This window comes from Variovorax sp. P4_B11, assembly GCF_056402355.1.
On the sequence record NZ_JBFUHO010000045.1, the window covers coordinates 1 to 57,120 of the forward strand.

Annotated in this window: 49 protein-coding genes and 4 pseudogenes (1 of these 53 only partly in view); 24 read left to right on the top strand and 29 right to left on the bottom strand. The window is 66.0% G+C overall.

Going from position 1 to position 57,120, the window contains the following annotated elements:
- Nucleotides 1-384: transposase (locus AC1DYD_RS29540; RefSeq protein ID WP_478176309.1), on the bottom strand; the 384-nt coding region annotated here is incomplete at its 3' end.
- 80 nt (nt 385-464) lie between these two features.
- On the opposite strand from AC1DYD_RS29540, the pseudogene AC1DYD_RS29545 reads away from it, so the two are divergent.
- Nucleotides 465-902 (top strand): annotated as a pseudogene (locus tag AC1DYD_RS29545) (IS21 family transposase); the annotation flags it as partial.
- On the top strand, nt 889-1,653 hold the full coding sequence (gene istB, locus AC1DYD_RS29550) for an IS21-like element helper ATPase IstB (protein ID WP_478176310.1): 765 nt from the start codon (nt 889-891) through the stop codon (nt 1,651-1,653). The pseudogene AC1DYD_RS29545 and the gene istB, both read left to right, overlap by 14 nt.
- Before the next feature lie 174 nt (nt 1,654-1,827).
- Here the strand turns inward: istB and AC1DYD_RS29555 are convergent.
- The 9 genes and pseudogenes from AC1DYD_RS29555 to AC1DYD_RS29595 all read right to left on the bottom strand — a co-directional run.
- Nucleotides 1,828-1,986 (bottom strand): annotated as a pseudogene (locus AC1DYD_RS29555) (IS3 family transposase); the annotation flags it as partial.
- Between the two features lie 427 nt (nt 1,987-2,413).
- Complete coding sequence (locus AC1DYD_RS29560) at nt 2,414-2,914, bottom strand: helix-turn-helix domain-containing protein (RefSeq protein ID WP_478176311.1); 501 nt, start codon at nt 2,912-2,914, stop codon at nt 2,414-2,416.
- Entirely contained in the window at nt 2,889-3,209 is a 321-nt protein-coding gene (locus AC1DYD_RS29565) for a type II toxin-antitoxin system RelE/ParE family toxin (protein WP_478176312.1), read from the bottom strand. Before AC1DYD_RS29565 ends, AC1DYD_RS29560 begins: the two co-directional genes overlap by 26 nt.
- A gap of 161 nt (nt 3,210-3,370) precedes the next feature.
- Complete coding sequence (locus AC1DYD_RS29570) at nt 3,371-3,985, bottom strand: TetR/AcrR family transcriptional regulator (RefSeq protein ID WP_478176313.1); 615 nt, start codon at nt 3,983-3,985, stop codon at nt 3,371-3,373.
- A gap of 43 nt (nt 3,986-4,028) precedes the next feature.
- On the bottom strand, nt 4,029-5,210 hold the full coding sequence (locus AC1DYD_RS29575; RefSeq protein ID WP_478176314.1) for an acetyl-CoA C-acyltransferase: 1,182 nt from the start codon (nt 5,208-5,210) through the stop codon (nt 4,029-4,031).
- Nucleotides 5,203-8,193, bottom strand: a complete 2,991-nt coding sequence (locus AC1DYD_RS29580) for an AMP-binding protein (RefSeq protein ID WP_478176315.1) — start codon at nt 8,191-8,193, stop codon at nt 5,203-5,205. Before AC1DYD_RS29580 ends, AC1DYD_RS29575 begins: the two co-directional genes overlap by 8 nt.
- Entirely contained in the window at nt 8,190-8,561 is a 372-nt protein-coding gene (locus tag AC1DYD_RS29585) for a hypothetical protein (RefSeq protein ID WP_478176316.1), read from the bottom strand. Before AC1DYD_RS29585 ends, AC1DYD_RS29580 begins: the two co-directional genes overlap by 4 nt.
- 18 nt (nt 8,562-8,579) lie before the next feature.
- Nucleotides 8,580-9,527 (bottom strand): SDR family oxidoreductase, encoded by a 948-nt coding sequence (locus tag AC1DYD_RS29590; RefSeq protein ID WP_478176317.1) that lies wholly within the window; start codon nt 9,525-9,527, stop codon nt 8,580-8,582.
- Between the two features lie 32 nt (nt 9,528-9,559).
- The gene (locus tag AC1DYD_RS29595) at nt 9,560-10,552 is read right to left on the bottom strand and encodes a Bug family tripartite tricarboxylate transporter substrate binding protein (protein WP_478176318.1); all 993 of its coding nucleotides are present in this window, start codon (nt 10,550-10,552) and stop codon (nt 9,560-9,562) included.
- A gap of 194 nt (nt 10,553-10,746) precedes the next feature.
- On the opposite strand from AC1DYD_RS29595, the gene AC1DYD_RS29600 reads away from it, so the two are divergent.
- The 6 genes from AC1DYD_RS29600 (at nt 10,747) to AC1DYD_RS29625 (ending at nt 16,340) form a co-directional block, all read left to right on the top strand.
- The gene (locus tag AC1DYD_RS29600) at nt 10,747-11,190 is read left to right on the top strand and encodes a MaoC family dehydratase N-terminal domain-containing protein (RefSeq protein ID WP_478176319.1); all 444 of its coding nucleotides are present in this window, start codon (nt 10,747-10,749) and stop codon (nt 11,188-11,190) included.
- Between the two features lie 7 nt (nt 11,191-11,197).
- Complete coding sequence (locus AC1DYD_RS29605) at nt 11,198-11,635, top strand: MaoC/PaaZ C-terminal domain-containing protein (protein ID WP_478176320.1); 438 nt, start codon at nt 11,198-11,200, stop codon at nt 11,633-11,635.
- A 61-nt stretch (nt 11,636-11,696) separates the two neighbouring features.
- Nucleotides 11,697-12,860, top strand: a complete 1,164-nt coding sequence (locus tag AC1DYD_RS29610) for an acyl-CoA dehydrogenase family protein (protein WP_478176321.1) — start codon at nt 11,697-11,699, stop codon at nt 12,858-12,860.
- Nucleotides 12,861-12,924: 64 nt separating this feature from the next.
- Nucleotides 12,925-13,800, top strand: coding sequence for an SDR family NAD(P)-dependent oxidoreductase (locus AC1DYD_RS29615; protein WP_478176361.1), 876 nt, complete (start codon nt 12,925-12,927; stop codon nt 13,798-13,800).
- Between the two features lie 92 nt (nt 13,801-13,892).
- Nucleotides 13,893-15,101 (top strand): acetyl-CoA hydrolase/transferase family protein, encoded by a 1,209-nt coding sequence (locus tag AC1DYD_RS29620; RefSeq protein WP_478176362.1) that lies wholly within the window; start codon nt 13,893-13,895, stop codon nt 15,099-15,101.
- 42 nt (nt 15,102-15,143) lie between these two features.
- A complete protein-coding gene (locus AC1DYD_RS29625; RefSeq protein ID WP_478176322.1) occupies nt 15,144-16,340 on the top strand; it encodes an acetyl-CoA C-acetyltransferase in 1,197 nt (398 codons plus the stop codon).
- A gap of 287 nt (nt 16,341-16,627) precedes the next feature.
- On the opposite strand, the gene AC1DYD_RS29630 is transcribed toward AC1DYD_RS29625, so the two are convergent.
- Nucleotides 16,628-16,909, bottom strand: coding sequence for a hypothetical protein (locus AC1DYD_RS29630; protein ID WP_478176323.1), 282 nt, complete (start codon nt 16,907-16,909; stop codon nt 16,628-16,630).
- 122 nt (nt 16,910-17,031) lie between these two features.
- On the opposite strand from AC1DYD_RS29630, the pseudogene AC1DYD_RS29635 reads away from it, so the two are divergent.
- Nucleotides 17,032-17,552: pseudogene (locus AC1DYD_RS29635) on the top strand (ISAzo13 family transposase); the annotation flags it as partial.
- Nucleotides 17,553-17,642: 90 nt separating this feature from the next.
- Here the strand turns inward: AC1DYD_RS29635 and AC1DYD_RS29640 are convergent.
- Nucleotides 17,643-18,509: a helix-turn-helix transcriptional regulator gene (locus AC1DYD_RS29640; protein WP_478176324.1), complete on the bottom strand. Its 867-nt coding sequence runs from the start codon at nt 18,507-18,509 to the stop codon at nt 17,643-17,645.
- A 111-nt stretch (nt 18,510-18,620) separates the two neighbouring features.
- Here AC1DYD_RS29640 and iaaH point away from each other — a divergent pair, with 111 nt between their 5' ends.
- The 5 genes from iaaH to AC1DYD_RS29665 are packed head-to-tail and all read left to right on the top strand — an operon-like array spanning nt 18,621 to nt 23,263.
- On the top strand, nt 18,621-20,000 hold the full coding sequence (gene iaaH / locus AC1DYD_RS29645) for an indoleacetamide hydrolase (RefSeq protein WP_478176325.1): 1,380 nt from the start codon (nt 18,621-18,623) through the stop codon (nt 19,998-20,000).
- Entirely contained in the window at nt 19,997-20,386 is a 390-nt protein-coding gene (locus AC1DYD_RS29650) for a nuclear transport factor 2 family protein (protein ID WP_478176326.1), read from the top strand. Before iaaH ends, AC1DYD_RS29650 begins: the two co-directional genes overlap by 4 nt.
- Nucleotides 20,387-20,418: 32 nt before the next feature.
- Nucleotides 20,419-21,198 (top strand): MOSC domain-containing protein, encoded by a 780-nt coding sequence (locus AC1DYD_RS29655; RefSeq protein ID WP_478176327.1) that lies wholly within the window; start codon nt 20,419-20,421, stop codon nt 21,196-21,198.
- 48 nt (nt 21,199-21,246) lie between these two features.
- Nucleotides 21,247-22,296 (top strand): NAD(P)H-dependent flavin oxidoreductase, encoded by a 1,050-nt coding sequence (locus tag AC1DYD_RS29660; protein ID WP_478176328.1) that lies wholly within the window; start codon nt 21,247-21,249, stop codon nt 22,294-22,296.
- Nucleotide 22,297: 1 nt separating this feature from the next.
- The gene (locus AC1DYD_RS29665; RefSeq protein ID WP_478176329.1) at nt 22,298-23,263 is read left to right on the top strand and encodes a PDR/VanB family oxidoreductase; all 966 of its coding nucleotides are present in this window, start codon (nt 22,298-22,300) and stop codon (nt 23,261-23,263) included.
- 444 nt (nt 23,264-23,707) lie between these two features.
- Here AC1DYD_RS29665 and AC1DYD_RS29670 read toward each other — a convergent pair whose 3' ends face one another.
- Nucleotides 23,708-24,001 (bottom strand): type II toxin-antitoxin system RelE/ParE family toxin, encoded by a 294-nt coding sequence (locus AC1DYD_RS29670; protein WP_478122267.1) that lies wholly within the window; start codon nt 23,999-24,001, stop codon nt 23,708-23,710.
- 6 nt (nt 24,002-24,007) lie between these two features.
- Nucleotides 24,008-24,292, bottom strand: coding sequence for a CopG family transcriptional regulator (locus AC1DYD_RS29675; protein ID WP_478176330.1), 285 nt, complete (start codon nt 24,290-24,292; stop codon nt 24,008-24,010).
- A gap of 129 nt (nt 24,293-24,421) precedes the next feature.
- On the opposite strand from AC1DYD_RS29675, the gene AC1DYD_RS29680 reads away from it, so the two are divergent.
- Nucleotides 24,422-25,525, top strand: coding sequence for a DNA-binding protein (locus AC1DYD_RS29680; RefSeq protein ID WP_478176331.1), 1,104 nt, complete (start codon nt 24,422-24,424; stop codon nt 25,523-25,525).
- Nucleotides 25,526-25,929: 404 nt separating this feature from the next.
- Here AC1DYD_RS29680 and AC1DYD_RS29685 read toward each other — a convergent pair whose 3' ends face one another.
- Entirely contained in the window at nt 25,930-27,288 is a 1,359-nt protein-coding gene (locus AC1DYD_RS29685) for a M20/M25/M40 family metallo-hydrolase (RefSeq protein ID WP_478176332.1), read from the bottom strand.
- A gap of 95 nt (nt 27,289-27,383) precedes the next feature.
- Between AC1DYD_RS29685 and AC1DYD_RS29690 the strand changes: the two genes are divergently transcribed.
- The gene (locus AC1DYD_RS29690) at nt 27,384-28,295 is read left to right on the top strand and encodes a LysR substrate-binding domain-containing protein (RefSeq protein ID WP_478176333.1); all 912 of its coding nucleotides are present in this window, start codon (nt 27,384-27,386) and stop codon (nt 28,293-28,295) included.
- Here the strand turns inward: AC1DYD_RS29690 and AC1DYD_RS29695 are convergent.
- Nucleotides 28,290-28,502, bottom strand: coding sequence for a hypothetical protein (locus AC1DYD_RS29695; RefSeq protein WP_478176334.1), 213 nt, complete (start codon nt 28,500-28,502; stop codon nt 28,290-28,292). The two genes, AC1DYD_RS29690 and AC1DYD_RS29695, sit on opposite strands and share 6 nt — an antisense overlap.
- A 25-nt stretch (nt 28,503-28,527) precedes the next feature.
- On the opposite strand from AC1DYD_RS29695, the pseudogene AC1DYD_RS29700 reads away from it, so the two are divergent.
- The 4 genes and pseudogenes from AC1DYD_RS29700 (at nt 28,528) to AC1DYD_RS29715 (ending at nt 31,215) form a co-directional block, all read left to right on the top strand.
- Nucleotides 28,528-29,267 (top strand): annotated as a pseudogene (locus tag AC1DYD_RS29700) (IS6 family transposase).
- Between the two features lie 537 nt (nt 29,268-29,804).
- Nucleotides 29,805-30,116 (top strand): type II toxin-antitoxin system RelB family antitoxin, encoded by a 312-nt coding sequence (relB, locus tag AC1DYD_RS29705; protein ID WP_478176335.1) that lies wholly within the window; start codon nt 29,805-29,807, stop codon nt 30,114-30,116.
- Nucleotides 30,113-30,409, top strand: coding sequence for a type II toxin-antitoxin system RelE/ParE family toxin (locus AC1DYD_RS29710; protein ID WP_478176336.1), 297 nt, complete (start codon nt 30,113-30,115; stop codon nt 30,407-30,409). The genes relB and AC1DYD_RS29710 overlap by 4 nt, the downstream gene beginning before the upstream one ends.
- Nucleotides 30,410-30,450: 41 nt before the next feature.
- Nucleotides 30,451-31,215 carry a hypothetical protein gene (locus AC1DYD_RS29715; protein WP_478176337.1) on the top strand — a complete coding sequence of 255 codons (765 nt, stop codon included), beginning with the start codon at nt 30,451-30,453 and terminating at the stop codon, nt 31,213-31,215.
- 431 nt (nt 31,216-31,646) lie between these two features.
- Here the strand turns inward: AC1DYD_RS29715 and AC1DYD_RS29720 are convergent, their stop codons facing one another.
- The 3 genes from AC1DYD_RS29720 to AC1DYD_RS29730 form a co-directional block, all read right to left on the bottom strand.
- Nucleotides 31,647-32,366 carry an IS6 family transposase gene (locus AC1DYD_RS29720; protein ID WP_478176338.1) on the bottom strand — a complete coding sequence of 240 codons (720 nt, stop codon included), beginning with the start codon at nt 32,364-32,366 and terminating at the stop codon, nt 31,647-31,649.
- A 172-nt stretch (nt 32,367-32,538) separates the two neighbouring features.
- Nucleotides 32,539-34,275, bottom strand: coding sequence for a GMC family oxidoreductase (locus AC1DYD_RS29725; protein ID WP_478176339.1), 1,737 nt, complete (start codon nt 34,273-34,275; stop codon nt 32,539-32,541).
- Between the two features lie 148 nt (nt 34,276-34,423).
- Nucleotides 34,424-35,884, bottom strand: coding sequence for a benzaldehyde dehydrogenase (locus AC1DYD_RS29730; RefSeq protein ID WP_478176340.1), 1,461 nt, complete (start codon nt 35,882-35,884; stop codon nt 34,424-34,426).
- Nucleotides 35,885-36,136: 252 nt separating this feature from the next.
- On the opposite strand from AC1DYD_RS29730, the gene AC1DYD_RS29735 reads away from it, so the two are divergent.
- Both AC1DYD_RS29735 and AC1DYD_RS29740 read left to right on the top strand, forming a co-directional pair.
- Nucleotides 36,137-38,173 (top strand): sigma-54-dependent Fis family transcriptional regulator, encoded by a 2,037-nt coding sequence (locus AC1DYD_RS29735; RefSeq protein WP_478176341.1) that lies wholly within the window; start codon nt 36,137-36,139, stop codon nt 38,171-38,173.
- Between the two features lie 335 nt (nt 38,174-38,508).
- Entirely contained in the window at nt 38,509-38,811 is a 303-nt protein-coding gene (locus tag AC1DYD_RS29740; RefSeq protein ID WP_478176342.1) for a high-potential iron-sulfur protein, read from the top strand.
- Nucleotides 38,812-39,458: 647 nt separating this feature from the next.
- Here AC1DYD_RS29740 and hppD read toward each other — a convergent pair.
- From hppD to AC1DYD_RS29765, 5 genes are read right to left on the bottom strand one after another with little or no spacing between them, the layout of a single operon-like run.
- Nucleotides 39,459-40,541, bottom strand: a complete 1,083-nt coding sequence (gene hppD / locus AC1DYD_RS29745; protein WP_478176343.1) for a 4-hydroxyphenylpyruvate dioxygenase — start codon at nt 40,539-40,541, stop codon at nt 39,459-39,461.
- A 51-nt stretch (nt 40,542-40,592) separates the two neighbouring features.
- Nucleotides 40,593-41,819 (bottom strand): Glu/Leu/Phe/Val dehydrogenase dimerization domain-containing protein, encoded by a 1,227-nt coding sequence (locus tag AC1DYD_RS29750; protein WP_478176344.1) that lies wholly within the window; start codon nt 41,817-41,819, stop codon nt 40,593-40,595.
- 24 nt (nt 41,820-41,843) lie between these two features.
- Entirely contained in the window at nt 41,844-42,638 is a 795-nt protein-coding gene (locus AC1DYD_RS29755; RefSeq protein ID WP_478176345.1) for an ABC transporter ATP-binding protein, read from the bottom strand.
- Nucleotides 42,638-43,567, bottom strand: coding sequence for an ABC transporter permease (locus AC1DYD_RS29760; protein WP_478176346.1), 930 nt, complete (start codon nt 43,565-43,567; stop codon nt 42,638-42,640). The genes AC1DYD_RS29755 and AC1DYD_RS29760 overlap by 1 nt, the downstream gene beginning before the upstream one ends.
- A gap of 15 nt (nt 43,568-43,582) precedes the next feature.
- Complete coding sequence (locus tag AC1DYD_RS29765) at nt 43,583-44,557, bottom strand: ABC transporter substrate-binding protein (RefSeq protein WP_478176347.1); 975 nt, start codon at nt 44,555-44,557, stop codon at nt 43,583-43,585.
- Between the two features lie 204 nt (nt 44,558-44,761).
- Here AC1DYD_RS29765 and AC1DYD_RS29770 point away from each other — a divergent pair, with 204 nt between their 5' ends.
- Entirely contained in the window at nt 44,762-45,235 is a 474-nt protein-coding gene (locus tag AC1DYD_RS29770) for an Lrp/AsnC family transcriptional regulator (RefSeq protein ID WP_286526708.1), read from the top strand.
- A gap of 373 nt (nt 45,236-45,608) precedes the next feature.
- Here the strand turns inward: AC1DYD_RS29770 and AC1DYD_RS29775 are convergent, their stop codons facing one another.
- The 4 genes from AC1DYD_RS29775 to AC1DYD_RS29790 all read right to left on the bottom strand — a co-directional run bounded on the left by AC1DYD_RS29775 (nt 45,609) and on the right by AC1DYD_RS29790 (nt 52,436).
- Nucleotides 45,609-48,377 (bottom strand): Hsp70 family protein, encoded by a 2,769-nt coding sequence (locus AC1DYD_RS29775; protein ID WP_478176348.1) that lies wholly within the window; start codon nt 48,375-48,377, stop codon nt 45,609-45,611.
- A gap of 93 nt (nt 48,378-48,470) precedes the next feature.
- Entirely contained in the window at nt 48,471-50,342 is a 1,872-nt protein-coding gene (locus AC1DYD_RS29780) for an Hsp70 family protein (protein WP_478176349.1), read from the bottom strand.
- Nucleotides 50,339-50,920: a DUF2760 domain-containing protein gene (locus AC1DYD_RS29785; RefSeq protein WP_478176350.1), complete on the bottom strand. Its 582-nt coding sequence runs from the start codon at nt 50,918-50,920 to the stop codon at nt 50,339-50,341. The genes AC1DYD_RS29780 and AC1DYD_RS29785 overlap by 4 nt, the downstream gene beginning before the upstream one ends.
- A gap of 355 nt (nt 50,921-51,275) precedes the next feature.
- Nucleotides 51,276-52,436, bottom strand: coding sequence for an AAA family ATPase (locus AC1DYD_RS29790; RefSeq protein WP_478176351.1), 1,161 nt, complete (start codon nt 52,434-52,436; stop codon nt 51,276-51,278).
- Between the two features lie 255 nt (nt 52,437-52,691).
- Between AC1DYD_RS29790 and AC1DYD_RS29795 the strand changes: the two genes are divergently transcribed.
- Nucleotides 52,692-56,213 (top strand): helix-turn-helix transcriptional regulator, encoded by a 3,522-nt coding sequence (locus AC1DYD_RS29795; protein ID WP_478176352.1) that lies wholly within the window; start codon nt 52,692-52,694, stop codon nt 56,211-56,213.
- A gap of 15 nt (nt 56,214-56,228) precedes the next feature.
- On the opposite strand, the gene AC1DYD_RS29800 is transcribed toward AC1DYD_RS29795, so the two are convergent.
- On the bottom strand, nt 56,229-57,120 hold the 3' portion of the coding sequence (locus tag AC1DYD_RS29800) for an FAD-binding oxidoreductase (protein WP_478176353.1). The gene runs 485 nt beyond the window's last position; only the last 892 of its 1,377 coding nucleotides appear in the window; its start codon lies beyond the right edge, outside the window; it ends in the stop codon at nt 56,229-56,231.

Sequence of the window (57,120 nt, forward strand, 5' to 3'; positions counted from 1 at the left end):
ATGCTGCACAGTCGACCGCCGCCGAGATGCTGCACAGTCGACCGCCGCCGAGACCGGCCACGCAACGCTGACGCCGAGGGCCCCGCGCTTGAACTCGAGTCGGATCGTCTCGGTACTGGCCGCCGCGCGCGATGGCGCCGGAGCCGCCAGCGGCGCAGGCAACGACATCTCGACAAACTCCCGCGCACGCTCGACCGTGGCACTTGCTGGAGATGGCGCGGGACTCGCCCCGCGGCCGCGACGCCATTGATGCACGAGGTTGTCGTTCAGCCCAAACGACAGCGCGACCGCCGCGACGGAAGCGCCGGGTTCGGCGCAGGCGGCCAGTACCTGCGCCTTGAACGCCGCGCTGTGCCGGCGGCGTTGCTTCGGATTGACGTCCATAGCTGTCCAGCTAACTTAGATGGACAGCATGGTCTCCGGCTTGGCCTCTGATCTCAAGGTGGGGAGACTGGCCGCTTACGGTGTTGCCGCAGGACGAGCGCGTGTTCAACCCCTCGCGCGAGACCCGTCACATCCTCCAGCAGGCCAAGGCGATCGGCCCCGAGGCTGAGCGACTCTGCCAGATGCTGTTCGCCATCGAGGGCCGCGTCGGCCAGCGCAAGCTCTGGGGCATCGTGGGCCTGGCCAATCGATACCCGCGCCGCCTCGTGGACTTCGCCTGCGAACGCGCCATCGCCGATGGCGTGCACAGCTACCGCCACGTCAAGGCGCTGACCGAGAAGCTCGTGGCCGACGCGCTGGCGGCGATCGACGGTCCCCGGCAAGGCGAGTTGGCCTTGACTCAGGAGCATGCGCTGATCCGACCCGCTGACATCTACGCCGATCTGTTTGCGCGCTGTGCGGCACAACAGCCTTCCCACCCCTCGACCCACGGAGCCTCCAAGCATGACTCTCAATGAGATTGAACGCGCGCTTCGCGACCTGCGCCTGTCGGGTATCGCCGCCACCCTGAACACGCGCGTGATGCAGGCGCAGTCCTCACAGCAACCCTTCCTGGAAACCTTCGCCACCATGCTGCAGGACGAGCTCGACCGCCGTCGCTCCCGCCTGACCGAGCGGCGCTTCAAGCACTCCCGGCTCGAAGAACGGCTCACGCTGGGCGACTTCGACTGGCGCTTCAATCCGAAGTTGCCACGACAGGCCTGCTTCGAGCTGCACACGCTCAAGTTCATCGGCGAGGGTGCCAACGCGCTGATCATCGGCAAACCAGGCACCGGCAAGAGCCACATCGCCAAGGCCGTGGGCTACCAAGCGACCTTGCAAGGCCACGACGTGCGCTACGTCGAAGCCGACACCGAGTTCGCGCAGTTCGCGCTGTCAACGCCCGCCGAGCAGGCAGCAATGCTGGCCACCTACGTGGAACCGGATCTGCTCGTCCTGGACGATCTGTTCCTGTCGCGACGCATCTCGGACACCAGCGCCGAAGTGTTGCAAACCGTCGTGCACCAACGCTACAAGCGGCGCAGCAGCATCATCGTCACTTCCAACCGGGTCGTGCAGGACTGGGGCAAGTACCTCGGCGATGCCACCATGGGCACCACCATCCTCGACCGACTCATGCACCGCGCCGTCATGCTCGAGTTCGAGGGCAAGAGCTATCGACTCAAGGAGGCCGCCGCCAGATTAGCCCTCAACACTGACCACGACTGATCAATAATTCGACGTCCCTGCCTGGAGGAGTTTGAGCGGCCACAGGCGGGGAAATTTGAAGTGGCCATCCGGGCGTTCAGCAACGCACGAAAGACACCGTGATACAGCATTCTCTCAGTAAGCGACCAGCCATCCCTAATCGCCCCGGCTTTCATGGAGGCCGGTCGGTTTAAGTCAGACCGCCGCCGTGGCGGCCTGACTGGCGAGTTGCCGATAGTAGTTTGCCTCAGCCTCTGCAGGCAGGATGTAGCCGATAGGTTCGAGCAGGCGCTGGTGGTTGAACCAGGACACCCATTCCAGCGTTGCGAACTCCACCGCCTCCTTGGTCTTGAACGCATGCATCTGCGGGTCGTTGAGCGATTCAACGTCGATCGGTCGCCCAGCGCCGACGTGCAGTTCGATGAAGCCAAATCGCGCGGCTCTGAGGTGTGGCTTTGTCCTCTCGAAAGGAATCTTCTTCTTGTGCCAGAAAGAGGATGACTTTATGTCTGCCACCGAGGGTAGGCGCTTCCCACTCGTAGTCGCCTTCTCCGACATACGTCGCCTCAGCCCCAAACATAAATCTTGGTCATGTTGGCTCGCAACAGGGTGTAATGCAAACATTCTGACCTGCTTCGGAATGGCCACTCCTCGCCGCATTCTGCCTTTGACTTCAGGGATGAACCCCTGCCGGCCAGACGACTCCAGCAGCGGCGTTGGCAACGACTGCCGCTGCCGCGAGTGCAATTAGATACTTTTTCATGCAGGCCGTCACCCGCGCTTAGTCCTTCATGTGTTTCGTGTCCACGCGGCCATGTGCGCGTTGAGGCGCCTGCTTTGCGGAATAGATGGCGACGTTTGACTCATCGACCGCACGCTGCACGGCTTCAAATGCATTGGTAGCAGCCTCAACGGCGCTACGCATGACAGCGACCGCGCGGGCACTTGCAACGCGCGCGGCGGGCGCCTTGAAATTCGGATCGACTGCCTTCAGCGCTTCTGGCATTTTTTCGGCGATCGCTATCAGCGTCTTCGCTGCGCCCGTGGGCTCGCGACGCCCTTGCTCCCACTGCTGCAAGGTGCGCACAGAGACACCAAGCAAGTCCGCAAAACCGGCTTGTGACAGGCCTGCGCTCTCACGAGCCGCCACGACAGGGGTGTACACCTTGCGCGTCTTCCCAGCGCCCATTTCGCGCGCCGATTGCACGAGCAAGGCCTCGAAGTCCTGGCCGTCTTCAAAGGCAGCCAACTCCGCATCACTCAGAGGCTTTTTCAGCGGCATCACGCAACTCCTTCAAGGTTTCGCCAGAGATCGAATCAAGGTTCGCCTTGGCGTAGATCAACAATAAAACGACTTCGCCGGCCTTCTTGCGGTTGAAGTAGAGAATCCGCACGCCGCCACTCTTGCCCGATCCGGCCCGGGTCCAGCGCACCTTCCGCACGCCCCCCGATTTCTTTACCGGATCCCCATTGTCTGGGTTCTCTGCTATGTAGGCCGCGAACTCGCCGCGCTCTTCCTCCGTCCAATAGTTCGGCCAAAGCTTCTGGAAGGTTGGCGTTTCAACGACGGTCAGCATGCCCGGAGTATACGCCAATGGCGTAGTTTTTGCTCGTCAACTTGAACCGCAGCGCGGCGTGCGTGCCCTCGCGCCAGGTGACTTCGGGCGCCCACCCCCCGCCCGGGGCGCATTTCCCGAGAAGGTCCGCCATCTGGTTGCCTGGGCTTCGGGCTGCGCATCTATGCAATAGCTCGCACAAACATCTCGAAAACCCGCCGTGAAACCCCCAGCGGATCCTTGCGCAGTACGTAGCGCGGTGTGTTCTGCGGATTGATGAGGACGGTCGCGAGCCCCTGGCACACCGTCCACGCCGCGAGCGTCGCATCGCGGCTACCCTCCATCGATCCCTCGTTCTCGAGAAGATAGTCCGCGACTGCGGATTCCAGCAGGCTGTAAGAGCGTGTCGCCGCGTCGTTGAGTTCCGGAAACAGCGTCTTGTCAGGGATCTCCGGGCCGTGCATCAATTGGTACAGCGCTGGATGCGCCAGCGCGAATTCCACATAGGCCATCAACACGGCCATCAGCCGCTCACCGGGCGTGCGCTTGTCCTTCAGCGCACCGATGCGGTAGTCGAACAGCATTCGAAAGCCCTGGGCCGCGATCGCTGCCAAAAGCGCCGCCTTGGTTTCGAAATGGTGCAGAGGCGCCGTCTGCGTCACGCCCACGCGTTTCGCGATCTCGCGCATGGTGAGGCTACCAAGGCCCTCCGCTTCGACGATCGCCATGCCCTGGGCCAGCAGTTCCTCGCGCAGATTGCCGTGGTGGTAGGCGCTTTTCTTGGTTTTGGCGGTCATCGTCGGCCGTATGTTACCGGCGCCACCACCGCCCCCAACGGCGCTAGCCCCTCGCGACCTCGAACAAGCCCGCAGCGCCCATGCCACCGCCGATGCACATGGTGACCACGACGTACTTCACCCCTCTGCGACGGCCCTCCTGGAGCGCGTGGCCGGTCATGCGCGTGCCCGACATGCCGAAGGGATGGCCGATAGTGATGGCGCCGCCGTTGACGTTCAGGCGCTCCTGAGGGATGCCGAGCCGATCTGCGCAATAGAGCACCTGCACCGCAAAGGCCTCATTGAGTTCCCAGAGGCCGATGTCGTCCATCTTCAATCCCGCCTGCTGCAACAGTTTCGGCACGGCGAAGACAGGGCCGATGCCCATCTCGTTGGGCGCGCAGCCGGCGACCGCGAAGCCACGGAACCAGCCTAGCGTCGGGAGGCCGCGCCGGGCGGCCAGGTCGGCGTCCATCACCACGCAGGCGGCGGCGCCATCCGACAACTGGCTCGCATTGCCCGCTGTCACTGTCCCGCCTTCGAGCACCGGTTTCAATCCAGCCAGCGTGGCGGCAGTCGTGCCGGCGCGCGGACCTTCGTCCGTCGCGAGTTCGGCGGCTTCTTCACGCGTGCTGCCATCGCGATCCTGGCGGCGCGCGGTAGTCACGATAGGCACGATCTCCTCGTCGAAACGGCCTTCCGCCTGCGCCTGCGCGTAACGTAGCTGACTGAGTGCGGCGTACTCATCCTGACGCTCGCGCGAGATGCCGTAGCGCTGCTGCACGACTTCTGCAGTGTCGAGCATCGGCATGTAGACCTGCGGCGCGTTGGCCGCGAGCCACGGCTCCTCGCGCATGAATTTGTTGGTGTATTGGCGCACGCAGCTGACCGACTCGGCGCCGCCGGCCACCGCGAGCTGCAGTCCGCCAGCGCGTACGGCCTGGGCTGCGATCGCGATGCTCTGCAGGCCCGATGAGCAGTAGCGATTGACGGTTATGCCTGGCACACCTTCCGGCAGCCCAGCCGCGAGTGCGGAGATGCGGCCGATGTTGAAGCCATTGGCGCCCTCTGGAAAGGCGCAGCCAAGGACCACATCTTCGACCTCGTCGGCAGCTACGCCGGCGCGCGCAACGGCGTGCCGCACAACATGGGCGCCGAGTGTTCCACCATGCGTGAGATTGAGGGTACCTCGGAAGGCTTTGCCGATGGGGGTACGGGCATAGGAAACAATGGCGGCATCACGCATGGGTCTGCTCCGTCAGGTCGAGCGAAAGTGAAGATGAAGAGGAGGGAGGCGAGGCAGACGAGTACGCTTCAAGGACCACGCCAACACGGTGCGCGGCAAAGCCTCGGAGCGCATCCAACGCCTGTGCCTCTCCCGGGAAGACAGCGAAGCCCCCCAGTGCGAAGGCCTCGCGCACATGCGCGTGCGGGCTGTAGACGGCCAGCGGCTTGGCCGCTGCTTCCATCGCGGTCCGGCACTCGCGCACGAAACGTGGCACGTCGTAACTGGGCCCGCCGACTGCGAGCAGGCCCAAAGCGGCAGCGTCCACTGCCTCATCCTGTAGCACAACCTGCATCACGGCACCCAGCAGCGCGGGGTCGGTCAGGAGCATGGCGGTCAGGTCGACCGGGTTGCGGTTTAGCGAGAAGTCTGGTAGCAGGTCGGCCAGCTGCTGCTCGGATTTGGCAGACAGACGCGCAAGCGGCAGGTTGCGCGCTTCCGCCTCATCGGCTGCGAGCACACAAGAGGCGCCCGAATTGCTAACCAGCGCCAGCCGCGGCATACCGGCCGCAACGGCACGAGGGCGCGCCGTTGCGAGGTAGAGCGGCACGCTCGCCACCAGTTCCAACAAGCCGGGCAACGTGCGGCAGCCATGCGCATCGAACAGCGCGTCGAGATCGGCGCCGGCCGCGCCGGTGGAACCAGTGTGCAGATCGGCAGAACGGCTGCCGTGGTCGGAACGCCCCGAACGCACCGCAAGCACCGCGACGCCGCGCTGCCGGGCCGCGTCGAGCGCCGCCGCCATGCGCGCCGGGTCTGGCACATTCTCCAGATAGAGCAGCACCAGGCGCACGCCGGATCGCTGCACCAGCGCCTCGATGACATCCGCCGTGTCGACATCGGCCTCGTTGCCAGTGGCCGCCACGCACCGGACGCCACAGCCGGCTTCGCGCAGCAAGGCGTAGGCTGCCACGCCGAACGCGCCGCTCTGCGAGACGATCGCCACCGCACCATCCTGCGGGATGTGGTCAGTGTAGATCGAGGCAAATGACAGCACCGCGCCGGTGTCGAAGCTGGCGACGCCGATGCTGTTAGGCCCCACCAGGCGGAGGCCACCGGCGCGACAGATCGCCGCCAGACGCTCCTGACGGGCCCGGCCTTCAGCGCCGACCTCTGCATACCCCGATGCGAACAACAGCGCATGGCCCACACCAAGACGCACGCATTCGCTCAACTGCTGCTCCGCCTGCTCTGCGCCGATGCACAGGATCACCACGTCCGGCACTTCCGGCAGCCGATCGAGCGCTGCGTAGGCAGGTAGGCCCTGCACGCTGTCGGCGCGAGGATTGACCGGATAGATCCGACCGGCAAAGCCCTGCCCTTTCAAGTACTTGATGGGGCGGCCACCGACCTTGTTCGGGTTGTCGGACGCGCCCACCACGGCGACCGAGCGTGGTGCCAACAGCCTGTCGAGCGACGGTCGCGCGCACGTTGGCGCTTTGTTGGCCAGCGCCTTCAGCTTCGCCTTCAGAAGCTTGCCCGTACTGGTGGCCGGCAGCTGCGCCATCGCGTGCACCTCGGCCGGCACCTTGTAGGGCGCGAGCCGTTCGCGCAGGAAAGCGCGCAGTTGCGCCGCATCGACGTTGCGGCCCTGCACCGGCTCGACGTATGCGACGATTTCTTCATCACCTGGCACGCTTCGCCCGACAACCGCGCACTGCGCCACGTGGGGGAATTCGGCGATCACCTTCTCGACCTCGGCCGGGTACACATTAAAGCCGCCACGGATGATCATCTCCTTGCTTCGTCCCACGATGGAGAGATCGCCCTCGGGTCCGAAGAGACCGACGTCGCCTGTGTGCAGCCAGCCCTGCGCATCAATCGCCGTGCGCGTTTGCTCGGGATCGCGGAAATAGCCTTTCATCACGTTGGGCCCGCGGATGCAAACCTCGCCGCGCTCGCCATTGGCGACTGGCGTGCCGGCCTCGTCCATCAGTACCACCTCCACGCCCGGGATCGGCCAGCCCGCCGTCACGTCTTTCGGCGGCGGATGGCCGAAGGTGCGCGTAGCCGCGGGGGCTGACTCGGTCAGACCATAGCCGTGATGGAGGCGCAGGCCGAGCAGTGTCTCGGTCTGCGCCTTGCGGGTGGCATCGATCAGCGAGCCGCCGATGTAGACCATGCGCAGCCTGTTCGGCACCAACGCCCTGCCCTGCTGCTGTGCCCACTCGTGCAGCCGCGCGTACATCGCGGGCACGCCCTGGAACACAGTGATGGCGCCCCCCGCAATGGCCTCACCCAGCTTCTCGGCGGAGAAGCGGCCGATCAGGCGGAAAGTGGCGCCCGCGCGCAGCCCGCACAGCAACGCGGTAATCAGACCGAAGGAATGCGAGATCGGCAGGGCGTGAAAGATGACGTCGCCCGGCAGCAGCACCTGTTGCTGCTTTGAAACGCGCGTGACGAAGTCGAGGTTGGCATGCGTCAGCATGACCCCCTTGGGCATGCCGGTGCTACCCGAGGTGTAGATCATGAGCGCAACATCGTCCGGTACGCCGTCATCACTGGCCTCGGCTGCCGTGCCCGCACCCTCGAATGTCTGCAGACGGCCACCGCGAAGGCCCTGCAGCGTGCCATGTGCGCCCCGCCGCTCGGCGTGCGCGCGCGCATCGGCCGAGGCGTCAGCAGCGAAGTAGACGAGGTGCGGCTCGCAGTGCGCACAGATCGCGTCCACCTCCCCGGGCGACATCCGGGCGTTGAGCGGCACAGCCCATGCGCCCGCACGGATCGCTGCAAGAAGGGCAACGACCATGTCCTCGCTGTTCTCACCGACCAGAACCATTCGCTGGCCAGGCGCCAGTCCGGCGCCAGACAATATTTGCGCAGCGGCGTCTATGCGACCCGTCAGCTCCGCATAAGACAGCGTGCGCCCGTCCTCCAGCGCCAGGGCCACCTCGGCGCCACGCCCGAGAGCAACCACCTCTTCTACGATCCGATCGATTCTCATGAATGCCCTACTCGATGTGGATGTTCTTGGACTTCATCAGCGGGCCCCACAGGGCCGCACCAGGTCGAGACGTTGTAGTTGGGCAGTCCGCCCTCCGCGACCGTCGGCACCTGCGGCAACGCGCCGACCCGCGCGCGCGTGGTAACGGCGATCGCGCCGATCGCCGTGTTGGCCCCCGGCTTGTTCTCCACGATGACCGGCTGCTGCAGGTCGTGGCGCATTGATTCGGCCAGGCGGCGCACCAGGCTGTCGGCGATGCCACCCGGGCTGTAGGGAACGACCAGCTTGATCGGCCGATCGAGGAAGGTGGTGGCGAGCGCGGGTGCGGCGGCACCGAAGGCGAGCGCCAGAGCGACACCGGCCGCCATGGCTTTTCAGGGACTTGTTCATGTCGAGGAGCTTGGCTCGAACGCGGTGGGAGAACCAGACGAGGACGGCGCAGGCGCGGCGTCGGGGGCAGGCGCGGCACGCAGCGACCTGTCGCGCTGGTCCTGGCTGCGGACCGCCTCGCGCATCTCGCGCCAGGCGTCGTCGTCGAGTTCGGCCAGCTCGGTGAAGGAAGCGCCGTTCTGACGATGTCCGGCGCCATCGATGGCGATGGTCTCGCCGTTGATCCACTCGACACCATCTGCCATCAGGAATACCGCCAGGTTCTGCAGTTCGGGCATCCGCCCCAGTCGGTTCATCGGGTTGCGCACAACGCCGTCTTCCCAGACCGCCTTGGGGCTGAGCCGGCGGTTCGCTCCTTCAGTCGGAAAGATGCCAGGCGCAATTGCGTTCAGGCGGATGCCGTAGCGCCCCCACTCGATCGCGAGCGACTTCGTCATCACGTCGATGCCGGCCTTGCTCATGGCCGAGGGCACGACGAAGGGCGCGCCCGTACGCACCCAAGTCACGACGATGGAGATCACCGAGCCCTTGTGCCCGCTGGCAATCCAGCGCCGCCCCACATGGTGAGTGACGTAGTAGGTGCCATGCAGCACGATGTTGGCCACCGCGTCGAAACCACGCGGCGATACGTCCTGCGTACGGCTGACAAAGTTGCCCGCGGCGTTGTTGACCAGCCCGTCAAGCGGGCCGTGTTCCACCCAGATGCGCTCGATCATCGCGTCGACCGAATCGGCTTGGCGGATGTCGACCGCATGAGCGCGGACCACGCCACCATGGCGCGCCACAAGTTCGGCGACCGTGGCGTCCAACACCGCTTGGCGGCGCCCACATATATGGACCTCGGCGCCCAATTGAAGGTAGCGTTCGGCGATCTCCCGGCCGAGGCCGGAGCCGCCACCGGTGACCAGGATGCGCTTGCCGCGCAGGAGATGGGGTTCGAACATTGGATGGATTCCGAAATAGGTGGAAGGGCGTCCTATTCGAGGACGATGTTCTTGGCGCGGATCAGCGGCGCCCAGCGCTCGCGCTCCTTACCGATGTATTGGACGAACTCGGCCTGTGTCATGGCCGGCGGGACCACCAGGCCGAGCGCCTCGAACTGCTCGCGGAAGCTCTTCTCGGCGATCGCCTGCGCCACCGATGCATTGAGCCGCAGCGCAATGTTGGCCGGCGTGTTGCGGGGCAGCATCAGGCCGAACCAGGTGGTGACCTCAAAGTTCGGATAGCCGCTTTCTGCCACGGTCGGCACCTCCGGAAGCGCCGGTAGACGTTCGCGCCCGGTTACCGCCAGCGCGCGCAGCTTGCCGCCCCGAACAAGCGCCATGGCGCTGCCCGCCGCGTCGGCAAAGAACTGAATATCGCCGCCCATCAGAGCGGAATGCGCAGGCGCGCTGCCGTTGTAGGGCACGTGTACCAACGAAATCCCGGCCTCGCTCTGCAGCAGTTCGACCGCCAGATGCAACGAGCTGCCGGTGCCCGTGGACGCGTAGTTGAGCTTGCCCGGGTTGGCCTTGGCATCGGCGACGAAGTCGCGCAGGGTGCGGTCCGGCGAGCCGTTGCCGACCACCATGAGCATCGGCGTGACGGCGATGCGGGCCACCGGCAGCAACTCCTTGTCCGGGTTGTAGGAAAGCTTGGGGTAGAGCAGCGGGTTGAGCACCGCGGTCGCCCCGGTGGCGAAGAGCACAGTGTAGCCGTCCGGCGCGGCGGAGGCGACGGTGCGGGCGCCCAGCGCGGAGTTGGCGCCCGGCTTGTTGTCCACGATGACAGCCTGCCCCAAGTCCTTGCGCATGCGCTCGGCCAGCGCGCGCGCCAGCACGTCGGTGATGCCGCCTGCCGTGTAGGGCACGACCAGTCGGATCGGCCGCTCGGGGTAGCCCGCGGCCACTGCAGTGCCGCCAAGCAAGAGTCCCGGGACCACCAGAGGCGCACACAAGAGCAGCCGCCGTATGAGTTGCTTTCCTACCATGTCATCTCCTTTTCCGTCACCGTCAGCGAATCTTCGTTTCGAGCGATTTGATCTTAACAGTGGTTAGTTCTAAACTAACATCTATCGTTTTCCCTTATGCAACTTTCCGTGGGAAGACTCTTTCCTTCGGTTCACAATCTAATCATGAAACAGATTAAAGATGCAATTTCACACCTGATCGGGAGTTCGCTCACGTGATCAATCGATCGTTCATCGGACATGCGCTGCCCGGGTTTACGGTGACCCCTGACAGGCGGGGTGTGAAGGCCTTCGCGCAGGCGACCCTCCAGGCAGACGGCGTCTTTTGGGATCCTGCCGCTGCGCGCGCAGGCGGCCTGCGCGGCTGTCCACTGCCGCCCACCTATCTCTTCTGCCTTGAGATGGAAGGCCCGGACCCGACGGCCATGCGTCGCCTGCTCAATATCGACATCGCGCGGGTGCTGCATGGCGAGCAGCGCTTCGACTACCACGCAACCGCATTCGTCGGCGAAGCGTTGTGCTTCGAGCCCCGAATCGTGGACATCTACGACAAGAAGAACGGTGCGCTCGAGTTCGTCGTTCGCCAGACGCTCGTTCGCAGGGAAGATGGGGAACCCGTTTGCACCCTTCGCAACACCACGGTGGTGCGCAATGGCTGAGTCAGAGATGCTTCATGGCGCGCTGCGGGTCGGCGACACGCTGCCCGCATGGACGGCACCCCCCATCACGCGGCACGCCCTGGCCCTCTACTGCGGCGCCTCGGGTGACCACAACCCGATCCATGTTGACATTGATTTCGCGCGGGCCGCCGGCATGCCTGATGTCTTTGCGCACGGCATGCTAGCGACAGCCTATCTGGCGCATGTGCTGACTGCCGTCGTGCCGGTGCACGCGCTACGCAGCTATGGCGTGCGCTTCGTCGCCATCACCTACGTGGGTGACAGTCTTCACTGCAGCGCGCACGTCGTCGAGCTCGTCGAGCGCAACGGCGAACGACTTGCGCGCCTTTCACTATGTGCGACCGACCAGCGCCAACAGGTCAAGCTGCAGGGCGACGCCGAAGTCTCGCTGGACGCACTTCCTGCTGCCGACGTTGCCGTCTGAATGCACCAGCGACCGGCCATGGTCCATCCATCTCATCACTCTCCCTGCATCGCACGACGCCATGACACTTCCCATTGACACCACCTATCAGGACATCCGCGATGCGGTGCGCGCCCTGTGCGCCGAGTTCCCGGCCGAGTACCACCGCAAGGTCGACGAACAGCGCGCCTACCCCGAGGCCTTCGTCGACGCGCTCACGCGCGCCGGCTGGATGGCCGCGCTGATCCCCTCGGAGTACGGTGGCTCCGGCCTCGGCCTGGCCGAAGCGTCGGTGATCATGGAGGAGATCAACCGCTCAGGCGGCAACTCCGGCGCCTGCCACGGCCAGATGTACAACATGAACACGCTGCTGCGCCACGGCTCACCCGCGCAGAAGGACCTCTACCTGCCCAAAATCGCCTCGGGTGAATGGCGCCTGCAGTCCATGGGCGTGACCGAGCCCACCACAGGCACCGACACCACCAAGATCAAGACCACCGCGGTGAAGAAGGGCGACCGCTACGCCATTAATGGCCAAAAGGTCTGGATCAGCCGCGTGCAGCACTCCGACTGGATGATCCTGCTCGCGCGCACCACGCCGCTGGCCGAGGTGAAGAAGAAGAGCGAGGGCATGTCGATTTTCATGGTCGACCTGCGCCAGGCCGAGAAGAGCGGATTGACGGTTCGCCCGATCCCCAACATGGTCAACCACGAGACCAACGAGCTGTTCTTCGAGAACCTGGAGATCCCTGAGGAAAACCTGATCGGCCAGGAAGGCCAGGGTTTCAAGTACATCCTCGACGGACTGAATGCCGAACGCACGCTAATTGCGGCCGAGTGCATCGGCGACGGCCACTGGTTTATTGATCGGGTCAGCAAGTACGTGAGCGAGCGCGTGGTGTTCGGCCGCCCGATCGGGCAGAACCAGGGCGTGCAGTTCCCGATCGCCGAGAGTTACATCGAGGTCGAGGCGGCCAACCTGATGCGCTGGAAGGCCTGCGCACTGTTCGACGCGCACCAGCCCTGCGGTGCCGAGGCCAACATGGCCAAGTACCTCGCGGCCAAGGCCAGTTGGGAGGCCGCCAACGCCTGCATCCAGTTCCACGGGGGTTTCGGCTTCGCCAATGAATACGACGTGGAGCGCAAGTTCCGCGAGACGCGCCTCTACCAGGTCGCGCCCATTTCCACCAACCTCATCCTGAGCTATGTGGCCGAGCATGTGCTCGGCATGCCGCGCTCCTTCTGAGCGGCGCCAGGACACAACCCATTTCACACAGGACACGGACATGACGAACAAGACAGGCGACAGCATGATGCAGGACAAGGTGGTGCTGGTCACCGGCGCGGGCACGGGCATCGGCCGCGACCTCGCGCTCGGGCTGGCACGCGAAGGCGCGCGAGTGGTGGTCAACGACATGGGCGATGCGGCGCACGGCGTGGTCGCAGAGATCCGCGACGCGGGCGGCGAGGCGCTCGCCAGCCTGGGCAGCGTGGCAGAGGCCGCCGCGGCACAGCGCATCGTCGATGCCGCGGTCGAGCGCTTCGGCCGGCTCGACGGCGTGATCAACAACGCCGGCATCCTGCGCGACCGCTTCTTCCACAAGATGGGCGCGCACGAATGGGATGCCGTGATCAAGGTGCATCTCTACGGCACCTACTACATCAGCCGCGCCGCGGCCAATCACTTCAAGGAACAGGGCAGCGGCGCGTTCGTGCACATGACCTCGACCTCAGGGCTCATCGGCAACCTGGGGCAGGCCAACTACAACGCCGCGAAGATGGGCATCGCCGCCCTCTCCAAGAGCATCTCGCTCGACATGCAGAAGTTCAACGTGCGCTCCAATTGCATCGCGCCGTTCGCATGGACGGCGATGACCAGTTCGATCCCCACCGACACGCCCGACCAGATCGCACGCGTGGAGAAGTTCAAGCAGATGACGCCCGCGAAGATCGCCCCGCTGGCCGTCTACCTGCTCAGCGACGCAGCAGCGGCCGTGAACGCCCAGGTCTTCACCGTGCGCAACAACGAGGTCTTCCTCATGAGCCAGCCGCGACCGGTGCGCTCCGTCCATCGCCAGGAAGGATGGACGGCGAAGAGCCTGGCCGAACACGGCATCCCGGCACTGCGCTCGGCCTTCGTGCCGATGGAGCGCTCGGCAGACGTCTTCGCGTGGGATCCGATTTGAGCGAGAAGGCCCCGCGGCCCGGCGGCGCATCACCGCTCCCGCCGCCGGCGGAGCTCGACCTCGGTCGGTGGATCCGCCCCGGCGACACGCTGATGTGGGGCCAGTCCAGCGCCGAGCCGGCGACGCTGGTACGCGCCTATGCGGCGCAGCGCCACAACTTCGCGCGCAGCCGCGCCTTCCTGGGCATCGGTTTGTCGGGCCTGCTCGACGCCACGCATGCGGATGCGATCGACTTCGTCGGCTACTGCGGCAGCGGCACCAACCGCCGTCTCGGCGATGCGGGCGCGCTCGACATCCTGCCGTGCCACTACTCCGACCTGCCCGCGCTCATCCGCAGCGGCGCGCTGCGCATCGACGTTCTCCTGCTGCAGGTACCGCCCGCCGACGCACAGGGCCGCCACAGTCTCGGCCTGGCGCACGAATACCTGCTGGCCGCACTGGACACGGCGCGCGTGGTGATCGCCGAAGTCAACGCGCAGATGCCATGGACCTGCGGTGACCGCCTGCTTCAGCCCGAGGAGATAGACGTGCGTGTCGATGCGTCGTATCCGCCGCTGCCCGCAGCCTCGGCATCGGTGGGCGAGAGGGAGCGGGCCATTGCTGAGCACGTCTCCGCGCTGGTGGAAGACGGCGCAACCCTGCAGTGCGGACTGGGCGCCATTCCCGAAGCGGTGCTCGGTGTGCTGCATGACCGGCGTGATCTGGGCGTCCACTCCGGCACCGTCGGCGATGCCGTCATGGCACTGATGGAAGCCGGGGCCGTGACCAACGCGCGCAAGGGGCGCGACCCCGGCGCTAGCATCGCCGGCGTGCTTATGGGCAGCACACGCCTGCATCGTTTCGCGCACCACAACCCTGCGCTGCAGATGCGGGGCACCGAGTACACGCACCACCCCGAGGTGCTGGCGTCACTCTCTCGCTTCGTGGCGATCAACTCCGCGGTCGAGGTTGACCTGACCGGCCAGGTCAACGCCGAGATCGCCGCCGGCTCCTACGTGGGCGCCGTCGGCGGTGCCGTCGATTTCCTGCGGGGCGCGCAGCGCAGCCGCGGCGGTGTACCCGTGGTGGCACTGCCTTCGACGGCCGGGGCGCACAGCCGCATCGTCGCCACGCTCTCGGGGCCGGTGAGCACGCCTCGCTGCGACGCGGGCGTCTTCGCCACCGAATTCGGCGTGGCCGACCTGCGCGGACTGCCGCTCGCCGCACGCATGCGGCAGATGCTCGACATCGCGCATCCGTCGCACCGGGCGCGCCTCGAACAAGAAGGCTTCGAAGCCAACCGAAGCCTCGCCCGGCGCTGAGCCGGTTCCATCTTCCATTCCATCTCGAACAGGACAACGACCATGAGACAAGCCTTCATCGTCAACCCGCTGCGCACCCCCGTCGGCACCTTCGGCGGCAGCCTGCGGCCGGTACCGGTCGAGGAACTGGCCGCCACAGTGGTGCGCGAGGTGATCGGGCGCAGCGATATCGATCCGCTGCGCATCGACGACGCGGTATTCGCCCAGTCCTACGCCAACAGCGAGACGCCCTGCATCGGACGCTGGGTCGCGCTGCAGGCCGGCGTGCCGGTCGAGGTGCCCGGCATGCAACTCGATCGTCGTTGCGGCGGCGGGCTGCAGGCGGTCGCCACGGCCGCGATGATGGTTCAGAGCGGCGCGGCCGACGTGGTGCTGGCCGGCGGCGTGGAGAGCATGAGCAACATCGAGTACTACTCGACCGACATGCGCTGGGGCGCGCGCTCGGGCTCGGTGCGCATGCACGACCGGCTCGAGCGCGGCCGAGAACGCTCGCAGCCGGCCGAGCGCTTTGGTCCCATCTCCGGAATGATCGAGACGGCCGAGAACCTCGCGCGCGACTACGGCATCTCACGCGAGGCCGCCGATGCCTACGCGGTGCAGAGCCACCAGCGCGCCTCCGACGCTTGGGAGGAGGGCCGCTTCGCCGACGAGATCGTTCCGGTGGCGGTACCGCAGCGCAAGGGCGACCCCGTGAGGTTCGCGCGCGACGAGGGCTTTCGCGCCGACACCTCGATGGACACCCTGGCCAGGCTGAGGCCTCTGATCAAGGGCGGCACGGTGACCGCGGGCAACGCCAGCCAGCAAAACGACGCCGCCGCCGCATGCCTCGTGGTCGCCGAGGGCCAGCTCGCACGCCTGGGGCTCGCGCCGATCGGCCGCTTCGTCGGCTGGGCAGCCGCCGGCTGCGAACCCTCGCATATGGGCATCGGTCCGGTGCCCGCGGTGAAGAAGCTGCTGAGGCGCATCGGGATGACGCTCGACGACATGGACCTGGTCGAGTTGAACGAGGCCTTCGCCTGCCAGGTGCTGGCCGTGCTGAAGGGCTGGAACTGGGACGACCAGGCACGACTCAACGTGAACGGCTCGGGCATCTCGCTCGGCCATCCGATCGGCGCCACCGGCGTGCGCATGATGTGCACCCTGCTGCACGAGCTGCGCCGCCGCGGCGGCCGCTACGGGCTAGAGACGATGTGCGTCGGTGGCGGCCAAGGAATTGCCGCGGTGTTCGAGCGCACATGAACGACAGCGCCCCCACCATCGACCTCCAGGCGTGGATCGGACGCGAAGACATCCAGACCGTGCCCCTGGACGCGCAGCCGGTGTGCACCATGGCCGCCACGCTCGACCTGGATCGGCTCTGGCCACTGGCAACAACAGCTCCAGTAACTCCGAGGACTTGGCATACGGAATCGTGGCGGCGAGACGGCTTTGGACGTACTGCACCTCTGCCGAGATCCAGCGCCGGGCCCGCCGTTCGCTTGGGGCAGTGCCGCAACGACATTCGCATCGCTGCCAACGCGGCACCTTCACGACAACACTGCCAAACAGGCTGCGGTAGTGGACGTCGTGGTAGTCTTGATGGCGCGATTCAGGCCACAGCCATCGGATCGGCGCTGGCTCGTCGACATCAGTTCGACCTGACGCGTGACGATCCAGGCCTGCATCTGCGCGAGCAGCGCCTTGGCATCGGCCAAGCCCAGCCCCAGAGTCTCGATGCTCGGCTGCGCATCGACCTCCAGCGTCAGCAACGGCAACGCGTCCGACTCGGCAGGGCCGCCGGAAATGGCAAGACTGACTTTGATCTGCATGGCCAAGCTCCAAAGGGGCGCCAGGCGTCATTTTCAAGCCAGCGAACTCGACCGCAGATTGGCCAATCGCGATAAGAACTCGCAAGTTGGCGTCTGCACACCCCACCGTTTGAATCGCTCTCGTCCACGACTTCGTTGACGCCGAGCTGGGTCGTGCGAACCCCTACGGCGTGTACGACATCGGCGCCGACGAGGGCTGGGTCAGCGTAGATACCGATCACGACACGTCTGCGTTTGCCGTTCAGACGATCCGTCGCTGGTGGTTCACGATGGGGCGCCAGCGTTATCCCAAGGCAAGCGAGTTGACGATCACCGCCGATGGCGGGGGCAGCAAGGGCTACCGCGTTCGGCTGTGGAAGCTCGAGTTGAGCCGGCTCGCCAAAGAGACAGGTCGGCGCATCCGGGGGTTGCACTTCCCGCCCGGCACCAGCAAGTGGAAAAAGATCGAGCATCGCCTGTTCTCGTTCATCACGATGAACTGGCGCGGTCGTCCGTTGATCAGATCGTCCAGCTCATCGCCGGCACCAAGACACGCAGCGGCTTGAAGGTCCGCTCCGAAATCGACACCAATTCCTACCCCAAGGGCTTGGTGGTCAGCGACGCCGACTTCTCCACCATCGAGATCAAGGCCGACAAGTTCCACTGTCGACGAAGAAGACGCGCAAGCGCGAGTTTCTCGACGAGATGGATCGGGTGGTGCCTGCAAGCGTGAAGGGCACCGCACGCTAGCCAGCTAGGGGCTTGTCGCCAGCCGGGACATCTCGCGGATCAGGCTCTTGCGATCGGCGCAGCCCGTCTTGCGGAAGACGTTCGTCAGGTGGGTGCGCACCGTGGTGAAGCCAATGCCGACGCGGCGCGCGATCTCCTTGTCGGAGTGGCCCTGCGCCGCGAGTACGGCGACTTGCGCCTCGCGGCGGCTGAGTTTTTGCAGGCGCATGAGCAACTCTGTCACGCCTTCGCCTGAGATCGAGTCGAGGCTCGGGGCGCACCCATCGCCCGCCCGTCCCAGCGCATTGACGATGGATGGGTACAACACGCGCAGCAATTCGATCTCGTGCGCATCGAAGTTCTGCTTTCGTTTCGCGCGCCAGATTCGCATGTCGCCCAGATCGACGCGGCCATCGTGGGCGTAGAGGTTGACGCCCCAGTAAAGGCCTTCCGATTTCAGGAACCCGTCGAAGAACTCGGTGCGAACGAGTTCATGCTGCGGCATGACCTGCGTGACGAGTGTCGGATAGCGGCGAGCCCGCAGCCTCAAGGCGATCGGGTCCGTGAACTGAAAACTTGTCTCGTAGGCGCGCAGGTGCGCCGGGTCGGCATGGCAGCAGATTCCGCGGCCGAAGCGCTGGCTGCTGTCATCCCACACATAGGATGCCAGGTAGTCGGCGTCCAACAAGTCGCTCAGGGACTCGGCCAGTCGCAAACGCAGTTCGTCGTGGCCCATCGGCCGCGTCAGGGCGTCCATCACGCGTGACAGGTGCTTGGTTTGCGGACCGGTGAGGTACATGGCGGCGAGTTTGCGTGGGTGCACGGAGGGACAAGCAAATCGGATGCCCGCCTGTGTCGCAGCAGTGTAGGAAGTGCAGCGCGGCGGCGTCAATCGCGCTAACCCGGGCAGGCCTGTCTCGGCGCCGTGGCTCCTCATTGATGAGGATGTCGCTCTGGAGCGCATCGGACCTATGCTGCCTGCAAATTCCCAGCACACGCTTCGATGACCACTTCTGCCAGACCCTCCGCCGAGCCGGCCGCACAACGGGTGGACGCCGCCCTGGCTCGTGCCGGCGAGCGGGCCTCGCTGGGTGCCTTCCTGTGCCTCGATCCGATCGGGGCGCGTAGCGCCGCCCGGAAGGCGGACGGCCTCGACGCCACGCAGCGCGCCTTGCGGCCGCTGCTTGGATTGCCCATCGCAGTCAAGGACAACATCGACGTCGCCGGGCTGCCCACCACGGCAGGCAGCCCGGCGCTGGCAGGGCATGTGCCACGACGCCACGCTACGGCCGTGGCGCGCCTGGTCGCGGCAGGCGCCGTGGTGATCGGAAAGACCAACCTGCATGAGTTCGCGCTCGGTGTCACCACTAACAACGTGGCTTTTGGGCCAGCGCGAAACCCGTATGCGCCCGATCGTATCGCCGGCGGCTCCAGCGGTGGCAGCGCCGTCGCCGTGGCGGCGCGTTTGGTGCCAGCCGCGCTGGGCACCGACACCGGGGGCTCGATCCGCATCCCGGCAGCGCTGTGCGGTGTCGTGGGATTTCGCCCGACCGCGGGCCGCTGGCCCAGCGATGGCGTGGTCCCGATCTCGGCCACGCGCGACACGGTGGGCCCGATGGCTCTCAGCGCGGCCGAGTGCGCGTTGCTCGACGCGGTGGTCTGCAATGAAACGCTCACGCTCGCCGCGGCTCGGCTCGAGGGCTTGCGGCTCGGTGTGCCGCGGCGGCTGTTCTGGGAGGACCTGGACCCCGCGATGGCCGCCGCTGCCGAGGCCGCGCTGGTGCGGCTGGCGGGCGCCGGCGTCGAACTCGTACCGTGCGATGTGGCGATCGACGGCGACGAATGCGCGCGGGCCGGCCTGGTGATCGCGATGGCCGAAAACCTCCCCGGGCTGCGACGCTACTTTGAATCGCACGGCTTGCCCTTCGACGCCCGGCGCGTCGCCGAAGCGGTTGCCGGCGCCGACGTACGGGCCGCCTTCGCCCACATTCTGGGCGGCGAGGCACCGACACCCGCCGACCATGCCCACGCCCTCCAGGTGCAGCGCCGCGCCTTCCAGTGCGCGTATGCCCGCTGCTTCGCCGAGCATCGCGTCGAGGCGCTGATCTTCCCTACGACGCCGTTGCCGGCCGCGCGCATCGGCGAGGACGACGTCGTCAGCCTGCGCGGCCGGCCGGTGTCGACTTTTTTCACCTACACCCGCAACGCCGGCCCGGCCAGCGTGGTGGGCCTGCCCAGCATCAGCCTGCCGATGGGGCTCAGCGAGGCCGGCTTGCCGCTGGGCATCGAACTGGATGCGCCCGCCGGTGCGGACCGTCGCTTGCTGGCCATCGCGATGGCGATCGAGGCACTCTGGCCGGTGATGCCGGCTCCTGCGCCATGAGCGGGCCCGCATCGCCGGCCGGGCGCATCGTGTCGGTGCTCGATGCCTGGGCCCGCGCATTCAACGAGCCGGCGCCCGATCGGGTGGCCGGATGCTTTGCACCCACGGCGCTGTTTCAAGGCCTGCAACCGCAATGTCTCGTGAGCCGGGACGCCATTGCAGCGTACTACCGCGCGGTTCCCGCTGGCACGCGCGTCGGGGTCGACGTCACCCAGGCGCTGGCATTGAGCGAACAGGCAATCGCCGGTTTTGCGGACCTGCGATTCGACATGGCCGACAGTTCGGCTCTGCTCTCGCGGCTGTCGCTGACCCTCTTGCGCAACCACCTGGCCGGTGCGGAGGATCACTGGTCGATTGCGCAATGGCATGCCGCGCGCGCAATTTGAGCCGCCCCAAGGACACCTACCTGCCAAGACCCATGAGAACCATCCGCACCCTTTATCGATATCCCGTCAAGGGCCTGTCGCCGGAATCGCTCGACAAGATCGAATTGCGCGCCGGCCACGGCATTCCGCTCGACCGCGAGTTCGCGCTGACCAACGGCAGTTGGGCCTACGACGCCCAGACCTATCAACCGCGTCCGAAGTCGGACTTCCTGATGCTGATGCAGCATGAGCGCCTGGCCGCCCTTCGCACCCAACTCGACGCGCAAGCTGGGCGCCTCTCGGTGCTGGCGCCGGATGGAGAGCGGATCGAGGCAGCGCTGGACGACCCGGCAGCTCTCGACGGCTTGGCCGCGTTCGTCGGGCGTCACGCCAGAAAGGCCTTGCCGGGCACGCCACGGCTGGTCCGAGCGCAGGGTGCGCGCTTCACCGACGTGAGCGTGGTCTCGCCGGCACTGATGAACGCGATCTCGTTGACCAACCTCGCCACGGTGCGCGACGTCGCGAGCGTGCTGGGCAAGGAGGTGAACCCGCTGCGCTTTCGCGCCAACGTCTACTTCGACGGCGGTGAGCCTTGGGAAGAGCTGGGTTGGCTCGACAGGGAAATCCGCCTTGGCGGCGTGCGCTGCCGCGTGGTGATGCGCACCCGGCGCTGTGCCGCCACCAACGTCGACCCCGAGACCGGCGTGCGCGATCTGGGCATTCCCCAGACATTGCTGCGCCACTTTCGGCACGGCGATCTCGGCGTGTACGCCGAGGTGCTGGACAACGGTGGGCTGCAACCCGGCGACGCGCTGACGCCACCCACACCCTGAGTTGCCCTTTCGTTTCGTATCGAACTTTCCATCCCAAGGAGCCCGACCATGCCCACCATCCCCTCGATCGCCACGCGCTTTACCGAACGCTACGGTGTGCAGCACCCCTTCGCCTGCGCTGGCATGGCCTTCGCCGGCCTCACGCCCGACCTGGCCATTGCGGTGTGCAAGGCCGGTGGCATCGGCGCCCTCGGTGTGGGTTTCACGCCGCCGGAACTATTGCGCGAGTACATCCGCGCCATCAGGGCAGCCACGGACGCGCCGTTCAACGTCAATTTCATCACTTGCTTCGACAACGACGCCCAGGTCAAAGTCTGCGCCCAGGAGCGCGTGCCGATCGTCTCGTGGCACTGGGGCCATCCGTCCGACGCCAACCGCCGCGTGCTGCGCGAAGCCGGCGTGTCCTATTGGGAGCAGGTCGGCAGCGTCGAAGACGCGCAGCGCGCCGTCGAAGCCGGTGCCGACGTGATCGTCGCCCAAGGCTACGAGGCCGGCGGGCACAACTACCAGGGGCTGCCCGGCAAGCCGGGGTTGCCGACCATGGTGCTGCTGCCCACCATCGTCGACGCGGTCGGTGCGCGGGCGATGGTGCTGGGCGCGGGCGGCATCAGCGACGGCCGGGGTGTTGCTGCTGCATTGGCACTGGGTGCCGATGCCGTGTGGGTGGGCACCCGCATGGTGGCGACGCTGGAGGCCGCCGTCCACGATGAGCACAAGCGCCGCATCGTCGCGTCGCGCGGTGAAGACACTGTGTTCAGCTCGATCTTCGGCCCCGAGTGGCCACACTTCAATCCGATGCGGCTGCAACGCAATCGCGTGGTGGATGAGTACAACCACCGCCTCGCCGAGGTGCCGACGCAGCGCGACCACCTCGATCTGGTGGGAAAGACGGTGCTCTACGGCCAGCCGATGGAGATGCGCAAATTCAATGTCATCCTGCCATCGCCCGCGACCGAGGCCGACTGGGAAGAGATGCCATGGCTGATGGGGCAAGGCGCCGGCCTGGTGAAGGACATCGCGCCGGCCGGCGAGGTGGTGGTGCGCATGATGAACGAGGCCAAGGCCGTGCTGACCCGTCTGGCCAAGGCCCAAGGCTGACATGGAGCTGCAGGTTGCCGAGATCATTCAGCGCACGGCCGACATCCGCTCGTTCGTGCTGAAGCACCCGCAGGGCGCGATGCTGCCGGGATTCTCCGCGGGCGCGCACGTCAATGTGGGCGTTCGCCTGGCCGACGGAAGCGCGGCGCAGCGTTCGTACTCGCTGGTCAACCGGCCCGGCAGCGGCACCGTGGACCACTACGAGATTGGCGTACTGCGCCAGGCCGGTGGCCGCGGCGGATCTCTGCACATGCACGATGCGGTTGTGCCCGGTGCATTGATCGAACTCAGCGAGCCGGTCAACGGCTTCCCGCTGGCCGACGATGCGCCGTACCACACGTTGATCGCAGGAGGCATCGGCATCACGCCCATCCTGTGCATGGCGCGCGTTCTGAGCGAACGCGATGCGATCGTCGACCTGCACTACTTCGGCCGTTCGCCCGAAAGCGTGGCTTTCCGCGACGAACTGCGCGCGCTACCCGGCCTGGCGTTGCACGAAATGCATTCGGCGGACCCGGCAGTGGCACGCGCGGCACTGGCGCAGGCGATCGGCTCTCCCGATCCGCAGCGGCACCTGTACGTCTGCGGCCCGGGCGGCATGATCCAAAGCGTCATCGATATCGGCGTGCAGGCCGGCTGGAACGAGCACCACGTGCACTACGAGTTGTTCGGCAGCCAGGTGGTGGGCAGGGACAACAAGGCCTTCACCGTGCGGCTGGTGCGTACGGGCCAGCGCATCGAGGTACCGGCCGATGTGACCCTGCTCGACGCGCTGCTGGCGCACGGCATCGACGCGCCCCACGACTGCCGTACCGGCGTATGCGGCAGCTGCCTGACGCCGGTCGGCAACGGCATCATCGATCACCGCGACAGTTTCCTGACCGAAGACGACCGGCGCCAGGGTGGGCTGATGTGCGTATGCGTGTCGCGGTCTGCGGATGGCGCGGAGATCGAACTCGACATCTGAGCGACGTACTTCGGCCATGCGGGCGCCCCGAGGCCGGTGGACGGGGCACCTCATCACCCAAGGGGCCGACGATGACCTTGCTTCTCGGATGCCTGCGAGAGGTCCGGATCCTTCGTGGTGAATTCGACTTGCTGCCGCCACCTATCGATGGCGATACTTTCTCCGCGGGAGGCTTTCCGGACAATGGCAAAGAACTGGGCGATGCTCGGTCACGCTCCGAGTCTGACGAAACCAGTTCCTCCCATGGCCGCAATACGCGACGCGCAGAGCCGGATGCCCCAAAAGGCCCCCTAACCATGGCTTATAGAAACTGAAAGGGCTAACGACCGACAGGCCTTGCTCCGCGCGCATCGAACCCGAGGCCGTCAGCGATGCTTGCCATCCCTATCGCAGGCATGTCGAGCGATGGCATGCCCTACAAATCATGCGCCCCATTCGACGAGATCAGTGCTTGAAACCAGACTCTCGCTGCGCGCGAACTGCCAATATGAAAACCGTATCGACCTCGGCAAGATAGCGATACAACGCGACATAGCCTCGAGCACCCTTGCCAATGACCAATTCCCGTTTGCCATCCCTCACCGGTCTGCCGATTTGAGGGCTATGCGCGAGGATCTGGATGGCCTCGATGATTTCCTCGATCCGCTTCGCGGTGTCCACCGCGTCGTACTGCGCCATGTGATCCAGGAAGCGATCAAGATCGTCAACGACTTCAGGAGCAAGCTCGATTCGAGCCATGCTCGGTCAACGCGCAGGCCGGCGCGCTGACGGCCGGCGCGCTTTCTCGCCACCAGCGCGGGCCTGCAAGTACGCCTTTGCATCTGTCCACGCCACCGACTTGCCAGTTCGCTTCAAAGCAGCCCAACGTTCATCGGCGATACGGTGCAACTCGTCGTCCGTCTCTATGCGCTCTACTGTCTCGGAAAGCGCATCCAGAATGAAGGCGTGTGGCGACTTTCCGGCTCGCTCGGCAGCAGCTGCAATGCGAGCTTTCAGAGCATCTTCCATTCGAATCGTGGTGGTGGACAAAGACGGCTCCCGGAACTTGTGAAACGAGCACTACTGTAGCACATTTGTGCTACGGCTCGATTCGAACACAGGAGTTTTAAATCTGGGCTCTATTATTATCGCAAGTAAAAAAAGGCAGGAGAAGAGGGCATGGATCCGAGAAGTTCGAGTGATGAATACCACCCGGTCCGCAGCGGCCGCGGGATCCAGGAGGCCCAGGTCTGGGAAGCCGCCGACGCGCTGCTACACGCAGGCCTGCGCCCGACCATCGAGCGCGTGCGCCAGAAAATCGGCAGCGGCTCGCCCAACACCGTGAGCCCCATGCTCGAGCGCTGGTTCGCCACGCTCGGCAAGCGCCTCGACGGCAGCGGCGCGAGCCTGGCCGTCGGCGAGGCGAACGAGCTTCCCCTGTCCATCGTCCAGGCCGCTCAGCAGTTCTGGGACGTCGCCCGGCGCGAGGCCGATCAGGTGCAGATCCAGAAGACCGAAGCCGCCCGGCGTGAGCTCGAGTTGGAGCGCAGCGCCCTGGCCCAAAAGGAAGCCGATCTGCAGCAGCGCGAGACCTCCTTCGAGCAGGCCCGCGTGGCGCTCGACGAGGCCCTGGCGTCCTCGCGCCAGGCGGTCACGGCGATGGAGGCCCAGATGCACACGCAGCAGCAGGAGTCCGCTCGCCTGCTCAGCGACGCGGAAGCCGAGGTGCGACGCCTGCGCAAGTCCCTTGACGAGGCCGTGGCCAGCAAGGAAGCCCTGCGCGAGAAGGCGGCGATGGAGCTCGGCGCGGCGCAACGCGACGCAAGGGAAGCCGAGCAGCGCCATGTCACCCACGAGCGCCGCCTGCTCGCCGACGTCGATCGAGAGCGGGTGACCGCGCGCCAGGCTGCCGCAGATCTTGTGAAAGAGCAGAAGGCCCGCGCGGCGGACCAGGACGCAGCACGCACGGCGCAGGCGGCGGCACAGCAGGCCCTCCAGGCGGAGAAGTCGACGCACCGCGATGCGGCCGCCGCCTGGTCTCTCAAGGAGCAGGAGGGCCTGATCGAACTTGCGACCCTCCGGGAGCGCGCCGCGGATCTGGGCGACCGGCTGCGGCGCCAGGAAGCGCAGGCCGAGCGCGAGATCGCCCGGTTGCGCGAAGAGCAGGCGGCGACGATGGCAGCGCTGCGCCAGCGCGAGGCGGGTCTAGCAGAGAGACGGGCACAGACCGATGGGAAGCCTCAGGCCGTCCGGGCAGCGCGGGGCAAGAAGCCATCTGAGTGAGCACGGTCTAGCCGAGGCTGGGCCAGCCCTTGGATCGCCTTCGCGGGGCACTCACGAAGATGGACGAGGACCATCGCGGATTCGAAAGGACGCGCGCCGACGCTCCTGCCTTCTATTTCGAGCGCAGTCGTCATGCGAGGGCACTCGCAAGGCGGGTCCAGAGACTCTACTCGCGGATCGAAGACCTATTGAATCAGGCGATAAAACTTTGCGGCTCGTAGCCTCTCAGGCGATCGCCGCCCTCTCCTTCCAGGGAACAAAACACGTGCCGGGCCGCGTCTTGCGCCTTTGGACCGGTGATCTCCCGGGTTGTTGATGAGCCGCACGCTTGACCGCGTGCGCGGGCTCGCCCCAGGACAAGCCCACAGCTTGCAAGGCCCGCTGGCCAGGGTCTAGCGACTCTCCTACTCTGTCCGCGGAGGGCGCTTGGGCAACAGCGGCTCGCTGACGCCCTGCACGCCTACCAGCCCGAGCACCGTCATGAGGGAACTCTGTGCACCCTTCCAAGCATCCGTCATGTCGATCCATTCGCCGAGTGAGTGAAAGCCACCGGTCTTGCCCCCTCCGCCAATGATGATGGCGGGGATGCCCAGCGACATCGGCACGTTGGCATCGGCGCTGCCGCCAATAAACGTCGTCTTGCGGCCAAAGGCCGTGTTCGAGCGCACTGCAGCCTCTGCGATCGCGGAATCCACCGGCGTGCGACCGCCCGGGCGGTCGCCGATGAGTTTGTGCGACACGCTCAGCGTGTTGACCCCCCAGCGCTTGTTTTCTTCCGCTACCCCTTCGTCGACTGCTGCGAGTATTTTCTTTTCCGTGTCGAGCAGCGGGCCCATCTCGTCCGAACGGATGTCGATCGCCATGCTCGCAACCGGCGCGATGGTGTTGACCGACGTGCCGCCGCTGACAGTTCCGACGGTGAAAGTCGTCTTGGGAAAGCTTGGCGTCTTGATGTCGCCGATACGGGCGATGGCGCGGCTCATGCCATGGATCGCGCTCGGCACCTGGCCAAACGCGAGATAGCTATGTCCGCCGGGCCCCTTGAAAGTGACTTCATAGCGGTGGCTTGCCGTCCCGAGCACGGCCACGAAGCCGTCCGGCGCCGGCTCCAGACCCACCATGCCGTCAATATCGAGATGTTCGGCAAAGATCCGCTTGATGCCGCGCAAATTTCCAAGCTCCTCTTCACCGACGTTGGCGACGAACAGCAGGTCGCCGACGGTTTGCACCTTGTTGTCGTTGAGCACCTTGAGCCATGACAGCAGCACTGAGAGGCCACGCGTATCGTCCGTGATCCCCGGCGCGTACAACTTGCCATCCCGCTCCTTCACCTTGACGTCGGTGCCCGCCGGGAACACTGTGTCCAGGTGCGCCGAGACCAATAGAGTTGGCCCGTTGCCAATGCCCTTGCGCAAGCCGACGACGTTGCCTTCGGCATCGATCCTCGCGTCAGCTAGGCCAAGCGCTCTGGCGCGTGCCAGAAAGGCCTCTGCGCGCTTGCTCTCCTTGAACGGCGGGGCTTCGATCTCCGTCAGCATCTTCAAGTCTTCGATCGACCGTTCATGGTCGGCCTTCACGGCATCGAGCAACTGTGCAACCGCGGAAGAAGCCATCAACTGCCGATAGGCCTCGTCGACGCCCGGGCTGACTTGCTGCGGCGTGGGTGCGACGGTGCTGAAGCCCTGCCCCTGAGCAATGCCGGCGCAGCAAAGCGCAGCGACGAGCGGGAGGCAGGCGGAACGGAGTGAGCGCGGAAAGGACATGGCGTGAGATGGGGTGAGGTTGTGCTCATCCCATTTTTTCGCGTTGTCCGCTGACGTGCTCTCGTTTATTCTTCGGTGCTGATAGATTTTCTAACATGCCTCGCCATCTCCCCAGCACCCGCGCCTTGGTTGTGTTCGATGCAGTCGCCCGCCATCACGGCGTCGCCAGGGCGGCAGAGTCCTTGTGCCTCACGCACGGCGCGGTGAGCCAGCAACTGCGCTTGCTCGAGGCGCAACTGGGTGTGCGTCTGGTGCACCGCACCGCGCACGGGTCAGAGCTCACCGATGCGGGCCGCCGCTATCACGCCCAGATCGCGGGTGATCTGGTCAGACTGGAGAACCACACCTTGGAAGCGATGGCGCAACGCCCCGATGGCACACGCCTGCTGGTCGGCGCGGTGCCAGTCTTCGCAGAACGCTGGCTACTGCCGCGCCTGCCGGCTTTCGCCGCGAGGCAGCCCGCCTGCAGCGTGCACTTGCAGATCTTTCATACGCACATTTACATGGACGAACCCGCCTTCGACGTCGGCGTGCAGTACGACGATGCCGTGTGGCCGGGGGCGCAGTCCCATGCTCTGCTGCCCGAGTACTGCGTGGTCGTCTGTGCGCCTCGGGCGCGCCACCGTCGCGAGATGGCGCGAGGCGATTTCCGTTCTGCAACGCTGCTGCAAATGAGCTCGCGGCTTGGTGCCTGGCAGGAGTGGTTCGCACAGGCCGATATCGACCGCACACCGACCAACACTGTTGCAGGCCACCGGTTCGACCTGTTCTCGATGATGATCGAAGCAGTGCGGGGCGATCTGGGGGTGGGCCTCGTGCCCCAATACTTCGTCGAGCGTGAGCTCCGCTCTGGCGACCTTGTTCTGGCGCACCCGAAGGTCACTCGGAGCAACCGCGGCTACAGCGTGTTCAGCGTGCCGCGCAAGGCACAGGATCCGATAGTCGACGCCTTCATACGCTGGCTCGGCGAGGTGGCGGCAGATGGGCATCCACCACCATCACTATGAACCGACTGATGCTCCGGCGCTCCGTCCTTCCGACGAGGCGAGCGCCTGGATGCTTCGGATGATCAACGTGCCGAGCTGACGGGTGTTGAGCGGATTGCCCCTCTGGTTCAGCAACCCTACGTTGAGCCGCACCGCCAACTCGCGCAGCACCGGCTTGGCCGGCACCTGCGGCTCACCATCACGCAATACCTCGATCGGCATTGTCACGTTGGCGATGTCGTAAGCTTGCCGAATGCAAACGACGACGAGATCGCTCTACCACGGGCACCGGTTTCCCGCAGTGGTAATCAGCCAAGCGGTGCGCTGGTATTTTCGATTTCAACTGAGCTTGCGAGACATCGAGGAGCTTCTGTTCGAGCGCGGTGTGGTCGTCAGCTACGAGACGATCCGGCGCTGGTGCGACAAGTTCGGCGCGAGCTTCGCACATCGCGCCAAGGCCGCGCGTCGCAAGCCAGGCTCGACCTGGCATCTGGACGAAATTTTCGTGACGCTGCGCGGTGAGCCCTATTTGCTGTGGCGCGCTGTCGATCAGCATGGTGCCGAGCTCGACATCCTTCTGCAGAAGCGCCGCGACAAGACGGCCGCGAAACGCTTCTTCAAGCGCGTGCTCGCGGCTTGCCCGGAGGTTCCCCGCAAGATCGTCACCGACCGACTGCGCAGCCATCCGGCTGCGAAAGCCGAGATCCCGGAGCTGGCGAACGTGCGGCACGTGTTCGTGAAGTCCTGTGCCCGCGTGAACAACCGCGCCGAGAACAGCCATCAGCCCACCCGTGAGCGCGAGCGCCGGATGCGAGGATTTCGCCGGCCTGAGTGCGCCCAGGCTTTTCTCTCAACCTTTGGCCCCATCCGCCAGCACTTCGCGCTCAAGCGTCATCTGCTGCGCCCTTCGTTTATCGCAAGCAGCTGGCTGCGCGCTTCGATGCCTGGCGCCTTATCACGGGCCTTGCCCGAAATCCGTCCACCGTCTTCTGAATGGCGGCCCCACCTGCCGTTGTCGTGTCCACTGACCGCCAACGTGACAATGCCGTTGGAACTGCCGCGGGCCAGCCGCGCTGCGGTGGGCGCGGGCTACGTGCCGAAAAGGCGACTCGCAAGTGGGCGGCCAGATGGGCCAGATCGTCGCCCCATAGCTGTACATCGCCGCCGGCATCTCGGGCGCCGTTCAGCATCCGGCAGTCTCTTTTGGCTGTTCCATGTCGCATGCAAAAGGTCAACACGCCTGTGTCAGCAATGGCACGAGCGGGAACAAGTAGGCGACTGGCTGCAATCAGCCTTCTGAGCCATCTCGCTCGAACTGGACTGCAAATATTTTGCGATAGGCCCTGCTTGTCGGCGCTAGGTCAGCGTGCCCAAGCGCTGCATCCTGAGCAACATCAGGCGGGTCGCCACATGCGAACGAATTCGCGCGACGAGAGGCAGGCTGCCGGGCTCGATGCGTGGCGGGGCGGCGCCCCACAAAGCCATTCATTTGCATTACAATTTCTCCTCGCCCGCTGTTTGGAGCCGTTGATGACCACTGCCAATGCCTTGGTGCAAACCCGCATCGCCGCAAATGTTCGGGACCGCGCCGTCGAAGTCCTCGACGGATTGGGCCTGACGGTTTCGGACGTCGTTCGGATCGTGCTGACGCGCGTTGCGAATGAAGGTGCGCTTCCTGTCGGTCTGGTCGCCGACACGGATGCTCATGACGCTTGGTTTCGGGCCAAGGTGCAGGAAGCTTTAAACGATCCGCGTACTCCCATTCCGCACGATGAAGTGGAAGCCCGTTTCGCAAATCGTCGCGCCGCGGCGCTGCGTAGGAGTGCCAAGGGTGGCGCGTGAGAATTGAATGGTCGCCTGTGGCGCTCGACGACCGGGATCGCATTTTCGACTACTACGACATTGAGCAGGACAGTCCGCGCGCGGCAATCACGATAGACGAACGCATCGCGCGGCAGATCGAAGTGCTGATCGATCACCCCGAGTTCGGGCGCCCCGGTCGCGTCGACGACACACGAGAACTGGTCATCAGTAAAACGCCCTACGTCGTCGCCTATCGCATCATCGGAGACGCGATCCGAATCCTGCGTGTGTTGCACGGCAAGCAGCTGTGGCCAGACGACATTCAAGAGTAGGTCTGCTTCGCTGCTCGTAGCCGCGCAGCCATCGAATCCCAATGTCGACTCGATCAGGAGAACGGGAAGCCGACCTTCAGCAGCGGGAGACCTCCCTCGAGCAGGCCCGCGTCGCGCTCGATGAGGCGCTCGCATCCTCGCGCCAGGCGGTCACGGCCATGGAGGCCCAGATGCACACGCAGCAGCAGGAGTCCACTCGCCTGCTCAGCGACTCGGAAGCCGAGGTGCGACGCCTGCGCAAGGCCCTCGACGAGACCGTGGCCAGCAAGGAAGCCCTGCGCGAGAAGTCTGAGATGGAACTCGTGGCCGCGCACCGCGACGCAAGGGAGGCCGAGCAGCGCCATGTCGCCCACGAACGCCGCCTCCTTGCCGACATCGATCGCGAGCGGGTGGCCGCGCGCCAAGCCGCGGCAGACCTCGCGAAAGAGCAAAAGACGCGAGTGGCTGATCTGGAGGCCGCGCGCAGCGCTCTGGAAGCAGCAAGCCAGGCTCTCCAGGCGGAGAAGGCCGCGCACCGCGACGACGCCGCCGCCTGGTCGCGCAAGGAGCAGGTGATCCAGGTCGAGCTTGCGACTCTTCGGGAGCGCGCCACCGGGGCAGAGCACCGCGCGACCGATCTTGCTGCCCAGTTGCAGCGCCAGCAAAAGCAGGCCGAACGCGAGATCGCACAGCTGCTGCGCGAGAGCCAAGCGGCGACGGCCGCTGCGCTGCGCCAATTCGAGGCGCGTCGCGCAACGGGTGACGGTGAGGTTGCCGAAAAGTCTCAGCCTGACCGGGCCGCGCGAGGCAGGAAGCCAACCAAATGATCGATGATTGTGACGGCGGGCTGCCTGGAAAGACGTACGGCTGGGCCGCGCTTGGCGCCCTCGCCTACTGGCGGCCACCGTCGTGGACATCCTTGGCGTTCGAACCGCCCTACCCAACCAACCGCGGCGCTTTCGATTTGACGAGGTGCGGACGGTAGACAACGTGCGTCTGGTCAAGAGGTTGGGCGCGGCATCCACGAAGACGCTGACGGCGGCCTTGAGCACGCTGCAGGAGGTTTTCGCCGAGTAGAGGAAACAAGGCGGGTTCCATCCGGCCCGACAAGGCGCTGCGCGAACGGGATGGCAACGAGCTGATGCGCGTTTTGACTCAATGCCGCCCGGCGCTTTGAAAATCCGGCAATGGACGCTCGCAACGGCTCTGGTGCAAAGTTTCGGCGTAGCCGAGAGATGTCTCCAGAGGGCCGCGCAGGTTATGCCGAAAGCACGGCATTCCAGATCGCGGGCGCAGTTTGGCCCCGAACATGCAACCGGCCGAGATTGAACTGACCCTTGCGAACTCGGTGCAGCAGTTCGACGCCGGCGATCGTCACCGCAGCGCGGTCGAAGACCTTGAACCCGAGCATCGGGTTGAGGCGTGACTTCACGCCCCGATGGTCTTGCTCGATCATGTTGTTGAGGTACTTCGATGATCGCAGCCGCGTGTCTTTCCATCGAGGGCTCTGCTCGGGCAACTCGCGTACCGCACGATGGGATGCGGCGTAGCCATCCAGCGTGATGCTGACCGGAGGTCGACCTTGGGTCTTCAGCGCCTTGCGAAAGAATGCCTTGGCTGCCTTCACATCGCGGTTGGCGCTCACGCGGAAGTCCACCGTCTGCCCCTCGCGATCGACAGCACGATACAGGTAGGTCCACTTACCGCGAACCTTTACATAGGTTTCGTCGACGCGCCAGGGTCGACCGGCCTTGCGGGCGAAGCGATTCCAGCGCTTCTCGAACTCGGGCACGAAGCGCTGGACCCAGCGCATGATCGTTGTATGAGCCAAGGCCAGGCCGCGCTCGGCCATCATCTCCACCAGATCACGCAGACTCAACTTGAAGCGCAGGTACCACCGAACGCAAAGGATGATGACCTCACGCTCGAAGTGCCGGCCCTTGAACAGCTCGTCCATGCTTTGCAGCCTCTGCGCCATCGATCCGCTTTCAGTTCAAACGCCACAGCCTACCGGAGGCGCGATTTGCACCAGAGCCCGCGCGCTGCTCGTCGATAGCAAGACCCAGACGCGGCGCGTGGCGAAGCCGCAGTTAGACGCCATTCCGGCCGAAGTCTTGGCCACGACTGCCGAAGGCTCGCAGACCCCCTGCTCAGCGCTTCGCCATCAGAATATCAGCCATCCGCTCGCCGATGATGACCGTGGACGCCATCGTGTTGCCGGTGGAGACGCGCGGCATCGCCGACGCGTCCGCGATCGACAACCCCTGGATGCCTCGGACCGAGAGCTTGCCGTCCAACACCGACATGTTGTCGCGGCCCATTTTGCACGTGCAGCTTTCGTGAAAGTAGGTGCCGGTGGCATTGCGCATGAAGTCCCTCAGGGCGTCGCCTTCCAACGGCCCGGGCATCACTTCACGCTTGACGAATTCCTTCATTGGCGCGGAGTTGCCGATCTCGCGGCACAACGCGATGCCGCGCATCAGCGCCTTGACGTCGTCGGGATGGGTCAGGAAGCCACCATCGACGAGCGCCATGTCCGCGGGGTTGGCCGATGCAAGCGTCACGCGTCCGCGGCTTTTCGGTCGCACAAGTCCGGGCGCGATCGACCACGAGCCTGCCGGTGGGTTGAATTGCGGCCCGGTGACTTCGGACGCGTACGGCACCTCGATCTGGAATGGCTGGAGGTCGGGTGTGTCGAGTGCCGGATCGCTTTTCCAGAAGAACGTCGCCTCGGCGGCGTTGTTTGCCGGAGGCAGCGGAGTGTTGTACTCCCAGATGCAACCGGCCAACAGCGCGTGATCCTGAAAATTCCGGCCTACGCCGGGCAGGTGGTGCTTCACCTTGATGTTGTGTCGCTTGAGTTCCGCTTCGTCTCCGATGCCGGAAAGCATCAGTAGCTTCGGCGTATTCATCGCGCCGGCGCTGAGAACGACTCGGCGAGTGGCTTTCACCACGGTCAACTTGCCGTCTCGCATGAGCGTCACGCCGGTCACACGATTTCCGACCATCGTCAAACCCTGCACTTCGGCGCCCGTCAGCAGCGTGAGGTTCGGTCGCTTCAAGGCGCTGTAGAGATAGTCCGAGGGCAGGTTTCGCCGCCGCCCGTCGCGGATGCGCAGATTCGCGATCGCGACGCCGCCGTCGCCTTCCATCATCTTGCCGTTCTGGTCGTCAAATTTTGGGATCCCTGCTGCTGCAGCGCCATCGAGCATCGCATGCGCGATCGGATTGGGGTTTCTCGCGGGTTCGATCCAAAGGCGACCGCCCTTGCCGCGACGGGCCGGATCGGGAACGCCTTGCCAGTCCTCGATGCGTTTGTAGATCTTGAGGACGTTCGCGTAGTTCCAACTCGCGTCACCGGTCTCCGAAGCCCAGAAATCGAAGTCGTTCTTGTGTCCGCGGGCCCAGACGGTCGCGTTGATGGACGATCCGCCGCCGACGACCTTGCCCATCGGCAGGATCAGCGCGCGGTTGTTGACAGCCGGGCTCGGCGCGGCGCTGTACTTCCAGTCCCGTTCGCTGCGAATGTTGGCGGGCCACATGCCGGGATTCAGCACCGCTTCGACTTGGTCCGTGCCCCCCGCTTCGAGCACGAGCACGCGGGCGTCGGTCTCTGCGGCCAAGCGGCCGGCAACCACCGAGCCACCGCTGCCCGAACCGATCACGATGTAGTCATATTCGGGTTGCAGGTTCCTGGCGTTGTAGAGCTGCGTGATGGCAGCGTCGCCGCCTTCTTGCGCCATGGCTTGCGCCATCGAGAGGCTCGTTCCGGCGGCAACCGCCAGGCGGATGAAGTCACGCCGGCCCAGACGCCCGCGATAGAGCGCGTCCTCCAGTTGGTTCAGCAGGTCCCCCCGATCCAGATCGGGTGTTTTCAATTTCTTCATGAACAGTCTCCAGTCATTCGAGTTGTTGCGGCGGGCACGAGCTCGCAAGCGCGGCTGCGTGGCTGCGTGGCTGCGTGGCGTGATGAAAATCGGTCGGACAGCGCAGGCCGACCCGCCTTGCACGGCGACGTCGACCGGAGCGCTCGGTTCAGAACGGGTACTGGATGCCCTGTTCCATCACGCTGATCCATTGGGACTGCGTGAATTCCTCGATATTGGCGGGGCCTCCGAAGCGCCCCCCATTGCCTGAGGCACCCATGCCGCCGAAGGGCACGTGGAATTCGTTGTTTACGGTCTGGTCGTTGATGTGAACCATGCCGGTGTGAAGCCGCTGCGCGATCGCGACGGCGCGTGGCGTGCTGCGCGAATGGATCGCAGCGGCCAGACCGTACGGTGAGGAGTTCACGAGCGCGACTGCCTCGTCGTCGGTGTCGAACACGGTGATCGGCGCGACCGGACCGAATACTTCTTCGGTGAACACCGCCATCTCCGGGCGCACGTCCGACAGCACCGTCGCGCCGTAGAGCAGCCCTTCGCGCGTACCGCCCGCCACGATCTTGGCGCCGTCCCGCACCGCATCCTGGACAATGCTGGCGACCCTGGCGGCCTGGCGTTCGTTGACCAACGGCCCGAGGTGAACTGGGCCGGCGTTCGGATCCCCCGCGTGCAACCTGGATGCACGGGCACCCAGGAGGTCGGCGTAGCGCGCTGCCACGCTTCGGTGCACCAAGTGGCGTCCCGCCTGCATGCAGATCTGCCCCTGGTGCAGGAACGCGCCCCAGGCCCCGCTGGAGCTCGCGACATCGAGATCGGCATCGTCGAGGATCACCAGCGCGTTGTTGCCGCCAAGCTCGAGCGCGCACTTTTTCAGCAGCCGCCCGCAGGTCTCGCCGATGCCGCGACCGACGGCGGTCGACCCGGTGAACGAGACCATCGCGACGCTGTCGTGGCGAACCACTGCGTCGCCCGTCTCCGCTCCGCCAGGCAGCAACTGCAGCACGCCTTCCGGGAGCCCGGCATCGGCAAAAACCTGCGCAATGAGCGCGCCGCCAACGATCGGTGTCTGGACGTCGGGCTTGAGCAGCACCGCATTTCCCAGCGCCAGCGCGGGCGCTACCGATCGCATCGCCAGCAGCAGCGGGAAGTTCCACGGCGCAATGACGCTGACCACGCCCAGAGGGATGCGGCGCCAGTAGTTCGTTCGACCGGGCATCGACGACGGAAAGATTGCCCCGGTCGGCTGCATCGGCAGCGCCGCGCTCATCAGGATCTGCTCGTAGGTCGCATGCAATTCCCAATCGGCCTTCGCAGGGATCGATCCGGCCTCGCGCACATTCCATAGCTGGAACTCGCCCGCGCGCTCCTTGAGCAAGCGTGCGGCCTCGCGCATCACCGCGGCGCGCTGGTCGAACGGCGTCGCGGCCCATCCGATCTGAGCGGCAGCGGCACCCCGCGCGGCATCATCGACGTCACTCTTGTCCGCGAACCCTACGTGAGCCAGCGTAGCACCCGTGGCCTTCTCCAGCACGGCGGCCTCGCCTCCGTGAGCTTCCCGCCAACCGTTGACGAAAATGCGGCTGTCCCAGGGGTTGCCATCGCGATTTGTCATGTCTTTGTCTCCTGTGGTGAAAGTCGCGGTCGACTACCCGTTCGCCGCTGTGCTCTCTTCCGCAAGACCCGTACCGCTGTCTCGCAAGGCACGTCGTAGAGGAAAATCTCCTTTTTCGTCAAGGGCTTGCATGTGCACCATTGGTCGACCTGGGCGCCTGACGAGGAGCGCGGCGTCTCATATCGGGACGAAGGCGTCTCCAGATGAGAATTCGTGCCGGAACCGAGACGGGCGTGCTCGGTACAAACCATCTTGCTGCGCGCCGCCGAAGTCACCAACATCGCGTCTTTGCCCGTTTTGAAGTCCTTTGACGTGCTCACTTCTTCACCGCTCATCGCCTACCAGCCAGAGGCAATCTGGCATGCACGCCGGGCATTCTTCGACGAAGGAAGGGAAACTGTTGGCCACATAGGCGATGCCGTGCTGCGGTCCTGGAGGCGCTGCAGCGATCAGGGGCATCGGGTGCAAGACGCCGTTGAGTTCGCTCCCGTGGAGCGCCCTGCCCTGCAGTTGCTGATGGAGCGAAATCGCACGCTGTTGGAGGTGGCGCAGCCCGAGCTGGGCTCGCTCGCGCGTTCAGTGTCGGACGCCGGCTATGCAACCCTGCTGACAGACGCGCGCGGCCATGCACTTGCGGTGGACGGCGCAATCTCCTCGCACAGCAAGCCGCTACGCCATGCGTTTCGTGCCGGAGTCGACCTGTCGGAAGCATCGATCGGCACCAACGCGATGTCCGTCGCTATGTCGGAGCAGCAGCCTGTGAGCGTATGCGGCCCGGAGCATTACTTTTCCGACGTACAGGTCTTCCATTGCTGCGCTGCACCCGTGTTCGATCCGCAGGGCCAGGTCATTGGCGCGGTCGACGTCAGTCACGACATGCCCGGCATGCTGCGAAGCGCGCTCTGGCTCGCCAGCCGTTGTGCACAACGCGTCGAACGACGCCTCTTCCAGAGCCTGCCTTCGTTCTTGCATCTCGAAATTGACGTGGATGAAGGCTTCACGAACGCGGACGGCACGTCGACACAGGCCTGGCTCGCATTCGACGACGACGGCCGACTCGTCGCCGCGAGCCGTGCCGCGCGTCAATTGATGGGTCTGCCTTCGGAGCTTGTCGGTTTCGCCTTCTCCGAGCTCTTCGATACTCGCTTCGGAAGCTGGCTGTCGCAGTTGGATGCGGCTTCATCTCATGGCTTGCCACTGCAGCTGCGGGGCGGTGTCCGCCTGCGTGCGCAGTCGATGGCAGGCACGGTTCGCGCGGTATCGGCGAGGTCGTTCGTCGCGCCGCCGCTGGCGGTCACGACCGAGTTCCGTCCACCCGCCACGCCTGCGGTGCGCACCGAGATCCGCCCTTTATTCGGCGATGAACGACTGTCCCGCGCTTTTGAACAGGCTCGGCGCGCGTTACGCGCCAAATTGCCGATCCTTCTGACTGGGGAGACTGGCACGGGCAAAGACGTCACGGCTCGCGCGCTGCACCACGCAAGCGCGCAAGCCGAGGGTCCATTCGTCGCGCTCAATTGCGCCGCCATCCCAGCCGAGCTCTTGAGCGGCGAACTGTTTGGGCACGTCGATGGGGCCTACACGGGATCTCGCCGGGGTGGTGCCACCGGCAAGATCGAGGCGGCCCACGGAGGGACGCTCTTCCTTGACGAGATCGGCGACATGCCGCTTCCACTCCAGGCGGCGCTCCTGCGTGTACTCGACAGCCATGAGGTCGTGCGGCTCGGCGACACGAAGCCGCGCCATGTGGATGTCCACATCATCTGCGCTACCCACCGCGACCTGGAGGAATGCGTGGCCGCGGGACAGTTCCGCGAGGATTTGTTCTATAGGGTGACGGGCCACGTCATGGCCCTGACACCGCTGCGGGAGCGCATGGACTTCGATGAGGTGCTGGACGCGCTTCTTCGGCAAGCCTCCACGCCCGCGACGAGAGTGCCAGAACCGGTTCGCGAGCGGCTACGAAGCGCACCTTGGCCAGGCAACGTCAGGCAGCTGTCCCACTCGCTAAGGCGCGCTCTCGCGCTCGCTGCACCTGACGCGCTTTTGTCGTGGTCGGATTTCGAACCAAAGGGACAACCCGTTGACTCGGCCCCCCGCATGGAATCGTCGCGCTCGGTCGCGATGGACACGGGTATGCTTCGCGCGGCCCAGAACCGCGCGATCGCGGCTGCGATGAAGGAAACGGGCGGCAACGTTACCGAAGCAGCGCGTCGGCTCGGCATCGGTCGTGCGACGCTTTATCGCAAGGTCAAGACGCTCAAGGAGCAAGGTCGGACGCTGGAGTAGGGGCGCGCCTCGGTCGTTGGTGGGATCACACTGCAACGGAGAATCTTGAGCTCTGCCGAGCGTGCCGGCCGTTCTTGGTCCCGATGGCTATGCTGCCGGCGAACCCGATCGTCTCTAGCACCCCATGGCGGTGAGCACCTTCGCAACCTACCGCGGCGCGGCGCCAGCAAGGAACATCTCCACAGCGCGCTGACCCCCCAAGCTTGTCGACGAGCAAACCACGCAGGCCGCCGGCCAGTCTGCGTAGAGGCACCTGCGCTTCGGGATGGCGCGCTCAGCGCATGCGTACGCGGATAATCAACGTCCCCTCGGCTCATCTAGAAGAAGGTACGACCATGACCTCGCGTCGCTCGTTCATCCAGATTGTTCCTGTCGCTGGAGTCGCACTTCTGAGTGCCCGACTCGCCCTCGCCGCAGAGCTTGACCCCAAGGAGCCGCAGGCCGCGGCGCTGGGATACGTCAGCGATGCTACGAAAGCGGACAAGGTCAAGTTCCCAAAGTACGCGGCCGGCCAAGACTGCGCGACCTGTCAGCTTTACCAGGGCAAGGCTGGCGATGCCGCGGGCCCATGCCCGCTATTTGCAGGCAAGACCGTCGCGGCGAAGGGCTGGTGCAGCGCTTACGTGAAGAAAGTTTAGTTCCAACGCACCGCGCTTGGTGGGCTCTCTCGGCAAAGGATTGCCTTTGGCCGACTGTAGCCCGTCGAGGCCCTCGACGGACGTACCGAGGCCGTACTCTCATCGGACGTCCATGTCGGACGGCGCCGATGCCAGCATCCCGGATGAATCCCGACATGACATCCGCGCCGAGGCCGACGTCCGGTCCGGCCCCGGGCTGCTGGTCTCGTGAGCCGCAATCATCTATACCAATGGCATGGACACGGCAACCCAAAGAGGCAAGGCGATTCTGGATTCGGGGAGCCCCGACAGGGGCTACGAGTGTTACGGATCGAAGGAGTGCGCGTGCATTCTGAATTGCGGCAAGAACGAGGCCCGCTTCTGGCAATCGCTGGGCTACGTGGTGCTTCACTTCGCACATCAGGCGCAGCGAGTCGCGATTCCGGCGACTGGAGAAAATTCATGTTGATCATTGTGAAGTCCGTGCCCCTCACCCAGGATTCGCGCGTCGTGATCGCATGCATTCGAGCCTGTGTCTGGGCGGGCGTCGAAGGGCGGCCTTTCTGCACTTTGCGGTAGGTGCTGAGTGCTTACCGTGCAAAAGGATCGATTGGCGTGAGCCGTGGCTGCATCGCATCAGGCGAGTTCCAGCGCCCGCCGCGATCAGATCATGCCGCGCTCAGCACCCCGCGACGCACCTGGTCGCGTTCGATCGACTCGAACAGTGCCTTGAAGTTGCCTTCGCCGAAGCCGTCATCGCCCTTGCGCTGGATGAATTCGAAGAAGACCGGGCCGCCGAAGGCGATCTCCGAGAAGATCTGCAGCAGCAGCCGCGGGTTGCCGCCGCCCTCGGTGGTGCCATCCAGCAGGATGCCGCGCGCCTGCAACTCGGCGATGGGCTGGCCGTGGCCCGGCAGCCGCTGCTCGAGCAGCTCGTAGTAGATGTCGTTGGGTGCGGTCATCAACGGCACGCCGGCCAGACCGAGCTGGTCGATGGTGTCGATCAGGTTGTCGCTGAGCAGCGCGATGTGCTGGATCCCCTCGCCATTGAACTTCATCAGGTATTCCTCGATCTGGCCCGAGCCTTTCGAAGACTCTTCGTTCAGCGGAATGCGGATCTTGCCATCGGGTGCGGTCAGGGCCTTCGAGGTCAGGCCGGTGTACTCGCCCTGGATGTCGAAGTAGCGGATCTCCCGGAAGTTGAACAGCTTCTCGTAGAAGTCGGCCCAGAAGGCCATGCGGCCGCGGTAGACGTTGTGGGTCAGGTGGTCGATCAGCTTCAGGCCGTGGCCCACGGGATGCCGCTCGACGCCGTCGAGGAACTCGAAATCGATGTCGTAGATGGATTTGCCGTCCTCGAAGCGGTCGATCAGGTACAGCGGCGCACCGCCGATGCCCTTGATGGCCGGCAGCCGCAGTTCCATCGGCCCGGTGGCGATCTCGATCGGCTGTGCGCCGAGCGCCAGCGCCCGCGCATAGGCCTTGTGCGAGTCCTTGACCCGAAACGCCATGCCGCAGGCCGACGGACCGTGCTCCGCGGCGAAATACGCCGCCGGGCTGTGGGGTTCGCGGTTGACGATGAAGTTGATGTCGCCCTGGCGGTACAGCACCACGTCCTTGGAACGGTGCTCGGCCACGAGCTGGAAGCCGAGTTTCTCGAAGAAGGGCTCGAGCGTGTCGGGTGTGGGCGAGGCGAACTCGACGAACTCGAAGCCCATCAGGCCCATGGGGTTCTCAAACAGATCCGGCATGGCACTGGTCCTGTGGTTGCGTTGACGATGAGAGTGAGCGGAGTGTACGCATCAGACGAGCTCGGTCAGCGCGTTCTCGAACGCGGTGCGGGCAATGCCGGTGCGGTCGCCGGAGCGCGCACGGCAGCGTTCGAGCGCTGACGCCACGGTGGCCGAGACGTCGTCGAAGATCGCCTTGTCGGAAATCTTCACGTCGTCCTGCATCAGGAACGCGAACGCACGCGCCATGCCGCAATTGGCGATGAAGTCGGGAATCACCGCCACCTTCGAATCGGCTTGCTCGTAGATCGGGCCGTAGAAGATCTCGCGATCGGCAAAGGGCACGTTGGCGCCGCTGGACACGACTTCGAGCCCGCCCTTGACCAACTGCTCGATCTGCTGCTGCGTCACCAGGCGCGACCCGGCGCAGGGCAGGAAGATTTCCGCGCCCGCGCACCAGACAGCACGATTGATGACGTCGAAAGGAAGCATGTCTTTCGCGGCCAGTTGGTTGCCCTTCTTCTGCAGGAACAGCGTGCGGACCTGTTCGAAGCTGAAGCCGTCGGGATTGAGCAGCCCGCCCTCGCGATCGATGATGCCGACCACGCGCGCGCCGGCTTGCGCAAGGTAGTAGGCCGCGGCAGAGCCCACATTGCCCCAGCCCTGCACGATGACGCGTTTGCCGGCGACCTCGCCGCCGTAGAGCCTGTAGTAGTGAAGCACCGATTCGGCCAGCCCCCAGCCCGTGATCAGGTCGGCCACCAGGTACTTGCGGGCGGAGTCAGGCGTGTAGTGCGGGTCCTCGACAACCTTGGCCACGCCCATGCGCAGTTGCCCGACCTTCTGGATGCGCTCACTGTCGCTCGGCTCGAAGTGGCCGTTGACGACACCCTCCTGCGGATGCCACAAGCCATAGCTCTCCGTGATCGGGATCACCTCATGCACCTCGTCGACGTTCAGGTCGCCACCGGTGCCGTAGTAGGTCTTGAGCAGTGGCGTCACCGCCTTGTACCAGCGCCGCAGCACGTCGTTCTTGCGCGGATCGGCGGGATCGAAATCAATGCCCGACTTCGCGCCCCCAATGGCCGGGCCGGAGACGCTGAACTTGACCTCCATGGTCTTTGCCAGCGACTCGACCTCACGCCGGTCGAGCCCCGGGCGCATGCGCGTGCCGCCACCGGCAGCACCGCCGCGCAGTGAGTTGATGACCACCCAGCCCTTGGCGGGCGTCTCGGCGTCGTGCCATTCGAAGACGATCTCAGGCGCCTTGTTCTCGAAGCGATTCAGCAGTTCTTTCATCTCGGTCTTTCAGATTCTGTGGAGTCAGGCCAAAAGCAATTTGTCGTCATCGAGCTTCTCGCCACGAGTCTTCTCGAACATGTGCAGCAGGTCGGGCACGTCCATGCCGGCGCGCTCGGCGCCCTTGACGTCGAGGATCACGTGGCCTTCGTGCAACATCACCGTGCGCGTGCCGTAGTCGAGCGCCTGGCGCATGCTGTGCGTGACCATCATGGCCGTCAGCTTGCCGGCCTCGACGATCCTCGCGGTGAGTTCGAGCACGAAGGCGGCGGTCTTCGGATCGAGCGCGGCCGTATGCTCGTCGAGCAAGAGGATGCGCGACGGCTGCAGCGAGGCCATCAACAGGCTCACGGCCTGACGCTGCCCGCCGGAGAGCAAGCCCATGCGGTCGGCCAGGCGGTTCTCGAGCCCGAGGTTGAGGATGCTCAGCTTCTCGCGGAACAACTCGCGCAGCTTGCGCGTCAGCGAGAAGCCGAAGCTGCGGCGCGCACCGCGCTTCCACGCCAGCGCCATGTTCTCCTCGATCGTGAGCGCTTCGCAGGTGCCGGCCATCGGGTCCTGGAAGACGCGCGCGACCAGGTCCGAGCGCTGCCATGCCGAGCGGCGCGTGACGTCGCTGTCGTCGATCTGGATGCTGCCGCGGTCGACAGCGAGGTCGCCGCTCACTGCGTTCAGGAAGGTCGACTTGCCGGCCCCGTTGGAGCCAATCACGGTGACGAACTGTCCTGTGGGGATGTTCAGGTCCAGCCCGCGCAGCACCCGGTTCTCGATCGGGGTGCCGGGGTTGAAGGTGATTTCCAGGCCTTTGGCGCGCAACATTACTTGGCCTCCTTGACGACGTGTGCCGGATTGGCGCGCACGCCGGGCCATAGGCCAACCAGCTTGCGCTTGTAGGTGGGAACGAGCAGCGCGAACGCGACCAGCACGGCGGTCACCAGGTTCAGGTCCTGGGCCTTCAGGCCGATGAAGTCGCTGTTGAGCGCCAGCGCGATGAAGAAGCGGTAGAGCACGGCACCGAGCACGCAAGCCAGCGTCGTGATGACCAGGCTGCGTGCCGGCAGGATGGTTTCGCCGATGATCACCGCGGCCAGGCCGACCACGATCGTGCCGATGCCCATCGAGATGTCGGCGCCGCCCTGGCTCTGCACGAACAAGGCCCCGGCCAGCGCGACCAGCCCGTTGGACAGCGCCAGGCCCCACACCGTCAGCCGGTCGGTCGAGATGCCCTGCGCCCGCGCCATGCGCGGATTGCCGCCGGTGGCGCGCATGGCCAGGCCGACTTCCGACGCAAAGAACAGGTCGATCAGAACCTTGGCGGCGACCACGATCGCGAGCAGCACCAGCGGCTTGAGGACGTAGTCCGGCAGACCGCCGAATTCGAGCAGACTGAACACCGTGGGCTCGTCGATCAGCGCAATGTTGGGCTTGCCCATGACGCGCAGGTTGACCGAATAGAGCGCAATCATCACCAGGATGCTGGCGAGCAGCTGCATGATGCGCAGCCGCACGTTGAGCCACGCGGTGAGATAGCCCGACAGCGCGCCGGCGACGATGGCCGCCGCAGTGGCGGCAAACGGGTTCCAGCCCGCGACAATCAGCGCCGCGGCAACAGCACCGCCGAGCGGGAAGCTGCCGTCGACCGTCAGGTCGGGGAAATTGATGATGCGGAACGAGAGGAAGACACCCAGCGCGACCAGTCCGAATATCAGACCGATTTCGATGGCACCCAGTGAAGCAATGAGCGACATGTTGGCGATGCCCGTTTACTTGACCACCACTTGCGCGGACTTGACGAGCTCGTCCGACAGCGTCACGCCCTGCTTCAGCGCAGCGCCCGGATTGACGTGCAGTTCGAAGGTGTTGCTGGTCTGCGAGGCGATCGTGCCCGCTGCCTGGCCCTGGAGGATGCGCACCACGATCTTGCCGGTCTGGTGGCCGATGTCGTAGTAGTTCAGGCCCAGCGCCGCGACGGCGCCGCGCTTGACCGCATCGGTGTCTGCCGCGACCACAGGGATCTTCGCCTGCTGGGCCACCTTGACGATGCCCTCGAATGCCGACATCACGTTGTTGTCGGTGGGCGCGTAGATGACATCGACCTTGCCGACCAGGCTCTGCGCCGCACTCGCCACATCGACGGTGCGCGCCGCGGCGCCTTCCACCAGCGTCATGCCCGCGGCCGGCACGGCCTTCTTCAGCGCCTCGATGATCGCCACCGAATTGGCCTCGCCCGGGCTGTAGATCACGCCGACGCGCTTCGCGTTGGGAACGACCCGCTTGATCAGTTCGAGGTGCTTGTCCAGCGGAGAGAGATCGGACACGCCCGTCACGTTGGTGCCCGAAGCCTCCCAGCCCTTGACCAGCTTGGCCGCGACTGGGTCGGTGACAGCGCTGTAGACAATCGGGATGTCTTTGCTCGCCGCGACCACGGCCTGCGCCGAGGGCGTCGCGATCGCGACGATCACGTCGGGCCGCTCGCCGACGTACTTGCGGGCGATCTGCGCGGCCGTGCCGTTGTTGCCCTGCGCGCTCTGGTATTCGTACTTGAGGTTCTTGCCGGCTTCGAAGCCCGCCGACTTCAGCTCGTCCCTGACGCCGTCGCGCACGGCGTCGAGCGCCTTGTGCTCGACGATCGCTGTGACCGCGACCGACTTCTCGGCAGCAAAACTGGGCGTGGCCGCGGCTGTGGCGACGGCGGCAGCGATCAGGGCCAGGGAGGAACGCAGGAAAGAATGTTGCACGTTGAGGTCCTTGTGAGAAATAGTCGGCGTGGATCAATTTAGAAAACTGCCTCGACCGGAAACCTGTTTGATCACCGTCCGGGAGCCGCCTTACAGGAAGAGAAGTGTGAACTTCCGCACGGACAATCTGTTTTCATCGCGGGTTGGGGCGAACCCTCAGACAAGCAACATAATTTCTCGTTCTGAACAAAAAAGGAGACGATCTTGTACGACCCCGATTTCGACCGTACCGACCGCAAAATCCTGGCCTTCCTGCAGGAACACGGGCGCGCGTCCAATCTGGAACTCGCCGAGGCTGCGGGCCTGTCGCCCGCCCAATGCCATCGCCGCCACCGTCGGCTGGAAGAAGCGGGATTCATCGCGCGCTATGAGACGCGCCTGGCCCCAGCGCGGCTTGACCTGCATGTCGTGGCCTTCATCCTCGTGGCCATGGAAAAGGGGCATATCCGCGACCTGTCGAAATTCACCAACGTGGTCATCGACATGCCGGAGGTGCTCGAGTGCTACTCGATCACCGGCGACTACGACTTCGTCATGAAGGTCATCGCGCGCGACCTCAAGGGGCTGTCGCGGTTCCTGATCGACAAGCTGATGCGGCTGCCGGGCGTCGACGGCGTGCGTTCCAGCGTCTGCCTGGACGAATTCAAGTGCACCAGTGCCCTGCCGCTACCTGAATGACGGGACAGCGCTGTCAAGTGCGACCGTTCGATCGGCGCCGGTTCATTGCACCTGCGGCCCGAACGACTACCCTGAATGGAGGTCAACGCCTGTAAGGGAACTCGTATGTCCAGGATCACGCTGCTGATGCTTCTGTGCCTGCTGGCCGGCTGTGCGGGCACCGCGACGCCACTTCAGCCCACGGCCTGCTCGACGGCGCCCGGCAGTTTCGAATGCCAGGTCGAGCGATATTCGAACGCGGGCATGTGAGGGCGCACGCGCGCCTGATCGGAGCGCGTGACCTTCGCTTTCATGCCAGCGTTCCTCATCATGGGGTGATGATCCTTTCCGTGTAGTTTGATACGGTCTGCCGCTCGCCTCTTCTTGTCGACACTCAGCCGATCAGCCTCAAGCCCGGCGGCAAGGCTTCGCCGAACACGCCGCGTTCGCCGGCTTCGTCGAGCGCAACGACCTCGCGCACCCGGGCGATCCACGGCGCCGGAGCCCGATGGGCCTCGAGCCGGGCGATGACTCGTTCGCGCGCTTCGAGCGACAGGTCGCGAGCGCGATCACCGCTCAGACGGGCCAGGTTGGCGGCGGCGGCGGCGGCGCCTTCGACGCCTTTCCAGTCCAGCGCGAGCAGGGCGTCGAGCCAGGCGGCGGCAGCGGCGACCGGCACCACGCCATGCGCGCTGCCGTACAGGGGCGCGCGCGCACCGATGCGGCCGATGGCCCACAGCGTCCAGGTGTCGCGGGCCTGAGGATCGCCTGCGGCGCCCGGTCGCTGCAGGCGCTCGACCAGCCAGTCGCCGATCTCCACCTTGTGATCGGCCGGGATGCGTTCGAGCGAAGCGCCCATGCGCACCATGTCGTCCCAGCCCCCCTTGACGAGCCGCGGTGGTCGTACGTGGATGCCCGCCTCTTCGCCACGCAGGTTGATCGCGAAATCCTCGAGCAGCCGCTGCTGGGCCGCCTCGTCCAACCCGCCGGCAACGCGGCGCCACAGCGTCCACCATTCGGCATTGACCTGGCGCTCGCGGCCGTGCTGCACGCCCAGCTCGAAAATCGACCACAACTGTTCGATGCGCCAGCCGTCGAGCGCATCGCCGAATCCCGGCCGCAGGCACCAGCCGGCCAGGCTCAGCCACAGACGTTCGTGGTCGGCCGAGCGGTGGCGGCCACGCGCGCGTTGCCACAGCGCATCGAACAGCGGACGCAGCAGCGCGGTCGGCCAACGCTCGCGGCTGCCGAGCAGGGCTTCGAGTTGCGTGCGCAACTGCTTGACTGCCTTGGGTCCTACCTCGCGGTCGCGCGCGCCGAAGACGCGCTCGATGCATTCGACCGCCTCGCCAAAGCGCGGTGGCAGTCCGGCCCCGGCGGATGCCGGGGCAGTCGAATCGGCACGCAGCTGGAACTCGAGCTTCCAGCGCTGCGTCGGGTCGCTGGCGGAGATGCAGTGCACTTCGAGCGTGCCGACCTCGGTCAACATCGTCGCCAGCGCGACGGGGATGTTGCGTCGCACGGTGCCGCCATCGGCCCGCACGACGGTGGCAACCGGCGGCAGCGGCTGCACATCGCGCCCGCCGAGATCGACCAGTTCGCCGGCCAGCGGTGTGGGCTGGCCCGCGCCACCGGCCGTGGTCGAAACGAGGTGGAAGCGCACCGGTTCGCCGACGCGCAGCACGTAATTCCGGCCTTCGAGGCGAATCTCGCGGCCTTCTTCGCTGCCCTGCGGCAGCACGCAGACGCCTCGCCCCTTGCCGTCGTCGAGCGGCAGAAAGTAGCTGCGCGCCGAACCGCCGCCGATCTTCGGCGCCAAGCCACGCCGCGCCAGCGCGTAGGCAACCGCGCCGCGCGCGACCGCGACGTCCGGGTCGGCGTTGTGCAGCGTTTGCAGCGGCGCGCCGCGCCACGCGCCGAGCGTCGCGTGAAGACGCGCGGCGATCGCATCGGCACGGAACACGCCGCCGTTGAGCAGCAGCGCGTCGGGCCAGTCGGCCGACGCGTGCTGTTGCAGGAAGCCGGCGATATGGCGCGTCACGGCTGGGTCGCTGGCGTACGGCAGGCCGAACGCGACCAGGCCGCTGGCGCGCTCGCGCCGCGGCAGTTCAGTGGCCGCCACCTGCGGAAAAAAGCCATCGACCACGATGCGCTCGACCTCTTCTCGGCCCAGCACGACCGAGCGTGCGCCGCCGATCAGGCGCGAACCCGCGCCGAGCAGCGTCACCTGCGCGCTCGCCGGCGCGTCGGCGGCAAGGAGTCGTTCCTTGGTGGCGCGACAGCGTTCGACCAGTTGAGACAGCTGGCTCGCCGACAGGCGCGCGGAAGGCTCGCCCGCCGCTGAGTCAAGTCTGGCTTCGGCCAAGTGCGCGAGTGCCAGGTCCATGTTGTCGCCACCGAGCATCAGGTGGCGGCCGACCGCAATGCGCTCGAGCCGTGGCTCGGCTCCATCCCAGTCGACGCGCACCAGGCTCAGGTCGGTGGTGCCGCCGCCGACATCGCACACCAGCACCAGCCGCGTGCTCTCCAGCGCCTTGGCGAGCGCGTTGCGGTGACGGAACAGCCAGTCGTACAGCGCAGCCTGAGGCTCTTCAAGCAGGCGCAGCAGCGGCAGGCCGGCGTCGCGTGCGGCTTCGACGGTCAGTGCGCGCGCCGCGTCGTCGAACGAGGCCGGCACCGTCAGCACCAGTTCCTGGTGTTCGAGCAGGGCTGTCGGATAGCGATGGTTCCAGGCCGCGCGCAGGTGCGCGAGGTAGCTCGCGCTGGCCTCCACCGGGGAGACCTTCGGCACATCGGCCGCCGCGCCCCAGGGCAGGATGGGCGCCAGCCGGTCGACCGCGGCATGCGACAGCCAGCTCTTCGCGCTGACCACCAGCCGCCCGGGCACCTGGGCGCCGAGTCGACGCGCCAGGCTGCCGATCACGGCCGCGTTGCCGGCGCCGGCCGGCGCCCAAGGCAGCGCCAAGTCACCCGGCGCCAGTTCGCCCGGCGCCGGGTGGTAGCGCATGGAGGGCAGCAGCGGCCGCGCCGCCACTTCGCCGGGCGCGACCAACTGCTCGATGTCGAACAAGCGGATGGCATCCACGCGGCCCTGCGCCGGCGCATAGGCGACGACGGTGTGCGTGGTGCCGAGGTCGATGCCGACCGTCCAGGCGGCCGTCATTGGACAACCTCCGTGCTTCGCACTGCGTGCGAGCTTGCTTGGAGCGGTCCGGCGCGGCGCTCATTGCCGGCGCCGGCACCCGGCTTGGGACCGCTACGCGTCCTGCTGGCGCTCGCCGCGCACATCGAATTCAATCTTCCAGCGCTCGCCGCCGCTGCGCGGCACCGCTTCGAGTTCGAGCGTGCCGGCTTCCGTCACGCGGGCGTGCAGCCGCACCGGCACCACCTCGCCGGGGCTGCGGCCTTCGGGCGGCAGCGTGGCCGAGATGGGGGCGAGTTCCTGCAGTTCGTCGGGTGCCCAGGCGTCGAGCAGCGTGCCGACGCTGTCCTGGCGCCGCACCGATGAGGCGTAGAAGCGGAAGTGCACCGGCTCACCGACCACCAGTCCGAGCTCGAGCGCCGGTAGTTCGGCTTCGGTGCCTTCTTCCATGCCGAACGGCGCCACGCACAGCGCCTCCACCGGCGGCTCGATGCCGGGCACCGCAGGCATCGACGATTCGACCCCGACGTAGTACGCGAACGCGGTGCCTCCGCGGATGCGCACGCCGCGGCCGTGCCGCACATAGCCGTAGTAGGCGGCGCCGCGCGCCACCGCCAGGTCGAGGTCGGCGCCGGCCAGGAGCCGTGCCGGCGCGGCACCCTCGGCCGCGAGCCACCCGTTGACGGTCGCCAGCGTGCGATCGGCCAGCAGCGCCGACTTGAAGACGCCGCCGTTGAACAGCACCGCGGTTGGATGCAGGAAGCTGGCGCCTTCCGAGCGGCTGCCGACGCGGTCGTCGAAGCCCTCGAGTTTGGCCACCGCGCCGACCTGCCGCCCGAGGAACGCCGCCAAGTGGCGCGTGACGGCCGCATCCTGCGCATACGGAAGACCGAGCTGCGCCAGGCCGGCGCGCACCCGACTCATCGGCCGTGCCGAGGCCTCGACCTGCGGGAAGAAGCCGTCGACGATCGTCGTGCCCACCTCGTCGGCCGTCAGCTCGGTACGGATCGAGCCGCCGATCAACTTGCTGCCGCGGCTGGGCACGACGATGGGTTGTGCGCTGGTGTCGGCCGGCCCGGTATCGCCGAGCAACCTTTCCTTCGCACTGCGGCAGGCGTAGGTCAGCGCGCGCAGCTGCCACGCATCGAGCGTGGTGCCGGCAGCGGCCAGCTTGCGGGCGACGCCGTGCGCCAGCGCCAGGTCCATGTTGTCGCCGCCGAGCAGGATGTGCTCGCCGACTGCGACACGGTGCAACTCGAGGTTGCCGTCGCGTTCGAGCACGGCGATCAGCGAGAAGTCGCTGGTGCCGCCGCCGACGTCGATCACCAGGATGATGTCGCCCGGCTGCACCTGCTTGCGCCAGCCACCGCCGCTGGCCTCGATCCAGCTGTACAGCGCGGATTGCGGCTCTTCCAGCAGCGTCAGCGAACTGCAGCCCGCGGTCTTGGCGGCTTCGACCGTCAACTCGCGCGCGGCGGGGTCGAACGACGCCGGGATCGTCACCGTCACATCCTGCTCGGCGAACGGCGCCTCGGGGTGCGCGTGGTCCCAGGCGCTGCGCACATGTTCCAGGTAATGCGTCGAGGCGTCGAGCGGCGACACCCGAGCCACCTCGGGCGGCGCGTCGTGCGGCAGGATCGAGGCGCGCCGGTCGACGCCAGGGTGGCAAAGCCAGCTCTTGGCGCTCGACACCAGCCGGATCGGCGTCGTCGCGCCGCGGCTGCGCGCCAGCTCGCCGACGACATGCTGGCCCTCGGCCGGCCAGGGCAACACCAGGTCACCGGCCGCCATTTCGTCGGCATGCGGCAGGTACAGGAACGACGGCAGCAGCGGCATCGATTCGACCGCGCCGGGCGCGGTGAGCTGCGGAATCGGCAGCGTGCCGTGAACGGTGGCGTCGCCGTCGCTGCCGGCGATGTCGACGTAGGCCAGCGCACTGTGCGTGGTGCCGAGGTCGACGCCGATCGCAAAGCGCGGCCCGCTCACAGCTCAACCTCCGCCGGCGCCACCACGCGCGCGTCGTGTTGCTCGGCCAGCTTGGGCAAGCGCACCTCGGTGACGCGCCAGCCGCGATGCCTCAGGCTGCCGGCAAAGGGCGGTTGACCGACCACGTTGCCAGTCACGCGGACCGCCGCGGCGTCGAAGCCCGCCTGCAACGTGACGCGGCTGCCTTCGGCCTCGTCGCGCACCGGCACGAGGCTGAAATGCTCGCGCAGCACCTTGGCGCAGCCTTCGTGCACTAGGCGTGCCGCCGCGCCGATCTGGGCGTCGGCATAGCCGCTCAGATCCTCGCCGACAAAATCGATCAACCGCGCGTCACGCTGCAGCAGCGCGAGCAGTTGCAGCGCGGCGTCGGGGCTAGGTTCCTTCAGCACCGACGGTCCGGGCGCCGGTGCAGCCGTAGTCGGAGTCGGAGGCGGTACAGCGCCATCGCGCAGCGCGGCATACCGCGCTGCCAGATCTGCATTCACCAACAAGTCGAACAAGGCGCCGAATGCCAGTGGAATGCGGCGCAACAGCGAGGGCTTGACACCGTCGGACGATGGGGGTTGCGGGCGGTTCATTGATTGCTCCAAATCGGCCGATCGGGCGGCTGCAGCCCCGATCGCCGGTTGTCAAGGCCCGAACTTGCTGATGAGGCCAAGGCCGGGAATCGGATGTCGCCATGGACACATGGTGCAGCGCAGCATTGTAAGTGGGCGACAGAAGCGAGTTGTCGCTCTTGGCCGCGGACTTCAAGGCCTCGATCGAGCGGATGCCGCTACGGGCAAGACGATAAGCCGGTTTCGGGGCGGTTCCAAATTCCGAAGCCGCAACGCCCCGCCTTGGCGTCCCAGGGCAGGATGGGCACGATTCGCAGGAACTCGTCCACGATCCGATGCAGCCGCACGGCCTCGGGCCGCTTGGCTGCACCTGCTCTCAGATGTCGCCCTCGATGGCCTTCTTTTCACGCCAGATGGTCTGCACGAAAGGATCGGTGACGCAATAGATACCGTGGGCCTTGCGCATGATCAGATTTGCCGCAAGCAGCTCGTTCACGACTGGCTGCGCCTCTTCGACGCGAACCTCGCGCCCCACGGCCTTCGAGTAGTCGGCCGCAGCCTCGGCCGAGAAAATCCCGCGCGCATCGCCGTCGGTTGAGGCAATCCGATCGAAGATTGCCGTCGCGAGACCGCCCATTTGCTCGACCTTCGCAAGCTCTAAATCGGCCGCGGCCGTGCGCAGCGTTGCCGCAATGACGGGCAGGAACAGGTCAGGATCTCCGCCGGGAGGAAGCGAGTGGAGCAGGTTCCGAAGCGCCTTGCGGATCTCCTCGGGCCGATTGCCGAGCGCCTTGAATGCCTCGATCGCCACCGCCAAAGTAGGCATCGCGGTCGCACCCTCCTGCCGCAAGCGCCCCATCAGGTGCTCCACGTAGTCGCCTTCCAGCACGGGATAGGCGACGGAGGTCGCCCCGACGAACGCCTGATTCCGGCGCGCCGTCAGCTCGTTCACGAGTGCGCGATGCGAGCCTGTGCCGATGAAGAGGAAGTGGCCCGGCGTGCCGGGGCGCGGATTGATAGCGTCGCGCGCGGCCTTCAGAGCCAGCAGCATCTGGTTCCCATCCTCCGAGGTGATCGCGTGCTGCACCTCGTCGACGATCAGGACAACGTCGGTCTTGGCCTGGTCAACGACCTCCGTCAGGGCTTGGGCGAGCGTGGGGCCGCCCTTCGCGCCGATGGCGTCCAGCTTGAAGCCGAACTTGAAACCAAGGGCGCCCACGTCGACGCCGCCGACGCGCTTGAGCCTCTCCAGGACAGAGGACGCCGGCGACTGGAGATCCGCCAGGGTCTTGCGGATGGCCGCATGGACGAGCGTAGCGGGGTTGATCTGGGCATCCGTCCAGAGGTCGACGTAGATCACCAGCGCGCCAGCCTCCTCCAGCGCCGGAATGAGGTCGTTGAGCAGGAAGGTCGTCTTGCCGATCCGACGCAGGCCGGACAGGAACAGGCCGGAGCGCAGCCCCTCGTCGAGCACGCCGGGGTGGAGCAGCTGCTTTGTCATGGCCTGGGCCAGTTCGGTGCGGCGATAGATGCTCATGAATTTATGCTTGTTTATGGATTTTGAATAATTATATGGAATCCATAAAGCACAATAAAGCCCTCCAGGTCAGCGGGCCCAGGGTCATGGCGCGAGGCGCCAGCAACCAGAAACCGTTCGGCGAGCCTCAAGCTGCCTTCGACCGCGTGCCTGCGCGCGGGGTGCCTCGCTGGGCTTCTCGGTCGTTTGACCATGCCGGCGACGACACTGATACTGCTCAATTGGATCTCAGGTTCACGACTGGAATCGCTGCCGTTGACAGACCCATCCGTCAAACACAGGCTGACGGCGATCCTTGCCGCGGACGCCGCCGGGTTCTCGCGCCTGATGGCGCTGGACGAAGGCGCTACCGTCGCAGCCCTCGATGCAGCGCGCATCGTGTTCCGGCAACACATCGAGGCTCAGCACGGCCGTGTCATCGACATGGCGGGCGACTCGGTGCTCGCGGTCTTCGAGACCGCCGCCGGCGCGGTCGATGCTGCGCTGGCGATTCAGCGGGGCCTGGCCCGTGCGCACGAGGGCGTTGCCGAAGCGCAGCGCTTGCGCTTTCGCATCGGCGTGAACCTCGGCGATGTCGCCGAGAAGGACGACGGCACCGTGTACGGCGACGGCGTCAACGTCGCGGCGCGGCTTCAGGCGCTCGCTGATCCGGGTGGCGTCACCGTGTCGGACGCAGTCCGCGGCGTGGTCCGGGGCCGTGTCACCGCCACCTTCACCGACCGGGGCGAACAGCAACTCAAGAACATCGCAACGCCGATCCATGCGTTTTCGATCGACCTCGGCATCGAAGCCACACCCGCCGCCGCGCCGGCGCCGCGCCTGTCCAAGCGTTCCTCGAGCCTTTTCGTCGGGCGGCGGCAGGAGATGCTGCAACTCACCAGGGCGCTCGACAGCGCTCGAAATGGCCACGGGCAGGTCGTGCTGCTGTCGGGCTCGGGCGGCATGGGCAAGACGCGGCTGGCGCAGGAGATGGCCGCGCACGCCGAACAGGCCGGCGTTCCCGTATTGTGGGGTCGCTGCCTCGAAGAGCCCGGCGCCCCACCCTATTGGCCCTGGCGCCAGTTGATTCGCAGCTACCTGCAAAGCGCAGGCGACCCCCATCCGCAAGAAACGCTGGGCAATGGACTGGCCGACATCGCAAGCATCGTTCCGGAAGTGAGCGAGGCCTTCGCGTCGCAGCAACCGGGCGTCGAAGCGCTCGACAACGCGCAGTCGCGTTTCAAGCTGTTCGATGCGGTCGCAGGCTTCTGGCGGCGCGCCGCGCGGCGGCTGCCGCAGGTGCTGATCTTCGAGGACCTGCACTGGGCCGATGCCACCTCGTTGCGGCTGTTGGCGTTCCTCGTCGCCGAGTTCGAGGACAGTGCCCTGCTGCTGGTCGGCACCTATCGCGATGCGGAGCTGTCGCGCCAGCATCCGCTGTTCGAGACGCTGGCGGAACTCGGGCGATCGTCCGCATTTCGCCGGATCGAACTCGCCGGCCTGAGCGAGCGCGAAACAGCGGAGTTCATCGCCGCGGCGAGCGGCGGCTCCGCGAGCGCCAGGCTGGTCGACGCGATCCACCTGCGCACCGAAGGCCATCCGCTCTTTCTCGAGGAGACGATGCGCTTCATGACGGAGACGCGCGTGCCGAGCGCCCCGGGCACGGCCGACGACGATTGGCGGCTGCTGCAGAAGGTCCCCACCGGCGTGCGCGAAGTGATCGGCAAGCGCCTCAACCGACTGAGCACATCGGCCGGAAGGCTGCTCTCCATCGCGTCCTGCATCGGGCGGGTCTTCGGGCTCGACCTGCTCGCGCAACTCGACACCGACAAGTCCGAGGACGACGTGCTGGTTGCGCTGGAGGAAGCCATGGCGGTGCACCTGATCGAGCCGGTGCCGCAATCGCAGCAGTTCAGGTTCTCTCATGCCTTGATTCGCGAATGCATCTACGACGAGATGCTGGGACTTCGCCGCGCCCGGCTGCACCTGCGCATCGGTGAAATACTGGAAGAGCGATCGGGCGCCGACGACCCGATCGTGCTCCCGCAACTGGCCTACCACTTCAGTGAGGCCGGACCCGGCGCCGTCGTCAAGGCACTGGCTTACGCACGGCGTTCGGCAGAGCACGCCGCGAAGTTGCTGGCTTTCGAGGAGTCGGTCCGCCTGTACCGGCTGGCGCTTCAGCTGCAGAAGCAGCACTTCTCGAAGGACCTGGCCCAGCGCTGCGAATTGCTGCTCGACCTGGGAGAAGTCGAGTGGCTGGTCGGCGCTGGCGAATTGGCGCGGGCGGCCAACCAGGAGGCGGCCGAGCTGGCGCGCGACCAGGGCCTTGCCTTGCTGTTCGCCCGCGCCGCGGTCGGCTTCGAAGCCAGCAACGTGGCCGCCGCGCGATCCGGTGAGGTGTCGGTGGCCCTGTTGCTGGAAGCGATCGCGCTGCACCAGGCCGATGACCCGTTGCGGGTCGAGTTGCTCGCGCACCTGTGCCGCGCCTATATCTACTGCAATCGCGCCGACGACGCCAGGGAGGCGCATCGGCGCGCCGTCGCCCTGGCGCGCCGGATCGGTGACAGCCGTGGCCTTTGCCTGGCCTTGACCACGATCGCCTCGGCGGTTTACTGGCCGGACCAACTGCACGAACAGTTGTCGGTCGCCGAAGAGGCCTGGGGCATTGCGGACCGTATGAAGCTGCCCCGCTTCATGCTGCAGCTGCTGCCGTATTTCATGATGAATCTGGTCCGCGCCGGCGACGTGCCCGCGCTCGCGCGCGTGAAGGCGCAAGGCTTGCGAATGGCACAGGAGAAGGGTTCGCTGCACGACCAGGCGATCTGCAACTTCGTCGAGGGCGTGGTCGCCATCAACGAAGGACGCTTTGCCGATGCCGAAGCGTGGGCCAACAAGGCACTGGTGATCGGCCGTCGCGTGGCCGAAGATCTGGCGGTCGGCGTCTATGGAACACAGATGTTCTGCCTGCGGCGCGAGCAGGGCCGGCTGCGCGAGACGCTGCCTCTGCTGCAGCACTTCGTGCGCACGACGCCGACGTCGCAGACCTGGGTGCCCGGCCTGACCCTGCTCTATGCCGAGCTCGACATGCGTGCCGAATGCGCGGCGCAGTTCGAAAGCCTGCCATGGCAGCGCGCCTCGACCGCGCCGACCGACGCCAGCACGATGACGGTCATGATGTTCGCCGCCGAGGTGTGCGTCTATCTAGGCGATGCCAAGCGCGCGGCGCTGCTGTATCCGCTGCTGAAAGACCATGGTGGCGCCAATCTGGTGGCCGACTCGGGCGGGCCGTGCCTCGGCTCTGCCGACCGGGTGCTGGGCAGCCTGGCCACCGTCATGCGCCAGTGGCTGGTCGCGCAGCGCCACTTCGAGGCTGCACTGGCGATGGACCTCAAAACCGGCTCGCGCGTCTGGCTCGCGCACAGCCGGTACGCCTATGCGGTGATGCTGCAGCGGCGCGCGCTGGCCGGCGACATGGACCGCGCCCGTACGCTGCTCGCCGAGGCACTGGCCGAAGCCACCGCGCTGGGCATGAACGCCCTGGTGCCGCGCATCATGGCGCTGGCCAACACCATTGCCGCGCCACCCCCTGCCTTTCCCTGCGGCCTGACGGAACGCGAAGTCGGCGTGCTCCGGTTGATGGCGATGGGCCGCAACAACCGCGAGATAGGCCAGGTGCTCGAGATCAGCCCCAATACCGTCGCCAACCATGTGCGCAGCATCCTCGAGAAGACCTACACCTCCAACCGCACCGAGGCCGCCGCGTTCGCCAGCCGCGAGGGCCTGCTGAGGGAGTAGGCGCGATGCTGCCGCTTATTGCGGCCGGATGTTCTGGTTCACCCGGAACAGGTTGTCCGGGTCGTACTGCCGCTTGATTTGCGCCAGGCGCTGGTAGTTGCCGCGATAGGCGGCGCGGATGCGCTCGTCGCCTTCGTCCATCATCATGTTCACGTAGGCGCCGCCGGCCGAATACGGATGCAATGCATCCCAGTAGTTCTTGGTCCAGGCGGTGATCTCGGCGCCGTCCTGCGGATCGGGGCTCACGCCGACGATCACCTCCGCCCACGAGGCGTCGCGGTAAGCGAAGGGCGTGTCGGCGGCCTTGGGCCGATGCGCCGCGCCGTCGATCGGATAGAGATGCATCGTGGACTGGCCCGTCGGCAGTTGCGCCGCGAAGCGCTGGTGCTCGGCAATGGCGGCATCCGAAAGCTCATTGACGAAGTCGGCGCGCCAGTACCAATGGTGGCCCGGGGGATAGAGCCCGTCGAACGCAGCCTGCAGCGCCGGAAACGGCATCGGCTGCACGCCGTGCATCAGCGGCGTGCCGAACTCGCGCACGGGCTTGAAGACCGCGTCGGCCGCCTCCACCGCGCCGGTGTAGCACCAGACCACGCCGCACACCTTCATGCCCCGCAAGGCTTCCGGAAACGGCGCCACCGGGGGCACCGTCAGGAAGGCGAAGAAGCCGTTCAGGTCTTCCGGCGCCGTGACGATGAAGTCGCGGTACCAGCGCATCACTTCGCCTGCCTTCTCCAACGGCCAGAAGGTCGGGCCAGCGACCACCATCGACACCGGATGCAAGCGGAACAGGAACGACGTGACGACGCCGAAGTTGCCGCCGCCGCCGCGCAGTGCCCAATAAAGGTCGGGGTTCTTGTCGGCGCTGGCGGTGACCAGCGAGCCGTCGGCCAGCACGACGTCGGCT

Excerpts from the sequence above, each read along its gene's own strand:
- AC1DYD_RS29630 (WP_478176323.1), bottom strand. The coding sequence starts at position 16,909 with ATGCAGATCAAAGTCAGTCTTGCCATTTCCGGCGGCCCTGCCGAGTCG.
- relB (WP_478176335.1), top strand. The coding sequence starts at position 29,805 with ATGACCACTGCCAATGCCTTGGTGCAAACCCGCATCGCCGCAAATGTT.
- AC1DYD_RS29655 (WP_478176327.1), top strand. The coding sequence starts at position 20,419 with ATGAGAACCATCCGCACCCTTTATCGATATCCCGTCAAGGGCCTGTCG.
- AC1DYD_RS29685 (WP_478176332.1), bottom strand. The coding sequence starts at position 27,288 with ATGTCCTTTCCGCGCTCACTCCGTTCCGCCTGCCTCCCGCTCGTCGCT.
- hppD (WP_478176343.1), bottom strand. The coding sequence starts at position 40,541 with ATGCCGGATCTGTTTGAGAACCCCATGGGCCTGATGGGCTTCGAGTTC.
- istB (WP_478176310.1), top strand. The coding sequence starts at position 889 with ATGACTCTCAATGAGATTGAACGCGCGCTTCGCGACCTGCGCCTGTCG.
- AC1DYD_RS29715 (WP_478176337.1), top strand. The coding sequence starts at position 30,451 with ATGTCGACTCGATCAGGAGAACGGGAAGCCGACCTTCAGCAGCGGGAG.
- AC1DYD_RS29595 (WP_478176318.1), bottom strand. The coding sequence starts at position 10,552 with ATGGTAGGAAAGCAACTCATACGGCGGCTGCTCTTGTGTGCGCCTCTG.
- iaaH (WP_478176325.1), top strand. The coding sequence starts at position 18,621 with ATGACCACTTCTGCCAGACCCTCCGCCGAGCCGGCCGCACAACGGGTG.
- AC1DYD_RS29580 (WP_478176315.1), bottom strand. The coding sequence starts at position 8,193 with ATGAGAATCGATCGGATCGTAGAAGAGGTGGTTGCTCTCGGGCGTGGC.
- AC1DYD_RS29680 (WP_478176331.1), top strand. The coding sequence starts at position 24,422 with ATGGATCCGAGAAGTTCGAGTGATGAATACCACCCGGTCCGCAGCGGC.
- AC1DYD_RS29585 (WP_478176316.1), bottom strand. The coding sequence starts at position 8,561 with ATGGCGGCCGGTGTCGCTCTGGCGCTCGCCTTCGGTGCCGCCGCACCC.
- AC1DYD_RS29725 (WP_478176339.1), bottom strand. The coding sequence starts at position 34,275 with ATGAAGAAATTGAAAACACCCGATCTGGATCGGGGGGACCTGCTGAAC.
- AC1DYD_RS29625 (WP_478176322.1), top strand. The coding sequence starts at position 15,144 with ATGAGACAAGCCTTCATCGTCAACCCGCTGCGCACCCCCGTCGGCACC.
- AC1DYD_RS29660 (WP_478176328.1), top strand. The coding sequence starts at position 21,247 with ATGCCCACCATCCCCTCGATCGCCACGCGCTTTACCGAACGCTACGGT.
- AC1DYD_RS29785 (WP_478176350.1), bottom strand. The coding sequence starts at position 50,920 with ATGAACCGCCCGCAACCCCCATCGTCCGACGGTGTCAAGCCCTCGCTG.
- AC1DYD_RS29590 (WP_478176317.1), bottom strand. The coding sequence starts at position 9,527 with ATGTTCGAACCCCATCTCCTGCGCGGCAAGCGCATCCTGGTCACCGGT.
- AC1DYD_RS29610 (WP_478176321.1), top strand. The coding sequence starts at position 11,697 with ATGACACTTCCCATTGACACCACCTATCAGGACATCCGCGATGCGGTG.
- AC1DYD_RS29620 (WP_478176362.1), top strand. The coding sequence starts at position 13,893 with ATGTGGGGCCAGTCCAGCGCCGAGCCGGCGACGCTGGTACGCGCCTAT.
- AC1DYD_RS29615 (WP_478176361.1), top strand. The coding sequence starts at position 12,925 with ATGATGCAGGACAAGGTGGTGCTGGTCACCGGCGCGGGCACGGGCATC.
- AC1DYD_RS29755 (WP_478176345.1), bottom strand. The coding sequence starts at position 42,638 with ATGTTGCGCGCCAAAGGCCTGGAAATCACCTTCAACCCCGGCACCCCG.
- AC1DYD_RS29760 (WP_478176346.1), bottom strand. The coding sequence starts at position 43,567 with ATGTCGCTCATTGCTTCACTGGGTGCCATCGAAATCGGTCTGATATTC.
- AC1DYD_RS29650 (WP_478176326.1), top strand. The coding sequence starts at position 19,997 with ATGAGCGGGCCCGCATCGCCGGCCGGGCGCATCGTGTCGGTGCTCGAT.
- AC1DYD_RS29720 (WP_478176338.1), bottom strand. The coding sequence starts at position 32,366 with ATGGCGCAGAGGCTGCAAAGCATGGACGAGCTGTTCAAGGGCCGGCAC.
- AC1DYD_RS29730 (WP_478176340.1), bottom strand. The coding sequence starts at position 35,884 with ATGACAAATCGCGATGGCAACCCCTGGGACAGCCGCATTTTCGTCAAC.
- AC1DYD_RS29750 (WP_478176344.1), bottom strand. The coding sequence starts at position 41,819 with ATGAAAGAACTGCTGAATCGCTTCGAGAACAAGGCGCCTGAGATCGTC.
- AC1DYD_RS29790 (WP_478176351.1), bottom strand. The coding sequence starts at position 52,436 with ATGAGCATCTATCGCCGCACCGAACTGGCCCAGGCCATGACAAAGCAG.
- AC1DYD_RS29565 (WP_478176312.1), bottom strand. The coding sequence starts at position 3,209 with ATGCTGACCGTCGTTGAAACGCCAACCTTCCAGAAGCTTTGGCCGAAC.
- AC1DYD_RS29775 (WP_478176348.1), bottom strand. The coding sequence starts at position 48,377 with ATGACGGCCGCCTGGACGGTCGGCATCGACCTCGGCACCACGCACACC.
- AC1DYD_RS29690 (WP_478176333.1), top strand. The coding sequence starts at position 27,384 with ATGCCTCGCCATCTCCCCAGCACCCGCGCCTTGGTTGTGTTCGATGCA.
- AC1DYD_RS29665 (WP_478176329.1), top strand. The coding sequence starts at position 22,298 with ATGGAGCTGCAGGTTGCCGAGATCATTCAGCGCACGGCCGACATCCGC.
- AC1DYD_RS29570 (WP_478176313.1), bottom strand. The coding sequence starts at position 3,985 with ATGACCGCCAAAACCAAGAAAAGCGCCTACCACCACGGCAATCTGCGC.
- AC1DYD_RS29605 (WP_478176320.1), top strand. The coding sequence starts at position 11,198 with ATGCTTCATGGCGCGCTGCGGGTCGGCGACACGCTGCCCGCATGGACG.
- AC1DYD_RS29670 (WP_478122267.1), bottom strand. The coding sequence starts at position 24,001 with ATGGCTCGAATCGAGCTTGCTCCTGAAGTCGTTGACGATCTTGATCGC.
- AC1DYD_RS29560 (WP_478176311.1), bottom strand. The coding sequence starts at position 2,914 with ATGCCGCTGAAAAAGCCTCTGAGTGATGCGGAGTTGGCTGCCTTTGAA.
- AC1DYD_RS29575 (WP_478176314.1), bottom strand. The coding sequence starts at position 5,210 with ATGCGTGATGCCGCCATTGTTTCCTATGCCCGTACCCCCATCGGCAAA.
- AC1DYD_RS29740 (WP_478176342.1), top strand. The coding sequence starts at position 38,509 with ATGACCTCGCGTCGCTCGTTCATCCAGATTGTTCCTGTCGCTGGAGTC.